Source organism: Suttonella ornithocola, from assembly GCF_001889065.1.
GTDB classification, from domain to species: Bacteria; Pseudomonadota; Gammaproteobacteria; order Cardiobacteriales; family Cardiobacteriaceae; genus Suttonella_A; species Suttonella_A ornithocola.
Map to the genome: position 1 here is coordinate 1 of NZ_LWHB01000054.1, position 48526 is coordinate 48526.

Below are 48526 nucleotides of genomic sequence, written 5' to 3' on the forward strand. Positions count from 1 at the left end.
GCTAACCCCCATTCAGCTATAATCCAAACAATCATTTTTGATCATAAAACCCTTTTTTCCCCGCTCTTTAACAACCGAATAAAAAACAAATACTTGCAACAAGCAAAAAAACAAAAGGTCAACCAACAAAAAACCTTTAAAACCCTTGTGGCAAGTGCATCAAATCGAATAAAATTCGAGTTCCCCGCCGCATAGGCGGCTTAGAAAACCAACCAATTTCTTAACTCAGATGGCATTGTGTTCCCCGCCGCATAGGCGGCTTAGAAAACCAACCAATTTCTTAACTCAGATGGCATTGTGTTCCCCGCCGCATAGGCGGCTTAGAAAATCTTATTTTCTGCGCGATAGACCATTTGTCTGTTCCCCGCCGCATAGGCGGCTTAGAAATTACTTTAAATTATTCCTTTCTTAATCGTTAGCTGTTAAACCTTAGATAAAAATTCGCCTTTGCTAGACAGACGTGTTACCCTCAAAACCTGATTTTGTTTCAAAAAGGAAATCTTATGCCGATAAAAAAAGGCGATAAAGTTCATATTCACTACACCTTAACCAATGATGCCGGTGAGGTTTTAGACAGCTCAGAAGGTCGCGAACCTCTAGCTTATACCGCTGGTTCTGGTGAAATCATCCCTGGTTTAGATAATGCTCTAATGGGCAAAGAAGCTGGTGAACACGTTGATGTCACTATTGCACCCGCCGAGGCTTATGGTGAGCGTTTAGAAGAAGCAGTTCAACAATTACCGCGCGAACAGTTTGCCAATATTCCAGAATTAGCGGTTGGTATGCCATTAACTGCTGAAACGCCTAATGGTCCACTAACGGTATTTGTCGCTGATATCAATGACCAACACGTTACCATTGACGGTAACCATCCTTTAGCGGGAGTTACGCTACATTTTTCTGTAGATATTGATAAGGTAGAAACAGAAGATAGCGGTCCTAAAATCATTTTGCCAAACTAATTTTTATTGAGTTTTCACGCCGCATTTTTGCGGCGTTTTTTATTGCTTGCTTGGGCGCCCTCGCCAACACACCAGTAAAAAGCCAATCATCGTTATTATCGCCAAAACGAGTAAATATTGAATATTATCTCTGATAGGTGCATTTAGCTGATTAAAATTCACACCAGCGTTAATCGCTGAAGTGCTCGGAAATAACCAACGAATTCCCTGTAAAATAGGCGGTAATTGCTGTACTGGCCAAGAAAATCCGCTAACAAAATAAATCGGAAGTGAACTAAAAATTAACACTTGCATTGCCCGCTCTCTATCTGCAACCACCAGTCCAATTAAGCAGCCTAATATTGCCACACAAGGCGAAAATATCCCTATCAGTAACAAATTACCTAATGGATTTCCGCCATGACTATATCTCCAAAGCGTAAACAGCCAGCCCGTATAGCCTAAGCAAATAAACCAATGAATCAGACTTAGAGCTACAATTCGCGCAAACCAAATTCGCATAGAAACATGCGCGCTTCCACGCTCAATCCACGTTCCTATTAACATGGCGCATCCAATCAGCAAAGTTTGCTGCAAAATCAGCCAAGCAACGGCGGGCACAACGTAGCTGCCATAGCCTTCATTTGGGTTGTGTAAGGGATTGATTTTTAATGGTACTGGATCTCGAATCGCATTCGCCATTTCTCTACCAATTCCCGAAGCGGCTAATTGCTTGAGTTCTATTCCTGCCGATACTGTTCCAACCGCTTCTGCAATTCCTTGCTGAGCATATTTGCTGGCAAGAATATAGCTGCCATTTCCCACCATATTGACAACATTTTCTTGTCCTTGACTTAAATGCTGCTGCAAATTGGCTGGAATGACCATAAATGCCATAATTTCATTTGTTAATAAGGCTTGACGCGCTTCTCGTTCGCTCGGTAATACTTGTATTTCTACGGAGGGAACGGCATCAACAAATCGAATAATTTGACGCGATAGCGTACTATGGTCATGGTCCACAATTGCTATTGGAATATGGCGAACAATTTGATTGCTATATGCCCATGGATAATAAGCACCATAAATTAAGGGCGCTAATACCATGATAAGAAGCACCCCCATATCCGTAAATACGGCTTTGATTGTCCCCAAGAAGCTCCGCCAAAAGCGATGCGGAAAAGAGGATTGTGATGAGGAAGACTGTATTGTTTTCATCGTGTTCCCCACCGATGTCGTCTATTTAATGCTCTTAATGTCAGCAAAATAGAAAGTATTGCCATGACTGAAACCGCGATTAAAAATCCGAAGGTCGTTGACAAAGCAGATTGCCAAGGCACATGAGTTTCCATTTGCGCTACTTGTAAGCGTAAATAATGGGTAAGTGGTAGCATTTCTGCAACGATTTGCGCCCCTTTAGGCATAGCAACAATGGGATAAGTCATTCCAGAGTAAGCAAATGCTGGAGCTGTAATAATTCCAGCATTTGATAATCCCATTCGCATTGACATTAAGCCTGTTGTGAGAATGACGCCTAGCCATAAAGAAACCAACATCATCATCCATAAATTAAAAGCCGTAATCAATAAGGATGGAAGCGTTGTTTTTTCCGCATTTTCAATCAGCATTAACGTTAACAAACTCCAAAAGGTAAACGCTAACATCTGCCAAAATAACTTACCATTTAAAGCGGCTAACATTGCCCAAAACCGCCCGATTTTCTCTTTTCCACAAACGCCTCGAAACCAATGTCCTAACGTTTTATCCCGCAGTTCACGCCCAATGGCTGAAACGCCAACGACGGTTGCTAAAATATGCAACAGTGCAGGAATAATCGTTGCCGCCAAAAATTGTTGATAATTCGTTGCCAAATTAAATGCCATTTTAGGGTCGGGCTTAATGGGAAATAAAACTGGCGTTAATCCCAATTTAATGCGGACTTTTTGCTCTATTGCGCCAGAAAACGTTCGGACTGCGCTTGATACGCCCGCCTGAACAATGCCTGAGTGTGTTCCATATTGCGCATTTACTTGCAGAACAACGGGAGACGGTCGCATTTGTAAAATATGCTGCTCAAAATCACGCGGAATCACCAATACGGCAAATACCTCTACGGCTTTTAAAGCGGCTTTTGCTTCCTGCTGATTCGCAAATTGTGCCGCTATCCGAACATTTGGCGAAGCATCTACCATTCGCGTTAATTGGCGAGATAATTGACTATGACTTTGATCTAAAACGCCTATCGGCAAAGCATGCACTTGTGCACTAGAAAATGAGTACCAAATGAACCCCACCGCTAAGGCAGGCAGCAACGTTAGCATAATGCGGTCGGTCGTATTATTTAATAATGCACGACCTTCTAAAAAAGCACTGCGCCAAAAAATGCGCCATAACGCTCGTATCATTATGGCTGATTCGCAGCTGTTGCTGGATGATTGATTGAAGCCTTCTCTACAGAAGAATGCGCAGGCAATGGCACTAAAACACTCATCCCTGGACGCATACCTTGGATAATTTCTATCGGACGCGCTTTTACTAAAAACGTCCGCATATCAAATCCTTCATCACTACGCGTCGGGCGCCACGTCGCAAAATCAGGTAAAACCGCACTGGCATACACTTTAAATCGAACACTACGTCCGTTTAACGCTGGCACTTGACCTTCAAATTCGCTTCCTAGCGCAAAAAACTGCAAATAATCTTCGCGCACATTAAGCTCTAAGCGCTGATCTTCTAAATTGACCAAAACCACAACAGGAATACCTTTGCCAACAATTTCTCCCGCATTGGGCATAACAGCAGATACTTCGCCAGCAACAGGACTTTTTAACGTTCCCTCATCCTCAGCAATCATTGCTTCTTCTACCACCGCTTGTCCTTGGCGTGCTTGTGCTTGTGCAGCTGCAATATCTTCTTTTCTAGCACCCTCTTTCGCCATTTCATATTGCGCGCGAGCCGTTTCATATTGACGTTGTGCGCTTTGATATTGCGCGTTAGCTTCATCATTTTTTTGCCGACTCAGCAGTCCTTCATTGGCCAACGTATGGACGCGTTGATACGTTTTTTGCGCCACTTCCAATCCTGCTTTTGCGCGCATCATTTGCTCATAAGCCATTTGAATTTCTTGAGGACGCGCCCCTGCTTCCGCTTTTTTAGCGATGGCTTCAGTAGCATCACGTGCTGCTTTGGCTTGAGCTACCTTTGCATCAATTTCTGGCGTATCCATACGAAGAATGGGAGAATTTACTACTAACTGATCCCCCTCAGTAACAAAAACCTCCGCCACCCGACCAGAAATTTTTGACGCGATATTTGTCGATTGCGCTTCTAACTGTCCTTGTAAAACCACTGGCTGTGGCAACGTCGCTTCTCGAAAGCCCCAAACCATAACAGCAGCCAACCCTACTAAAATTCCTAATCCTACGAATGCTTTTACGATTTTCATTCTTTGCCTTACCAAGACGCTTCATCAATATGCGTATCTGCTTCTGCCAAATAAGTCGCTAATTGCTCATCTTCTCCGCTTGCTTCTAATAAGCCAGCCAATGCCACAACATATTGATAAGCCGCTTGTGCGCGCTCTGTTCGCACCTTAGCTAAATTGGCTTCAGCATCATTAAGTTCAATCACCGTATTGAGCCCTTCCTTAAATCCAGCATTGCGTAAACGAACCACTTCTTTCGCCAGTTTCACTTGTTCAGCCAAACTATCAAATCTAGCTCTCGCATCATTAACGGCCAACCACTCTTTTTCTACCAATAATTTCACATCTCGAATGGCTTGTTCCTCAACCAAATCCACCTGCGTTAAACTTTGCTCAGCCGCCTCTTGCATTTTACGACGGTTAACGGGGCTATTGATGGTCCATTGCGCAGTCACACCAACCACCCAATCTGGCGAATGTCTTTTCACTTCATGCAAACCAAACGCTGCAACCGTCGGCTTCCAAGCAGAATCAGATAACCTCTTCATTGCTTTTGCTTGCTCACGTTTAGCAGCAATTTTGGCAAACGCAGGATATTGCGCCAATGCCTTAGTCTGAAAAACCTCTAATGAAGGCAGCGGACGATGATCAACAAATAATGCACTCACTGGGAAAATCGCTTTTCCTTCTAATAACGCCGCTAAAGCACGCTCTGCCAGTCGCAAATCATCTTTTGCCTTTTCTAATTGATACTTTGCATCCGCCAAAGCAGTCGCTCCTTGCAAACGCTCTACCTTAGCAATCAACCCTAAATCCAACATTCTTTGCGCAGCATGATCGTGGGCTTTAACCGCATCTAAAGCATCCTCACGAACCGCCACCGCACTTTTTGCCAGCTGCACCAAAAAATATCGCTCTGCCAATAAGCGCAATAATTGAGACTCCGTTTCCAACACCTTGCCCCTTTGCACATCCGCCCTTCCTTTAGCAAAAGATTGCACAGCATCAATTTTCCCTCCCGTATAAAGAGGCAATAACGCACCAACACTGGCACGAGAAAAATTATCCGACTTAGAAACCGAAATATGCTCAGGCAAACGCTCTGCCATTGCTTGAGCAGAAGGCAAATGCCCTAAAGCCGATGCTACATTTGGCGACAATTGCCCTGCCAACAATCCCAAAGCCTCATTTAAAGAAGTACCCGTAGCAATTAAGCGATTACGCAATTCTGCTGTACCCACATCCGCCGCCAAATGATATCGTCCTGCATTTGCACTGGTAAATATCATCGATTGGTGTAAATCATTTAAAGCCTCTGCTTGCAACTCTTGCGCACGCAAAGCCGCTCGTTCTGCCGCCAAAGCATGAGAATGCTGCTTTACATATTGCATCGCCGTAACATAATCGAGCGGCTGCGGCAAAGTTACCTTAGAATCATTGACCTCTAGCGCTAATAAAAGCGCTTTTTGCTCATCTAATGGAATAGCAGGATTCGCTACAAAAGAAGCAGACGGTTTATCTTCAGGTCCATTCTCTTTGAGAGTTACACACCCTGTCAGTACCAAAACGGGTAAAATCGCCCAAATCACAGCGCGCATAAACAGAACTCCTATATAAAAATTACAATCCCGGCAAGCATAAAAAAGCAGATACAAAGATTACGAATATTGTTTTAGACAGAAGTGTATAGTCTAGCAAAATTCCAAATAAACATTTCTTTGCTTTCATTAAATTTTATTTTTCATAACAAACTCATACTAATTTATTTATAAAATCAAATTTTACTACTACTTTTATAGCCAACTTCCCAAAAATGCATACAACGTTAATCCAATATTCAATTTGAAAACCGCATCCTATCTCTAATTACGGTATGCATTTTTAGGAAGCCCTGCTATATCCTCTAAAGTCATTAACCATTGTGATAATCCCTCATCCAAATGCTTTCGCATCTTTGGTTGTAGCAGAGATACCAGCTGCTTTTCATTTTCTACATGCTTTTCTAACACCTGCTCAATCAAGACTCTTCCTAATTCTGTTAATTGAACTAGCGTACTTCTCGCATCTTCTGGATTAGATAAGCGGCAAATATATCCTCTACTTTCTAAATTTTTCAGACGCGCAGTCATCGTGCCAGAAGTGACCATCAAAGCAGAGAATAAATCCGTTGGCGATAACACATAAGGCTCTCCAGAGCGACGTAAAGTTACCAATACATCAAAACTTGCTGCGGTTAAACCAAAACTTGCAAATACTTCCTCTAACTGCACCTGTACCAAAGCAGTGCATCGTAAAAGTCGCCCAATTAACGCCATAGGCTCGGCATCTAGCTCTGGCATCGTTTCCTGCCATTGCGTCAAAATAAAATCGACATGATCAGACATTTTTCTTTACCTCAAGATAAAAACCTTATATAGTAAATTTTATCTTAACATCAAGATAAAAAGAAAGCCGATAATAACCTCTTTTTATCTCCCCTCATCCAATACCTTTAGGCGTTGATATGACTTCACAAAAAACTTCTACTATTTCAACCACACTATTTGCCATAGCAGTCTTTCTCTTAGCCATTAACTTACGTCCAGCCATTATTGCAGTAGGACCTGTCATTGAAATTGTGCAAAAAGCCCTGCAAACCACACCAATCATGATGGGCGTAGCAGGCACTTTACCCGTGTTTGCCTTTGCAATCTGTTCGCCTTTTATTGCCACACTGGCTAGACGCTACAGCGCAGAAAAAACCATTTTAGCCAGTCTAATCATTATTGGCATAGGTTGCATTGTCCGCTCCAGTTTTAGCAATATTTGGAGTGTTTTGCTCGGAACCTTCATCCTTTGTGCGGGTATTGCGGTTGGTAACGTTTTGCTATCTTCGGTTATCCGCCATCATCGCCCACAATACGTTGAACGCCTTACCGCCTTACAAATGCTTGCCTTTAGCCTTAGTTCTGCTATCGCATCTGGCGTTGCTGTTCCTATGGCACACTGGTTTAATTGGCAAACTGCGCTAGGTATCTGGGGAATAACCGTTATTCCAGCCTTTATTGTTTGGTGGAAGCTTGGACAACAAACCCGCCCTCAAAATCAAAAAACATCTGAACAACCCCAAAAACCTGTATGGCAAGGCAACATTTGGAAAAGCCCTCTAGCTTGGAAAATCAGCATCTATATGGGTTTACAATCTATGATGTTCTACACACTAGCCAACTGGCTACCTGCACTCATCTCTGCCCGTGGTTTTTCAGAAATACAAGCTGGTGGCTATGGCACAATCTTTCAATTTGTCGCCTTTCCAACAGCGCTCGCGCTTGCACCGCTTGCCGAACGCTTTTCCATTCGCTATCTTCTGCCAAGTTCCTGCTTATTCATCTTAGTCGGTTTTATCATGCTTTGGTATGCACCCACTTCCCTTATGTGGCTTTCCACCACCTTACTAGGCATTGGCGGATGTGCTAGCTTTACTTTCTGCCTAATGCTCTTTGCTATTCGTGGAAAAGATGCTGCACAATCTGCTGCATTATCTGGAATGGCGCAAACCGTTGGATATCTTATTGCCTCTGTAGGACCAGTTTCTATCGGATATCTTTATCAACTATCGGGAAACTGGCAAATGCCTATTCATGCAATGACCGCAATTATCATCATTCAACTGATGCTTTCTGTCTTTGCTAGCAAAAAAGCAGCGCTATAGCTAAATATTTTTTAAAAAAATAATTTAGAATTAGAAAATCAGGTAGTGGTTTGGAAAGCATGCTGGACTATGACTTAATAATTTCAACAATAATAAAATATATAAATTTCAATATATTATATAGATATTTTTTTTACAGAAATTACTCAGCATACTTTTTAAACCACCATCCGTATTTTTTCCACCCTATTGGCATCAATATTTTTCCTAGGAGAACAGAGCATAGCCAACCCCATCAATTACCAAGACAACCCATACACCTTAGTCTATGCCGACGCCATCAGCCAAAATGAAACTGGCAAAGTCAACATTCACCCCGTGCAATACACCGTCAACGGCATCACCATCGCTGCCAACGTCTACACCCCCGCTCACTTCGACCCCAACAAAACCTACCCCGCCATCACCGTCGCCCACCCCAACGGCGGCGTCAAAGAACAAGTCGCAGGGCTGTACGCACAAAAACTCGCCGAACAAGGCTACATCACCATCGCTGCTGATGCCGCCTACCAAGGCGCGAGCGGCGGCGAACCACGGCAAACCGACAAACCCTTTAACCGCATCAACGACATCCACGGCATGGTGGACTTCCTTCAAACCTTCCAAGGCGTAGACCCCCACCACATCGGCGCGCTAGGCATCTGCGGCGGCGGAGGCTACACCCTAGCAGCCGCCCAAAGCGACAAACGCATCAAAGCCGTCGCTACCGTGAGCATCTTTAACACAGGCCTTGTACGCCGCAACGGCCTTGGCGACAGCCAAATCAGCACCATTCAACAACGCTTGCAACAAGCCGCTGAGGCACGCAGCAAAGAAGCGCAAGGCGACGTGGAATACAGTGCCAACGCCGATTTAAGCAAAATCACCCAAGAAGACATCGACAAAATGCCCGCAGGACTCTACCGAGAAGGCTTTGAATACTATGGAAAAACCCACTACCACCCCAACGCCACCCCACGTTACACCACCAGCAGCCTACTAGACTTAACGACCTTTGACGCCACCGACCACGCCGACCTCATCGACCAACCCCTACTTATGATAGCGGGCAGCAACGCCGACACCAAATATATGACTGATGAAGCAATACAAAAAGCCACAGGTACAACGGACAAACAAGCAATCATCATCGACGGCGCCAGCCACATCGACACCTACTGGAGACCTGAATATGTAGGTCAAATTAGCGATCAGCTCAACCAATTTTTCAGGGCAAAATTATCAGCAGCAAGCAAGTAGCATAAGTTAAAACAGCTGAAAAAAATATACGGCATTTTTCAATCAAAAAGAAAAATGCCGTATATTTTTGTTTGTTTCTTAATCCTATTAAAACCCAATCTTTTCACCATCATAAGGTACGCTCACTCGGTCATTCAAGCGATTTTCTTGCACAAATTCGCGCATATCTTTGCGGCTGACCGCACCGTGATTGACCGCATCCATATGTACCGTGATGATTTTTGCTTGTGGAGCAACTTGATAGGCATGCGCCACATCTTCTTTGCCCATAATAATGCCGTCATTGGGGAAGGCATTCACGCGCGCCGAACCCGTATTCATCACCAGCACATCAGGCTTGTGGCGTTCCAGTGCCTTGCTCACATCCGCCGTCCACAGCGTATCGCCCATCACATACACCGTTTTGTGTTCGGGAGCGGAAAACACCACGCCCATCGCATCGCCCAGAATGTCGCCCAGCGGTTCGACTTCATACATCGCTACCGTACCGTGCGCACCACCCGTTTTGCTCAAGGTAACATTGCCAATTTTCAGGCTGCCTGCCAGCACACGAACATTCTTAAAACCCTGATTGCGAATGGCTTTAGCATCATTTTCATCTTGCACGATAATCGGCAAATCTTTAGGCAATAGCTTTTGCGCCGCCTCGTCCCAGTGATCCAAATGCGTATGCGTAACCACCACCGCATCCACGCCTTTGAACACCTCTTGCGCAGGCATTGGCAAATCAATCAATGGATTGCGCAACTCGCTGTGCAACGTGCCTTCAAAGCCCGCATAAGCCCCTTTATCCGCTAACATCGGATCAATCAAAAAAGTTTCGCCCGCATATTCCACTTTGGCGGTGGCGTTGCGAATGTGCTGATAACTATCGGCGGCAAAGGCTTGCGTGGCAAGGGTGGCGCTAATGGCAGCGGTAGCAATGATTTTTTTCATCAAAAATTCCTTCAATACAGTGAATAAACAACGAAGCATATTGTGCCTACCCACACAAAACAAAAACATTGACCGATTCTCCAAAAAGCGAAAAAATCAGGTCAAAAATAACCGCGCTTGGTTTTTTCCGATAGCCTGATGAATAGAGGCTACCTGAAAACTCTCCGGGTAGATTTTCATTTAGGGAGCGTGTTGAGCGTGTTATAATTATCGCTAAGAAATTGTTAAAAATAGATATTTTTGGAGTATGTTTGTGAATATCCTGAGTTTATTTTCAGGGGCGGGCGGATTAGATTTGGGCTTTGAACAAGCGGGATTTCATATCGTGATGGCCAATGAATACGATAAAAGCATTTGGCAAACTTATGAAAAAAATCACCCAAATACACCATTGGATAAAAGAAGTATTGTTGAAATTGATGCACAAGAAGTGCCTGATTGTGTATTTACATACTGATGAATAAAGAAAAAAGAATTCTGCTGCAAGCAAAATTTTTACCTATTTCATAATAGGAAGTATAAATGAAACACCTTTTAATTGATTTTGAAAATATTCAGCCAAAAAATTTGGATCAAGTGTCGGAAAAAGAAACGCATATTTGGTTATTTTTAGGTGTTATAGTGCGATCAGCTAAAAAACAAAACATCCTATAGCCCTTATCTAGCCATTCTGGCGGTAGATAACGTTCTGTTTTTTAGCTGATTTGACTATAATCATAAAGCCTTACCTATTGAACTGGTTCAATCCTTACTTCGATTTGGCGAGCGTGTTCATATCATACGATTGCAAAAAGCAGGCAAAAATGCTTTAGATTTTTATCTAAGCTATTATTTGGGGAAAATCACCGCGATTGATCCTAAAGCAATTATTGGTATTTTATCTAAAGATGGCGGTTATGATATATTAGTCGAACATATTTTAGCTAATCAAAATGCAGAGAGTATTATTAGATTAGATAGCGTTGAAAAAGTGCGGCAGGAAATGATATGCCAAAAGAGTATAGAAATTGATTTTACTGCAAGCGATACTGATATAAAAAATATTGAAGTTAAGGAGAATCATCAGTCTCTTGCACCCTATTTTCAGACCACCTTAATAGCGTTGCGCGCACCTAATGCTTTTCACCCCAGTCGGCTGAATAATTTACAGCAAAATTTACGCAAATACATATTAAAAGATTTATTCTCTGATAAATCAGAAGAAGAACAAGATAAAATTATCAATCTTGTGATCAATAAGCTAAAAGCATATAACTTAATTGCTATTAGCGAGCAAGGTTATATTAAATATCATATAAGCAATGATGATATTTTATTGAAAATTCAGCGTTATATCTTACATATCAAACCTAAATCATTTATTGATTTTCGGGCAGCCGTACAAAATCGTGCAAGTGTTTTTGGGTTGGATACAGATATTCACAGCATTCAGAAATTTGCTCGTCATTTAAGAGAACAGAATTTAATTCGTCAGAATAAAGGAAAAATAGAATATCCGCCTTTCTCTGAAGCATTGCCCTCACCATCGGTAGAAAATAGCGATTATCCTGATCAAAGTGTGTGGCAAAAAGTGGTTGCTGCACTTTCTGTTGCTTCTAATAAAAGACCTAATAAATTAAAGTCCTTGCAAAACACGATTAAAGCACATATAAAATGCAGTGATCAAGAAGTAACCAAAATAGTACAGTATTTAGCAGACCATCATTTTATTAAGCTAGATAATAATAAAATCACTTATACAAATAAACTTTCAGCAAACTCAAAAACATAAATTTTTAACGTAATAATTTGTATTATGGTTTGAAAAACATACGCTTCAGGCTACCTGAAAACCATTGTTAAAATAGTGAGACAAAAAATATCGAATTTATTTTGCCTTATTATTTTATTAAATCAAAAATAAACAAGTCAGTCTGAAACCTAATTAACCATTGCAAAGAAAATAACAAACACATCATTAGCATTTTGACCAAACCAGCCAATCACCATCAACACCACCCAAAAGAAAAACGATGACCACGCCCCAAGTCGCCTTAGTCTTGCATCCGCAATTTAACCCATTTCAATTTGCCATACCGCAACGCGTGTTTTCGTTGGCGATAGAGGATAACACATTGTTTCATCTAAACATCGTAGCGGAAAAACAGGAAGATTGTTACGGCGAACAAGGCATTTCTGTGCCAGCAGACGGCGATTTATCCCTGCTTGAAGCGGCAGATATTGTCGTTTGCTTTGGTTGGCACGACCTCGCCCAAGCCCCAAGCCCTGCCATGCAGCAGGCTTTTCAAGCTGCCTATCAGCGTGGCGCGTTGATGGTTGGGCTGTGTTACGGCGCATATCCGCTGGCGTATAGCGGTATCTTAAACGGCAAAAAAGCTACCACCCATTGGCTGGGCGAAGCGGATTTCAGACGGCGTTTCCCGCACATTCATCTGGATATTGGCGCAATTTATATCGAAGAGGAGCAAGTGATGACCTCCGCAGGCACAGCAGCGGCGCTGGATTGCTGTTTGGCATTGGTGCGGCGGATTTATGGCGTAAAAATCGCCAACCAATTGGCGCGCGTGCTGGTGGTTTCGCCGCATCGAGAAGGCGGACAAGCCCAGTTTTTAGAACGCCCCATCGCCCGCCCTACCGCCAGCGAAAACATCAACCAACTAATTGAAAGCATTCAACAAAATCTCACACAAAACCACAGCATCAACGCCTTATCCGACCGCCTGAACATGAGCCGCAGCACCTTTACCCGCCACTTTCGCCAAGCCACAGGCATGGCATTCACCGAATGGCTAATCGAAATTCGCCTACAACACGCGCGCGAGCTGCTGGAAAGCACAAACTTAACCATCGAACACATCGCCAACCAATCAGGCTTCCACTCCGCCACCGCCCTGCGTCAGCATTTCAAACACAAATACCACATCAGCCCCAGAATATGGCGAAAACGGTTTGGAGAGAAATCATATAGCTGAGCCCAAAAAAATACATACGGTACTTTTTGATAGAAGACTGTTTTCAAAATGAATATTGAGTTAACGCTGTATGCATTTTTTGGGGAAGTTGGCTATAGAGTCTGTATAGAATTCAGGAATTGAAAAAAGATAAGCAACGCCTCACATTCATGTTTACTACAACAAAAACACAAAGCACTGCCTATGACGCAAACCATACTCAAAGATGAATATTGGCACAAGCTGAGACTTTTGCAAAATTCCGTTTTACACTAATTTTTGCTACTAGTAGAAAAATTAACACCATAATTTTAATATATTTTTAAATCGAAAAATTGAAATTTCTCTATTCTATGTTTTTTTGCAAAGGTATCAAGCTACGCATTATATTGCGTCAAATAAACGTCTATGACAAGCCCAATTTAAGACTGACTCTTGAAGCAATGTTATATCGAATAAGGGTGGGATGTCTGTGACGAGGCATATCTGAATATTTTGGTAAATGGAGACCTTTGTAAAATCCGACAAAATAGGAAAAGTTCAATTTTTTGAATTTTGAACGCTCTAGACTAGCAGGAACAACCTGTTAGTCTAGAACTTATTTTAAAAAATTGGAAATTTTTGAGCATTTCTCTCTTAAAATTCCTTTTTTGAGGCTTTTCAGCCTCGTATTGCATCATTTAGGCGCAATACTCCATATGAATCTTATTCCCGGTCTAGAGCAGGTTCAGGCAGATGGCTTTTAAATGGCATTGCCCCTCTACCCTGATTAGCCCGGGACCTTTGCAAAACCCCCTAAAAATAGAGAAATTTCAATTTTTCAAATTTTAGAAATATATTAAAATCAGAGTGTTGAATTTTCTGCTAGTGGTAAAAATTCGTGTAAAACGGAATTTTACAAAGGTCTCAGCTCGCGCATTTGCCGCTAAACTTACGATATAATACCCCAAAGACTCGTTCTATAACATAGCGCATTTTTGACAGTAGTTTGTTACGGGCTTTCTGTGCTTGACTCAGCGATTGGCTTCTGCTGGCTTTTTCCATTATGTCGTCTTTTAATCCTTTTTCTCGTAAGCGTTGGCGGTTTGCTTGACTGCTGTAGCCTTTGCCGGCATAGACAGTTGTACCTGCGTTTAGGTTTTCTGGTAATGCCTCAAGGTGTTGGCTTTCATGCTCGTTAGCGCTGCTGAAGTGCAGCTGTTCGATGTAGCCGTCTTGGTCTGTCAGGGCGTATTTTTTGTAGCCTAGAGTGTCGGGTAACAAGGCTGTGTTCAAGCTCTAGGTCTGAGAGGCTGTGCTATTGCCCGGGTAAGATAGCTTTAAACATCGCTAATGGTTCATAAGGTGGGCGTCCGCTATGTTCCTGACGGTATCGGAATTGTTGCAGGCTTTGGCGTATGGGATTCCAGTCAATAACGGCTTGAAGCTTGAGTAAAGGAAATCAATCGATGTGTTTGGCAATGATGCTTTTGGTGCTTTGTTGGAAGAAGGTTGTCATGTTTTTTTCCTCTGTATCGGCTCAAGAGAAAGATTAGTGGGTTTTTAGGGTTTTGCAAAGGTCTCGCAGTGGTATTCAAGTAATCATTGAAAAGCATGAGCATGAGATACTTTGGTTACCGCCCTATATAGCTAAATAGATTTGGTTAGCATACAAATTGACAAGCCGAAAGTATTAACTTAGTAAGGAAAATAATCTAATAATGTATGCGAGTTAAAGGAGTTTAGCTATAGTCCAGACTTAAATCCCATTGAAAAGATGTGGGCTTGGAGTAAGTACACAAAGAATGGCGGATGGATTGTATTGATACTTTATTCTTTTATACGCTTTGGATTGAGATGACTTTTGACTGATTTAACTATATATTAAAATCAAAATATCATTTTTTTTATTAGTAGTGAAAATTTATCAAAAACGTCTGAAAGATCTAACCTTATTTAAGGTCTGTATTCAATATTTGAATTTTTAGGCAATAAAGTGATATGAATATAAAAATGGCGGAATGGACGGGACTTGAACCCGCGACCCCCTGCGTGACAGGCAGGTATTCTAACCAACTGAACTACCACTCCGCAGAAAGAAACTTAAAGAGAAATAAAAAATGGCGGAATGGACGGGGCTCGAACCCGCGACCCCCTGCGTGACAGGCAGGTATTCTAACCAACTGAACTACCACTCCGCGTGGTGGATGCTATAGGACTCGAACCTATGACCCACGCCTTGTAAGGGCGTTGCTCTACCAACTGAGCTAAGCATCCATCTCTTTATGAGAGATGCGCATTATAGCGATATTCTTTTTCATGACAAGAGTGTTTTTTACTTTTTTTGATATCACACTGATTTTTCAGAAAGCATTTTTTGATTTTTAGGATAGTAAATACCCGTTTCTACAGTAGATAATTCAAATATTTCAGAAACTATTTTTAAATCTTTTCTGACAATAGCACAGCAACTCAATAATTCATCTGCGCGAACATAAGCCAATGGAGATGAAAGATATGCCACTTCTCCTTGTAAGAATTTTAATCGACAGCTCCCACAATATCCTTGCCGACATTGATACTCTACACAATATCCCTCTCGCTCAAGCGTTTCTAAAATGGTCTCTCTTTCTCGGGGATAAAGCGTTTTTCCATTAATTTCAATAATAGGCATAATGGCATTCTCAATTTAACAATAAAAAGTAATAATACTATTTAAAAATAGCGTTATTACATTCAGGCAAGATATATAATTACAGTTCAAACTCATCCAAATCATCTAAATTGACTTCACTGTCAATTTGACCAATAAGATAAGAACTAATTTCAACTTCTTGAGGTGCCACTTGCACATTATCTGAAGATAGCCAAGCATTTATCCAAGGAATAGGATTTTGCGTACTATTTGGGAATGCAGGTGTTAATCCAACAGCGCTCATCCGAAGGTTGGTAATATATTCTACATATTGACATAAAATATCGCGGTTTAGTCCAATCATTGAGCCATCTTTAAAGAGATAAGCTGCCCATTCTTTTTCTTGCTCTGCTGCAATAGTAAAAATGCGCTGACATTCTTCTTGGCATTCCTTAGCAATACTTACCATTTCAGAATCATCCTGCCCATCACGCATTAAATTAATCATGTGCTGTGTGCCAGTTAAATGCAAAGCCTCATCGCGCGCAATCAGTTTGATGATTTTTGCATTGCCTTCCATCAATTCTCTTTCAGCAAAAGCAAAAGAACAAGCAAAAGAAACGTAAAAGCGAATGGCTTCCAATACATTTACGCACATTAAGCATAAATAAATTTTCTTTTTCAATTCTCTTTTGGTCACAACAATTTCACGACCATTACAAATATAAGTACCTTCACCATATAAAAGATAATGCTGAGAATACTCAATCACATCATCATAATAAATTGCAATATCTGCTGCCCGCTTTTGAATATACTCATTTTCTACAATATCATCAAATACTACACCGGGGTCATTGACGATGTTGCGAATAATATGGGTATAACTACGAGAATGAATGGTTTCAGAGAATGCCCAAGTTTCAATCCATGTTTCTAATTCAGGAATAGAAACTAAAGGCAATAATGCCACATTTGGACTACGCCCTTGAATAGAATCCAATAAAGTTTGATACTTTAAATTACTAATAAAAATATGCTTTTCATGCTCTGGCAAGTTTTGATAATCAATGCGATCTTGCGAAACATCCACCTCTTCTGGTCGCCAGAAAAAAGACAATTGTTTTTCAATAAGCTTTTCAAAAATTTCAAACTTTTGTTGGTCATAGCGTGCCACGTTAACTGGCTGACCTAAAAACATTGGTTCTTTTAAAGGATCATTCTTTTTTTGAACGAAAGTTGAATAATTTTTCATCGCCATTTTACTATTCCTTAAATTTTGCAAGCGCCGCCAGCGCATTCATCAACAAGGTCGGTTTGTTTATCAGATGCCCCATCACGCGTATTGTGATAATACAAGGTTTTAATGCCTAACTTATAAGTCAGTAATAAATCTTTAATCAGTTGCTGCATAGGAACTTTTCCATTAGCAAACCTTGCAGGATCATAACTAGTATTGGCAGAAATAGATTGGTCAACAAATTTTTGCATTACACCAACTAATTCTAAATAGCCCTTATTCTCTGGTAATTGCCATAACAATTCATATTGATGCTTCAAACGCTCAAACTCTGGAACCACTTGTTTCAAAATACCATCCTTAGAGGCTTTTATTGAGACATATCCTCTTGGTGGCTCAATACCATTAGTAGCATTGGCAATCTGCGAACTAGTTTCAGAAGGCATCAATGCGGTTAACGTCGAGTTTCTTAAGCCATGTGCTTTAATTTGTGCACGCAATGCCTCCCAATCTAAATGCAATGGCTCTTGGCAAATGGAATCTAGTTCTTTTTTATACGTATCAATTGGAAGCAAACCTTGTGCATAAGTAGTTTCATTAAATGCTGGGCAAGCACCATACTCTTTCGCTAATTGATTACTGGCTTTTAGCAAATAATATTGAATGGCTTCAAATGCCCGATGCGTTAACGCTAACCCACTACCATCAGAATACCGAACTCCATTCTTTGCTAAAAAATAGGCATAGTTAATCACGCCTACGCCTAAAGTACGGCGATTCATTGTCGCTCGGCGAGCAGCTTCCACTGGATAATCTTGATAATCTAATAGCGCATCTAAAGCTCTAACAATCAGCTCGGCTACTGGCTCAATATCTTCCAAACGTTCAAAAGCACCAAGATTGATTGCTGATAACGTACACAAAGCAATCTCTCCATTGGGATCATGCAAATCATTTAAAGGCTTAGTAGGCAGTGCAATTTCCATACATAAATTAGACTGACGTACAGGCGCTAATGCTGGATTAAACGGACTGTGAGTATTACAGTGATCAACATTTTGAATATATAAACGCCCCGTGCCAGCGCGCTCTTGCAACATCAAAGAAAATAAATCCACCGCAGGAACCACTCGCTTACGGATACTATCGTCTTGCTCATATTGTTCATAAAGGCGCTCAAATTCTGTTTGGTCGGCGAAAAATGCTTCATAAAGACCTGGCACATCTGACGGTGAAAATAGCGTAATGTTGCCTTTCTTCAATAAGCGCGTATACAACAAACGATTTACTTGTACGCCATAATCCATATGACGAACCCGATTTTCTTCTACGCCACGATTATTTTTTAATACCAGTAGCGCTTCAGCCTCATAATGCCAAAGCGGATAAAAGAGCGTTGCCGCACCGCCTCGTACGCCACCTTGAGAGCAACATTTCACTGCTGTTTGAAAAAGTTTGTAAAATGGAATACAACCCGTATGTCTTGCTTCACCATTACGAATAGCAGAACCTTCCGCCCGAATTCTTCCAACATTTACACCAATCCCCGCACGCTGAGAAACATAGCGTACAATCGCAGAAGTAGTCGCATTAATAGAATCTAAACTATCGCCACATTCAATCAACACACAAGAACTAAACTGTCGAGAAGGCGTACGCACCCCACTCATGATTGGTGTTGGCAAAGACAATAAAAAAGTAGAAGCTGCATCATAAAAACGCTTCACATAATCTAAACGGGTTTCTTTAGGATAGCGCGCAAACAAACACATTCCCACCAACATATACAAAAATTGCGGACTCTCATAAACTTCCTTTGTTACGCGATTTTGCACCAAATACTTACCTTCCATTTGCTTTACTGCCGCATAAGCAAACTTCAAATCTCTATCATGGTCGATATGCACATTTAAAATTTCAAACTCATCTGGCGTATAATCTTGCAAAATATGTGCATCATACTTACCAGCTTCGGTCAGCTTTTTGACATGTGCATATAAATGTGGCGGTTCATATTGTCCAAAAGCAATTTTACGCAAATGAAAAATGGCTAAGCGCGCGGCTAAATACTGATAATCGGGATTTTCTTCAGAAATCAAATCAGCAGCAGATTTAATCAACGTTTCATGAATTGCTTTGGTCGTAATACCATCATAAAACTGGATGTGCGAACGCATCTCCACCTGTGAAACAGAAACATTACGCAACCCCTCGGCTGCCCAATTAACTACACGATGAATTTTATCTAAATCCAGCTTCTCTTTACGCCCATCACGCTTAGTTACCTGAATTGTTCCCGAGTCACTCATAGCAATCCCTTTAAACACAATATATAGTATATGCAACAAAAAGAAAGCACACTATATAGTGTTTTTAATCATATCGAAAGTGTAAAAACCTAAGCGACTAATTTTAAAATTATCATTTTTTTTGCTATAAATTTGTCATAAATAAGAATAATTCTCAAATCTATAAAATAACTCTAGCAACCGCTTTTTGCCAAATCTCTATTCCCGCCTCTGGTAAACGCGCTTCTTCGCTTAATATTCGTCGGAACTGCTTTGCCCCTTTTTGACCAGCAAACATTCCTAATAAATGACGTACATAATCGCTTAATCGCTCCCCTCGTTCTAAAGCTTGGCTTATCTCCTGTGTTAAAACAGGAATAAGCTGTTCTTCAGTCAAAGATTTAGTATTAAAAAGTGATTCAGCAGATAATAAAATGGCAGGATTTTTATAAGCGGCACGCCCAAGCATCACGCCATCAACATAATGCAAATGCTTTTCACACGCTTCGATTGTTTCAATCCCACCATTAATAACAATCGTCGCCTCCGGAAAACGCTGTTTTAACTCATAAACCAATTCATAATTTAGTGGCGGAACATCTCGATTCGCTTTTGGACTTAACCCTTGCAACCATGCCTTTCGTGCATGCACAATAAAAACCCGACAAGAACTGCCTTGTAACAAGCAATCCACAAAATCAAAAATCTGCCGTTCATCTTGTTCATCAATCCCTAAACGATGCTTAACCGTAACAGGAACATCACTTTCTCTCTGCATTGCGGATAAACACTTAGCGACCAATGGCGCATCTGCCATTAAACACGCGCCAATTTGATTATTTTGCACACGATCGCTAGGACAACCGACATTTAAATTAATCTCCTGATATGCAAACGCCTGTGCCATTGCAGTTGCCTTTGCCAACTCCTCTGGCTTACCACCGCCTAATTGCAATGCACAAGGTTCATCAACAAAATGCCGTAAATGACGCATTTTATCGCCATAAATAATTGCACCTGTCGTTACCATTTCTGTATACAAACGTGCATGTGGCGAAAAAAGGCGATGCAACCGCCGACATTCTGGCGTAGTCCAATCCAGCATCGGCGCTACACAAAATCTATGCGATATTGATTTATTTGAATTTATTTCTATCTCATTCATTTTTATTTGCTTTTATCTAATTTCTTTCTGCTATATTTGTCAATATTAGGCAGTTTTATTGCGTGTTTCTGCAGTTTTATTGCACAATATTTGCACCATTTTTCTAGGTGCATTTGCACCATAAGCTTGGAGGAAAGTATGAGTATTGTTACGCGCAAAGATAAGAAAGGAAATATACGATATCGAGTGCAAATTCGCAAAAACATTTCTGGCTTTCCTAAATTTTCTGAGAGTAAGACCTTTTCTTCCAAAGCTACTGCAATCGCTTGGGAGCGTAAACGCCTGCTTGAAATCGAGGAAAACCCAGAGATTATGCTTGGCGTGCGTAAAAGTTCGTTATCGCTTGGCGCAGCAATTGAACGATTTTTAGAGGAAAACGGCAAGAATTACGCTCGCTCAGTTAATTTTGGCTTGCGCTCAATTGCACGTATGCCAATTGCAGATATACCTATTTCATCACTCTCTAGGTCATTAATATCTGAGTTTGCTAGACAACGTAGAGCGGGTGATATTGATGGATTTGAGCATCCTGTTGCAGCCTCTACAGTAAAAGCAGATTTGTCGCTAATCAGGATGGTTTTAACGGCGGCTGATTTATCATGGAATATAGATGTTGATTTAGCCGAGTTTGACCGTGCGCTCAATGGATTGTCTAAAACTCGTATGATTGAAGCATCAGGTGTGCGCGACGTGCTCCCGTCTTATGAAGATTTTGAGCATCTGATGGCGTTTTTTGCCCATCAATGGAAGTATGGTCGTTCGCTAATCCCGATGCATCTGATCGTTTGGTTAGCCGTATACTCTACCCGAAGACGTGGCGAACTCGTACGATTGCGTTTATCGGATTTTAATCGCTCTGCCCAATCGTGGTTGGTTCGCGATGTAAAATCGCCGCACGGTGCAAAAGGAAATAATAAAGTAGCTCATATTACTAATTCTGCCTTGCAGATTATTGATCTATTGCTTGAGTCAAAAGTTCGTGAGCGTATGCTAATTGCTGGCGGTGATGAGTCTTTACTTTTACCAGTGAATGCAGCAAGCATTGGTACAAATTTCAGCCGAGCAATACAATCATTCAAAGGAAATTTTTGTTTTCATTCATTGCGACATGAGGGAATTACGCGGCTAGCAGAAGACGGTTATTCTATCCCTCAAATTCAACGCGTCTCTTTACATTCTTCTTGGTCGTCCTTACAACGTTATGATAACGCAGTAAAACGAGAGGGAAAACGTGCAGAATGGACCGATTTCGCTCATTTATTTGATAGATAATTTTGCTACTATCGCTCTATTACAGAAATCTCTAAAAATCCCTGCTTTGATAACTCTTGCACGCCATCTAAAAATGCGATAAGCGCTTGGTCGGGTATGGGAACATGGCGAGGATTTAGAATATCGTTGTACCCGCTGACGTCTGGACAGACTTAGCCGTCTAACGCGTTTATTTTTTCTTCAAGCGTTTTTATTTTTTCCGCTTGCTGCTCAACAATAATCAGTAGCTCTTTTATAGCTTGCGTATTAAGCGCACTCATGCCGCCGTAGTTGATAGCAAGCGCGTCTGTAATTTTTTCGCCATTTTTATCGGTCGCTTCGCCGACATCAAACACAACTTCTGGTAATTGCGCTTTGACTTCTTGCGCGCTATACCCTGCGCCTTTCTGTCCATCCATGGTATAAGTAATCGGTTGAATGACAGCAATCTTATCTAATGCGTTATCAATAGGCGTTATGTTGTCTTTGCGTCGTATATCAGAACCATTGAGCCAAGAGCCAGGAGCTGTTGCGTTGCCCGCGGAATTAAATTTCCAAATTTTTGTCGGTACATCAAAGCCATTCAGCGCGATTAATGCCGCGTGTTCGTGTCCAATCCACTCTTCGGCAAAAAACCACGCCTCCATGCCTCCCTTATCTGTTTTTGAAATTAATGCAGGCGCACGACTATAATTATCGCTGCTGGCATGAATACCCGGTCCAGTTAAAACTATCCCCCTATGCCAACTATCTACAATCCCACAATTAACTGTAACATTTCCTGAAAAAACTGAATTTTTCTGCTTTGCAAAGTAGCTATCTAATAATCCGCCGTACGCTCTCGCCCAAATTGCTCCGTTCTCGTCGATTGTCGCACTCCATTGCCGTCTGTCGTCAGATATGTTACCTTCGGGCGTTGTCATAAAGTGTATTTTACTACTACCGTTCTCATTACTAGTGCAGTGTATACTTCCGATGTTTGCATGCTCATTTAAAAAATCAATGTAGCGTCCAGAATCTACAGCACTACTTGAGTTTTGTATTTGTAGTCCGTGCGAAAATCCGCCTGGGACATTGCCCGTTATTCTAATAACACCGGTGAAAACATCTCCGCTTTTGTTTGCTTTTTCTTCGCTGAGTTTGTTTATGTTTTGATTTGTTTTATCAAACCCTGTTCTAACCGTGTCACCATCCGCCCCGGCAGGAGCTGTACCTAGATTAATTTGCTGTATACTCATAATTTCTCCTTCAATAAATCAATAAAACGTAAAATTTTGACGCCCCTGATAATCAAGGTCGTGTACATCAATAACAAATAGTCCGACAGGGCTGTTATCGCCTAACCACGGAGGTGTTGCGCTAGCGTTAATGTTGAGATAGCCGAATTCTTTATCCCGACCTGTTACGTGTTTATCAATAATTTTCATCAGTCGCACACCAAAGCCGCCTTTTAATGACTGCACAACTGTGCGCCAGATTAATAGACGCTTTGCGCCGATGTCATAGTGTGCTAAAAATGCGCTACCTTGAAGCATATACGCGATTTTTCTCCCTCCCCCGCCGAACCAGTTTTGCTGTTGGTCGCGCGCGATTGGCGCGGTAAGCACTCTCGCGACAGGTTTTATCGGTTGGTCGCTACTTTGATAGACTAACCGTCCATTTTTTCCCCATATCTTCACGCCGTACCTGTCATTTGATGGCACAACACGCGTTGAAAATACGAATATCTCAGCTTGTCCTAAGCAATAAGCGCGATAGCTACCATTGCCACGGTCTACAACATAATGTGGCGCAGTAAGATTGTTAGCCTCAGCACTGCGGTAAAACAGCACTGGTCGGCTGGGGCAATTAAAATCTAAATAAGTAATATTCCCGCTGTATCTCTGCGTTATGCCCGCACCTTGAAAATTTAATGCGCTGTACCCTTCGTCAAAAGCGTATTGTAAGGCAGGGTTGTTAATACTTAGCCCATAGCTCATACAATCCCCCAAAAGATTTCGACATTTTCGCCCGGGCCTTTTTCAACGACGATACTTTTATCTCTGAGATAACACAGGTTTGACGGCATATTGTGTTCGTAAATCGGCTGGGCATCTGACACAAAGGCAGTTACGCCAAACCACACCCATGCGGGTTCTGCGTTGCCAATAGAGATAGCATTGTCTTTAGATGAACCAACAAAACACGCTATATTTTCACCCGCTGAAAATAATTTCTTTCCGTTTTCGCTATAAATTTCAAATCCAAACATTAGAGTTTTCCTATTTTTACCCGTAACACGCCGTTATCATCTCTAACTTCGATACTTTCGTTAGTGATAGTAAGCCCACTGCGACCGGATGAGGTGATTGAGACATGACCGTCATTTTCTACCCTAAAGCGTCCCCTGCCACCTCCAATATCAAGCTGCCCTCCTGATATGTTAGGAGCGCTAAGGGTTTGATTGGCTTTTATGTGTTGCCCAAGGATAGTGCCGTCTGCGATTAAATCGCCGTTAATCGCGGTTTTACCATTAACAATGGCAAACATGGGTTTTTTATCCCCACTCCACAGCATGAGTTTGTCAGCTTGCAGTAAGATTTCTGACGAGGCGGTTTTTCCGTCCACTCCAACGGTAATTCCGCCAATCACTGGCTTGCCCTCGCCATCAGTAGCAATAGCAGCGAGTGTATAGAGCGCACTAGTGCCTTTTTTTAAGTCGACAACGGTTTTTGACGTTTGCTGTATTGCTGCTTTGGCGTCGTTCACTTGCGATAAGACGAGGTCTGTTTTTTCCGCCTGCGCTAAATCGCCTGCCTGAATTGCGCTAGACAATGACCAGACGCCAGCAAAAACCGTGTTATCCCCCGCGTAGTTTATTGCATCACCTGCCATTGGTGGCGTTACGACAGCTTCTATATTATTCAGCTGGTCCACCAAATCTTGATGTAAGACGCTTTGGGTGATTTGTCCGTTGATTTGCTCAAGTATCGGCGCTGGGTCTTGGCTCGGCTGCCCTTTTATCTCACCCGACCAATTACCAATATTGCCTTTTTTATCCACCATCCGCGCCCAAAAATAATAACTCTCCTCAATGCGCAAATTACTCATTGTGTATTGGCTAGCTGGGTAGGGTAGGCGCGCTAAACGACTAGCAGCGGAGATATCGTTGCTTGTGTGCGACCAAATTTCTATCCACGCGTCATTGATGATATTCTCTGGCACACTCCAGTTGAGTTCGATGGCAAAAACTTTAGGAATGGCTCTTAAATTAGTGATGTCATAGCTTAATTGCCACACGCGTTCAATCGGGTCGCTAATTCCGCCAAAAGTGTCTATGGCGCGGATTTCAGCGCGATAATCACCAAGCGGTAAGTCATAAAGAGCCAGTAGCGGTGTATCAGTGTAATGTGTCTGATAGAGTTCGCTATTGCGATAGATTTTAATCTCATAGCGCAAATCTGTATTACCGATTACGTCCCACTTTAACAGCAGCTTATCGCCGCTAGTGTTAATTTGCGGAGCATAAACTTGAGGTTTGCTATGTCTAGTAATAACAGGTGCTTGTACCCGCGTCGCGCCTTTATCCGTTACTGCTTCTTTTTGCGCGTCATGGCTAACGGCGCTAATCGTATAGCTGCCGTCGTCGTTTTCTTTGATGCCAATCGCTCTAAATAATCTTGCTTCCACCTCGCCAGTAATAATAACGGGCGTGTTTTTTGGAATATTTGCTGGGGCATCAACGGTAATAACAGCTTGTTTAACCGCACTAATTTTCCGCGTTTGCTCTCTGCCTTGTGCGTCGAGATAACGCAATGTTTTAGCGCTCTTATCAATCGCGCGGTCTAGCGTGATTTGATTGCCGCTTGCTTTAACGATACGCGCGGCGATTTGCGCACCCGCGTAATCATTATCGGCAACTCTGATAATGTCATACGGCAGATGTTTAATGCCCTCACGCCCAACGCTAAAACTCACGCTCTCGCGCTCTCTGATTGCCGTTTCAACTACCCATCTTGCCACCCGTTGTGCTTGCCCACGGCTGGTGCAGCCAAACGCGGTTAGTGTTTTGACGTTATAGCCAAAGCGCTCTATTGACGCATCGTCTTGATATTGCACGCTATCAGATAGATAGCTGTTATCTTTATCGGAGAACTTTACAATACACGCCGTGATAATGTCTTTATAACTGGTGCCTGAATATTCAAACAGCCCATCAATCACATTATTATTGCCGTAGTGTGCGACGGGGTCTCTCGCGCGGTCTTGCGTGGCAACAAACTGTAAGCCATCGTAAAACGCGATGCCCCTAAAACAGCTCGCTAAATCAGATAACACATCATACGCATCACGCGGCGAGGTAATATAACAGTTGCAAGTAAAACGCGGCTCTTGTTTGCCGTTGCCATCATCGACTAGCTCATCACAATATTGGGCAATCGCATACAGCGCCCATTTATCGACTTGTATGTCTTTGCGGTATCGCCCTAAGCCGTATCTGTCATTAACGACTAAGTCGCGGTAAATCCAAGCAGGATTATCTGTCCACGCGCGCTTAAAGCGTCCATTCCAAATGCCGCTATATTCACGCGTTTGCGGGTTGTAGTTTTCGGGAATTTCAACCACCGTCCAATGGCTACGATAAGTGCGGCGAGGAACGTTACCGCCAAATTGTGCGCTGTCAATTTTTAATCCAACAACCACGCTATGTGGATAATTAAGTTTAGCATCAATACTCTCAACATAACTCGTCCAAAAACTTTTATTCCGCAAATTGCTTTCTTTGGCATCTGGTGTGTGGCGCACAACGGATAAAGTAAACGGTGTTGGCGGTAAATCTTCTAAAATTACATCGCGATGATAAGTGCTGTTTGTTCGCCCAACAATCCGCACGCTTTGGCTTTTAGTGATGTTTTTTTCTTGATTAACCGCCCTCACTTCCATATCTACTGCAGTTTCTTCGGTATCGCCGTTGTCTCTAATACTCTCAAGCGCCTGGAAACCTATCGTCACCCGAATGCGGTCCACGTTTGGGTCAATAACTTGGCGCACGATAGGATTACTGTATTTAACTTCTGCGCCAACATTGATCACCGTATCGGATGTTTCAAAACCGGGTAAGTACTCTTGGTCTGCCGTGCCGGGTAAAACATGAATTTCAACGCCTTCAAAGTTATAACTGCCGTCCGCATTTTGTAACGGCGTACCATTTAGATAGATGTCTTTTCCGCTCATCGGGTGCGTTAAATCTTTCACCCCCTCGCAAATTACATCGACAAGCTTTAGACGCTGTGCTGACTCTAACGAGATTTTAGCAATGTGCGGGCTTCTCGCCCCTTTATTTCCACCACCACCCATTATTTCACCTCCACTAATTTGTAGTTCTGCGCGCGTATGTCGTCGGTATCCGCTGGCTGTTTGCCGTTATGCGGGACTGGCGTAAAGTATTCGCGGCGGTAGTTGATTGTGCCGACAGGTTTATCCGCTTCTGCTGCTAAGTCATAGCTCTCTATTGATTGCGAAACGACGACACTACCGACTTCTAAATAGCCATAAGCGACAGGCACATGCGCGCCTTGCGGGCTGATATTGTCAAGATTGGTAAATGAGGTTGAACGACTGGCATTATCACTTTGACTTTGTTGAAACGATGGCGGTTTCATGAGCAGTTGCATCACGCCTCCAGCAATCATTGCAATCCCTGCCGAAACTAGCGGGGTTAAGCCAAATTCAGAGCCTAGCACACCAACAACGACTAACACTACACCTAAAATAATCTGCCCCCACCTGCCACCGCCAGCAAACTCTGGCACAAGATGAATGACACTATCGCTGTTGATACTGGCGTGTAGCTGTGTTTCGACTTTGTCTGGCTCAATATCTTGCTCATCAATACGCATAAAAAAAGCGCCGTTGGTCAGCGCTTGTTGAAAGCCTTTTAATTGACAACACAGCGCTCGAATGCCCTCTGCCGCGCTATCAATCGCTAAATCAAATTGCTCGCCGTATTGCGCGGCTAATGAGCCATAGAGTTTTATCGTTGCCATGTGTAAGCCTCCAAATCATTTTTAATCGCTTCTACTTTTTCTGCGCTCATCTCTGGATGTCGCCAGATGCTCTCTACATATCGCATCCAACCGCTACCGACAGGCTCAATACGTGAGAGTTGCCCCGCTGGATGATGTAAGACTTGATCATCACCAAGATACACGCCTACGTGATTAGCATGCCCGCCAACATTTGAGAGCATAATGTCTCCTGGCTGTAAATCACTCACAACAAAAAAGCTGCCAGTTGGCAGCTCATTTTTAAATCTTTCCGCTTTGCTGTCTGATTCTATATCTGTTCGCTGTCGCTCAGGCAAATCTATCCCCGCTAACATATAAGCATCTCTTAGCAGCGCGTAACAATCAGCTTTTCCATAGACAAACTCACGCCCTCTTAATAATGGGCAACAGCGATAAACATAGCATTCCCCGCCAGCAATCAAATGATACGGCAGTCCCGTTAAGACTTGTTGCTGGCGGTCAGCTGTTGAGAGATAGCGATAACCGTCGGGATGACTGTGAACAATCGCCGTCGCATCTGCCCGCCAGTCTTTTTTAGCAATTCTGAAATTGTTTTTCTTATCTTTGGCTGTGTTCTTAGCAGGGTAATATTTATCACCGACCATTATTCCGCAAATTTCCTCGTTAGGATATTGGGCAGCATGTTCGATTGGGGTCATAAGTTCTCCTTTTTTATCCGCCACGTTTGTTCACCGACGGGAAACCCATGTAAGGCAGGACCGCGGTATGTCCGTATTTCTCGCGTAGCTCTGCAAGCGTGGGGCGAACGTTAGCTAGTATCGGGCGCGCGGGTATCACCGCGTTATCCATTTCAGCAGGGCTCGCTAGCTCAAAAGTGGCGGCTTTACTGTTAAGCGAGACCATTCTGTTAATCAGCCACTTATCTACTACTTCTGCAAGTGGGTCAGCATCATCATTGCCGTTGATAAAATTATCAGCGTCTAAATGTTTGGCAAGGACGCGTTTGCGGATGACTTGGCAACCGATAATTCCGTCATGTTCGTTTATCGCACCTGTTACCCAGCCCAATAAATTAGAGATGGCAATAGTCGGGCGCCCTGCTGGTCCATCGCCGCTGATTTCAAATCCTTGTGCTTGGATGGGGTAAGGGTGATATTCTCGCCCTTTCCACTTCATAGATTGACCTTTTTCGTTTACCTCTGGGCAAAAATAAGTTATACCTCCGCCAACTTTTGTTAGGTCTATCTCATATAAGGCAATAAGCGCAGTTTGCTCAGGTGCAACATACGCTTGAGCGTCTCTAATGTCTTTCATGCGCGCACCTCTCTCGCTGTCCAACTAAGGCGGTAATAGCCACCGCCGACCGCTTCTTTTCTCAACTCGCCGTTATCTAACACAAATTTTCCCTCGTCTTCATCGCAAGGCGTCCAAAGATAAGGCATGGCGATATGCGACAATAAAAAAGCCTCAATCGCTTTGGCTTCTGAGGCTTTGCAAGTCCTTGAGCATTCCCACTTTCTTAGCGGGGGAGCGATGCCTTTTGGTATCCGCTGCTCGTATCCATCACCAAAACTTAACACATTGACCGGGCGACTAATCGCATTAGCTGCGCCTGATAAGTCAACTTTCCAGCTAAATTTATCCATTATTTACCTGCCTTTTGTTTAATGGCGATATCTAGCGCTCCGCCTGGGCGTAAATTTTCTGCCAATCGTTTGTCAAAATGACTGTCCATTAGCTGCTTGTATTGTGCTGGCGCGTCGCTCTCTGTTTTACTGCTGCCGTCGGCTTGGTTAACAATTAAGGTATGGTTGATAGTGATGTTTTGCCCTCCTACCGCTCCTGCTGCGGCAATGCCTAGCTTCCCGTCGCGCCCCCGTCTAAGCGGCATAATCGCCTCAGGTCCTGCCTCGCCCAATACACCTAGCCCTTGCGCGGTTTTAAAAGCGGTTGGGCTATCAAAAACCCCGCCGCTTGCGAAAAACTGCACGCCATTTTTAAAAGCCCCGCCGTTTGCGTAGGCAAAGTTCAATCCGCCCCCGCCAAAATTAAATGAGCCTGCTCCCCAAGCGCTAGCATTGATACCCCCGCCACCACCTGCGCCACCACCGATAAAACCAATGGTTTTCATCAATAGCTGTGTCATCGCAAGTTTTGCCATTAACTTTGCAATATCACCCAATAACGATACGGCAAAATCTCTAAAATTAGCTTTACCTGTGGTAACGAGGCTGGTTAGCGCGTTACCCACACCCTCGATACCATTAACCGTTAAGGATTGCATGGTATCGTGTAGACTTTCGGCGTCTTTAGTAAAGTTACTAAATCCTGCACTAATCCCTGCTAACCAATCGTTAGAGTCTGGCAACGCCTCTTGTGCTTTTTGCTGTATCGCATCATAACGCGCGATGATTTGTACCGTTTCCGCTTTAAGTAGTTCAATGTTTTCCCTACTCATACCAATAGATTTTTCTTTGGCTTGCGCTTCTAAATCCCTGATAAAACGTAATCGCTCAATTTCTTTTGCCGTTTTGCCAGTTAAGCTAATTTCAAACTCCATATCATCAAGACGCTTTTTAGCATCATGCGCGTAATGACTAATAGCGAGTTTTTGGCTGATAGTATCAAGTTGCGCAGCTTGTCGTTTAAGCGCATTAGCTTGTTGCTCGCTAATTCCTTTATATCTATCAGCATTAAAAATCATATCTCGCTGTAAATCAGAGAGTTTTGTGTAGCTACTCACTAAACCGTCATTAACTCTCATGCTCTCAAACTGTTCAGTAAGTTTTGCTGCCTCGCTTTGCATTTGTTGCATCATACGCGCAAAGTTTTCTATGCTTGATTGTGCGCTAGATTTCCCACCGCCTGATTTTTTGCTACCTTTACCACCTTTGCCGCCTTTACTTGCTGGGTCATCAATCGATGGCATTTGTGGTGGTTTACGTTGAGGCTTTTCAGATTTAACAATACCGGTGTTTCCACCTTGTAACGCATTAGTTATTTTTTTAAACGTTTCTTCTGTTTCCGAACGCATTTCCTTTCTTGTTTCTATAGCTGCTTTAACGGCATTTTCATATCGCTTATTGCTTTCTGCTATCGCTTTTGCGTTAAATGCATCTATATTGCCTAATGCTTCTCGCGCGGCGCGAGCTTCTGCATTTATTTGTTTCCGCATTTCTTCGGTGTATTTCCCCGCTTCCTTAGCAGCTTTTATTCTTGCCTTTCGGTTATCATCTATTGCTTTCCATTGTTCCGAAAAATCTGCCTTGCCTTTCGCAACTATCTCATTTTGCTCTTTGTTTTTATCTAACCATAGACTTGCTCTTGTCATGGCATGACCAATTTCTATTCCTAAAATTTTAAAGGCAGCTGTAACTTCAGCAGCTATTTTTGCTAAACTTACTAGAACTTCCCCTAGTGCTGCTCCAGCATTTTTTGCCGTATCTGAACCGTCTTTTGTATCTAAAAAAGCATCACTCAACGCATTTAAAGAGGGCAATAATCCTTGCATTAACTGCATCTTTGTTCCCTCAGCTTGACGCTTAAACATATCCATACGGTCGTTAAATTCTTCTACCGCTTTCCCTGTTTCTGTATCAACTGTTAATCCTAGTTTGCGCGCTTGCTCGTCCATTTCGCGCAAACCTTCAGAACCGCCATTCAAAATAGGGATAATACTTGCCCCTGCTTTCCCGAATAGCTGGACAGCTAATGCGGTTTTACTCGCTCCGTCTGATGTTGCGGCAAACTTATCCGCTACTTGCGCTAATAATTCTCTTGAATTGATTAAATTGCCGCTACTATCTCTTACTTTTATCCCTAATGCTTCAAACGCCTTATTTCCTTTTGCGGCTTGGTCGGCTAGTTTTATTAGAGATTTTTCCATTTCTTCTGTGCTAGAACCGCCCATTTCAAACGCCATCTGCAAGCCCGCAATTGATTCTGTCGCAACGCCTACACGAGAGGCTATTTTGCTCATTTCATCGGCTTTTTGCAGTGCATCCTCAACGCCATTTTTTATCCAATAGCCAACCGCTGTGCCTACCCCTGCCATTGCCGCTGCGGCAAGTTTGGCATTTCTTTGGACTTTTTTACGCCAATCATCTGTCGCTCTTTCTGCCCTGCTCATTCCATCGGTAAAATTACCCGTACGAGCAATTAAGTCTAGCGTTAAACGCCCTAAACTTGTTGTTGCCATAATTTTCCCTTTTTTAGGTAATAAAAAACCCCGCGTTTGCGGGGTTCTAAAATCTATCTCAAACTTGCTCGTTCTCGTCCTAATCGTCTGCCTTCTGTCATAATTTCAGAAGAGAAACATAACTTAAATTGTGCTTCACATAAGCCATCATAAATAGCGCCATTGTATTGTTGAATAAGGTCTATGATTTCTTTAGCATCAACTAATAACTCATCGAGTTTTCTAAAATAGGCTTTTTGTCGGTGGTGCATTTCACCGCCAACTGTCATTAAAGAAATAGCAGCTATTCTCTGCTTATCTTTGTAGGCTTCATCTTGATATGAATTAGATTTTGGTAAAAGCTCTCCCTCGAGTGCTAGTCTATGAACATATTCCACTGCTTCTGATAGCTGCTCTCTTGGTATGTCTTCAATATGCTCAACGTTAAATCTTTGATGAACGAGATTATAAGCTTCATTGTGCAATAACCCGCGCTTAGTAGTAAGCATCGTTACTGCTGCTCTTAGTCCTGCTCTTTCGTCAGGGGTGGTTGGACTGCTATATTCTCGGTTACCGTATAAAATCGTTTCTATTTGCTCATCGCACCAAACGGCGAATTTTGCACTTAACCAACGGGCAAAATCAACAGCAACTTTAGGATGTAGCCAAGTGCCTTGTAATGTTGATTTACCGCCTTTTTTGACGATAACTAACTGTTTCTTATCCGATATGGGATTTCCCGTTTCGCTCAATCTTTCCACTAAAGCTGAGAGATATTCCTGCGTGCGTTCTAAGCGTAAATAATCGCCTACTTGTTTGTTCAAGCTTTTTGCAATTTCAGTGGCATTAAGATAACCATCGTTTTGGAAAGACACCGATATGCCTTGAAAAAAAGAAGAAATGATGTTCATAGTGAACTCCTATTGATTACATTTTCAGATGTAGCCCAAATTGGGCGTCAGGAGGCTGAAAAACCGTCAATAGTCGGCTGGGTTTATTCCCTGCGAACAGGTATTGTATTCACCGCCCTCCCAACATAGAGAAATCTTTGTGTGCAAACACGGAATAGACACAAAAAAACCGCAATAACTATCGGGTGCGGATACCGCTATTGAATAAGGTTTTCAGACCTTGTGCCTAATATATAAAAAAGCCGCTGCAATTGCAACGGCTACAAAATAATTGTAAGTCTATTAAAGTTGGGAAGAATCCAGCTTTTCTGCATCACGTTCAGCAGTGCGTTGCTTAGACGCCTTTTCGCGTTTATTGTCAGTGTAATAGATGATAAACATTGATTCATCATTTGAAAAATCATATCTACATTCAAGCCGAATTTCCTTATTATTTTTAGTTAAAATATATTTTGTATCATCTGTAAAAACAGTAGGTGCTTGCATTTTTTCGTTGTATTTTTTTTCTATTGCAACGCGATAACTTTCGGCAACTTCATCACATTTATCTTCTGTGTATGAAGAGAGCCCAACTAGAGACATGATTTCGTTAGTATCTGGTGCAAATCCTATCATTAGTATCTCAAGCCCTTTAGGCGGTTTATCTAAATTAAGATAAGCGATACTTCCTTTATCTTGTTTAACCTTACCAGTATTCAAATCCACCTTATCACCAAATTTATAACCAAATGCCCCTTCAATTTCAGCAGCATAAGTGAATGATGATAAAGCTGAGATAAGTAATAGTAGTTTTTTCATTAGTCCCCTTTGCTAGGCGCTTTATAAAACTAAGTAATTAGTAATAAATATTACTTATGTTTATCTGTCCATTTTTGAGCAACAGTAATAACAACAGCATAATTAACTCCGTATTCTGCAAGATTTGTGATGAACTTTGTTTCCTTACTATTTGGATTATTTAACAATGCTTGCTTTTGTTTATCTGTTAGGCTTTGAGCCGCCATCCATGCTTCTTTTTCCCATGATTCCCATGCCTTATTCAACGGCTTTGCACAAGTAAGCAACTTATTTACGGCTTCTTTATTTGAAGAATTAGCATCTAAAATATCTGCTATTTTTTTACAGTTTTTTGCTTCTTTGACCAAAACCTCTAACTCTTTGCCATGCTTTTTCACTATATCTTTAAAAGTTTCTGCATGAACAAGACTCACACATAATAATAATGCTAAAGCTAACTTCTTCATTTCATATTCTCCTACATTAAAAACTAGCAATATCGCAGATTTTTAATCTAAGAACAATACCAATTTAATTATTCCTTTACTTCCGCCCTATTTAATTTTGAACAGATTTAAGTTAGGCAATACGACCTGAGTAACGTAATAGTAAAATACCAAACCTATGGCAAAAATTGCCACCCAAAATATGATTGTGAGAAACCAATTAGTAATTTCTGTTTCTTCACATTTAAAGCATTTATAGTAATAAAACTTCAATTTGTTCCCGCAGTTTGGGCATCTTCTATAATTGATGAACATTTTCCCTAGACTTCCCTTTCAATTTCCGCCACTCCCACGGCGGGATGGCTTGATATTCGCTAGTATGCCACAGTCCACGCTTTGCTTCTTTCGCTTCTTTTTCAAGTGCGTAATATGCGCTACCTTTGTAATATTTACGGTAAACCCAAGCGCCACCTAAACGCACCATTTCTGCGTTAATATCTAACTTTCCAAGGTAAAGTGTGCAAAGATGACGTTTGTAGCGGTCTTTCTTCTCGCAAACTGCTTTTATTTGCTTACTTTTGATTAGTTTCGCGAGCATTTGAGTAGATTTACCCCCGAAAGGTTGCTTTCTTTCAGGGGCATCTATACCGTTTAAGCGTATTTTATACTGCTCATTATTAGACAATAGCGTAACCGTATCGCCATCGATAATTCTAATGACTTTGCCTGTAATTTGATAAGCAGAAGCCAAGTTTGATAATAGAAGCAATAGCAAAAGAGTTCTTTTCATCTTTTCGTTTTTCTAAAGTCATTTATTGCGTTAATAATATTCGGTAATCGCCATAAAAAAACTATCGTTATGAGCGACAACCAAAATAGCAACTGATTATTCATAAGGGGTTACCTAAATTTATATCATAAAAATTTAGCAAGAGCAGTAATAAAAGCAGCACCGCCAAACAACATTATTGCTAAATAAATTGCTCCTATCACTAATGTAAATCTTTTATTGTCTATTTGCTCGTTTTTCATAATAAACTCCAAGAATTTTATGATAAAATTATCCAAGTGATTACTCCTTTATCAGTAATTACCATTCCGCTGGGTGTGTCACCACCGCAACGGACTTTTTTCAAACCGTCTGTAATGGCGGTTTTTCTTATTTATTATTTATTTGTTTAGCCCTATCACATCCAAAAATTCCACTCGCGGGCGCTCGAAGCTTGGAGAAAAGTCGTATATATCAACGTCAGCGCCGTTTGTCGCTGCAACAACAGCAGTAAGCTGTGCAAGCATCCATTCCTGCCTGTTCGCAGCGTTTAAGCTGCCGTATTTTGCGCGATATCTGCGCCAAATCATGTATTCATTGGCGCTTAGATTTTGACAAACTTCCGCGATGGTATTGCCACCGATGCCGTTGAGCGCTAGTTCGCAGTAGATTTCTTCTTCTTCGGTAAGTTCTTTGGGTCGTTAATCTCTGCGATAGCAGCGAGTAATGCTAGGATTAAGTCTTGTTTGAATTTTAAAACGTCGTCAGCGCTAAATAACGGCTCGCCTTTTTCGTCTGTTACGGCTTGCGCTATGGTGCGCGCGAGTTGTTTATCTGCTTGTAATTCCGCTTCTTCACCTTTCGCTTGTGTTGAGTAAATCGCCATTAAAGAGCGGGCTTGCGCAATCCCTAGTTGTTTAACATAGATATCTGCGGTTACTTCTTCACCTGATACCCCGTCAATAAATCTAATTTCTTTTTTTACTGGTGCGCCAGTTAGTAATGCGTCTGATAATTTAAGTAATGCCATTGTTTCGTCCTTTTTAATTAAGATAGATAGATGAAAATAAGTCTGGTTGTAGCTCTCGTTTTAATCGCTCAATTTCAGGTTGGTAAAGTCTTTTTTCTGTTTTGCGACGATTCAATGCTTTTCCTGCAAGAGTTCCCATAACTGAAGATACTTTTTCAGCTAACACAGCTTTGTGTAATTGTTCAATCAAGCTATATTGATTATCAGTAAGCAGTTTACGCATCGCATTGAAAACTTTTATATATTGCAATTTAATCTTAAATGCTTCTTCGCCACTATATCCCATTACTAACATAATAAATCCATCAAATGTCATAATATAATGCGATGTTTGTGCGGTTTCAGTTTCTTTTTCCTCTCCATCTTTATCAACATAAGTTATTGTTTTATTTAAAAGCTCAAAATTGAGCCGTGCAAATTCACTATCTCTACCAATTAGTTCTCTAATATCTCTTAATACATTTTTATGTTCTTTCTTGAATACCTTAGCCACAATCCTACTGTCTGTTTTTAAATCGTCTCCTTGACTAAATACCCATTCTGTTACACTTGGTGTTTTCATTAACTCTGCCATTTTTCCACCTACTTTTAATTGCGTTTTTGGTTTATAATTCATCTAGTTTCATTCCTTATCTGCTCTAAGGTTTGGAATAAAAAACCCCCGAATGCTCCAAACATTCGGGGGTTTTGCATATTTCGATTAAGTGATTAGGCTTTATGCGTTACTGAGTAACCGCTTGTCATTGTTACGCTTACCTGTGGCTGCACTACTGCATTAACACTGTAAGATAACGGCACTTTAGAGATGTAGCCTGTAAAATCTACCCAGGTGCGGCTAGTTTCTTCTCCCCAGCCACTGCTTGAATGCGTTGCCTGCGCATCACCGTCAGATTGTCCAATGCGGAATTTTAACTCGCGCTTATCTTTGCGTGCTGCTAACAGCATCTTGTGCGTTTCATCGCTAAAATCCATATTGATGGTAAAGGTGCTCTCACTAGAACCCAATAATCCATCCACCTCTTGTATTTTTTCACGTTCACAAAGGGTTGTTACGTCGATTTTTGTCGGGTCACCTTCATTAACATCTAATTGTGTAACACACAGCTTATAAACTTTAGTGTCATTTGTTGGGTCAACGATAAACACTTCCGTTCCATTACTTAATAGTACTTTTTTCTTTGTCGCCATTTTTAAGCTCCTGATTGGATAAAATCACAGTCAAACGACACGCGATGAATTTTGGTGTCGGGTTCGTGGGCTTCCAAAGCCCAGTTAGTAATCGTTACGCGGTTATCTTTTTGCAGCGCATCGCGGACTGCCATCGCCACAATTCGTGCGGGTATTGACTTAGTGTCATAAACATCTATCTGCACGGTATAGTGGTCGCCAGCTGGACCATCTTTTAATTCATTCAGCGGTTGTCCGCTGACAATCTGCCAAACCACATACGGTAACGCCCCATTTTGCGGGGCGCTGTGAAAGGGATAAAATCTTGTTGGGTTCTCGCCAAGTAGTCGTTTGCATTCGCTACTTGCGGTAATAATTGGGAAAATCGATATCATGTCGGCGCTCCGTATTTTTTAATTTCACGCTCAATGGCTTTTGACAATTCGCTGGCATAGGCTCCCGTTATTTGGTCAGCGTCCATTGCAGGTCGAATAAAAGGACGAGCTGGCATTTTGGATGTACCAAACTCTAAAAAACGCCAGTAATAAGTATCCCCGCCTTTCCCCCCGCCACCTTTGCCTTTTTGTGCGCCGCCTGTAACGCCCACGCGTGCGTAAATGTTTCCGTTACGAGTAAAGTGTTTGCTGTTTACTTTGGTCGCGATGTTAGCCGAAATGTTTTCAGGTGTTCGAGGGTCGTCAATTCTTGCAGCGTTTTGTTTGACTTTCTTCCGCGTTTCTTTCATCGCGTTTCGGCTAGCGGCGGTATAAATCCGTCTTGCTCTTTTTTCGTCTGTAAACGCTTCGAGCTTCTCACGCAAAGCCTCCAAGCCGTGCAACCGCATTTCTACGCCATCAGCCATTGTTTACCCCCTCTGAGACTGATAGATTGAGGTATTCAACGCCGCTTTTATTGTCCGCTAAGACGCCATGTATGTTGTAATGTTTACCGCGGTAAACAATCCGACAAGTAGCATCAATATCATCACGGTAGCGCATCAGTATCCGCGCGGTTATTTCACTTTGCCCTGCTGCGGCGCTGATAAACTCACGCACAGATAATGGGGCAATTTGCGCCCAAACAGTCGTTATTTCTGCCCAATCATCGGTCATTACGCCTGTTAGTGGATCTTGACGCTTTATTGGGCGCTCAATGCTAACGCGATGGCGAAGTTTGCCGGTTTCCATGTCATACTCCGTACAATCGATAATGTTGTACTAACCGCCAATATGCCAATGGCACTTCTGATTTTGTCGCATCTGCCGCTGCCTCTCTATGTTCATACCAGTTGCCAATTAACAGCAACATAGCTTGTTCAAGGTCAGCAGTTATCACGATGCCATACGTGTCATCTTGCGGGATACTATGTGCATCAGCATACAAATTGCGGTTAATATCACGCTCAACAAAGATTTTAGCGGCGTCTATGCGCCCAGCTAAGTACTCGTCTTCATCGTCGTGATCGATGCGCAAATGCTGTTTTACACGTTCTAACTTAATCATTTTTGTGATTTGTTTTTAGGGACACTTTCAGCTTTGTTTTTATGCTCAGGCTCTGATTTGTTCTTATGCTCAGGTTCTGCTTTTTCTTCTGTTATTGCTTTGATAACGCCTAAATCAATTAAGTATCGCGCGGTATCATCATCAACTGTTCGGGTATCGCCGGCATAGTATTGTTTATCGCCATAGTGTTGGCGTGTAACGAGATATTCTTTCATTTCTTGCTCCTAAAGGGGCATAAAGCCCCTATGTTATTTCGCTGCTAAATCACCATAGATAAAGGCTTCTGGGCGATAAACCGCTAACGCTAGACGTTCCTCACAGAGAATCGTAACCATGTTTTTAACAAAGTCATCTTCATTCTGTGTGGCGACCGCAACGCTTAAATCCCAGCGGTCAAATAGTTGCGCTGCCATTTTGAATGCGCCTGTTAGGAATTTACCCGATTGAATAGCCGACGTTACGACTACTGGTAACCCCCACATTGTTGGTGTTGCGCTGCCTTGTGGGTTGCCAATGATGTGGCGCCCGTCGTTATCCTTGAGCAGTTCAATTTTTGTCCAGTCAATTGGGTGCAATACATGCCCTGTTGACGGATATTCCGCGATGGTAGCTTGCAACATCGCCAGTCTTAACTGATCAATAATGGTGTAATTTGCCATTGTTGCCGGGTCTGAAAAAGCAGTCGCTTGTGGAATAATGCCTTTAAGGTTACTTCCTGAGCCGTCGCCGTTAAGCAATTGCTTTTCTTCGACAAGTTTTAAGCCATACGCCAACAAGTTATTGATTTGGCTTTGCAACATTGGCGCATCATCTAAGATTTGCCGTGAGGCTTTCATAAAGTGCGCGATAACCTTCACGCCGGTGGTTACTTCTTCGTATTGCAAGTCAGATTGCGGTTTTTTCGCGCCCTCCGCCACGGTGGCGGCATTATTGGTAAAGCCTTTTTGCTTGATGTAAGTAATCGCATTGCTGTTGGTTCGCCCTGCGCTAATCAAATCCCGAACCGTTAAGCGCTGTCTTGGCAGCTCAAGGATGCCGTCTAGGCGTTGAGGCTGGACGAGATTGCCGACTGAGCCAGCAGCATCAGTTGTTGCGCTAGTGATATCCGCCTTAATACTCACACGCGCGGCAGTGCCTGTGCGCGGGTCTGATTTATACCGCTCAAAACTATCAGATTTTGTGAGCTGCTCGCCAATGCTGACAGGGGCTTCAGGCTCAACACCTCGTCTTGCGGCTTTTTGCTCTAAATCTTCCAAACGGGCGGTCATATCATTCATTTTTAGCAACACTTCATCTGTTTGCTCTTTCAGCCCGTCTGTTAGCTTTTCGCCTTTTTCCATGCGCCCTTTGACTTCTTCCGCGTATCCTTTAACGGTTTCAACTGTGTTTTTTAACTCTTGGGCGAGTTCTTCCATTTCTTTAGCCATATTTATGTCCTTTCAGATTTTAAAATGTTAAGTGCGGCTACTACCGCGTTATCTACTGGCTCGCCCAGCAGTTTTCGCAAACCATGCGAGGCTATTGCTGTAGCTTGCGATTTAGAAAATCCTGCTTCGCGCAGGAATTTTTCAAATTCTTTTAGTGAGGGTAATTCGCCTTTTTCGAGCGTGCTTTTAACAGTCGTGATAGTTGATTCTTCATTAGCAGGGAATGTGACAACTGACACCTCTTTCAAGTCGAGAGCCAATAACTCTAGGATTTCATTATCCTCATCGTACGACCACTTATTGATGCTATATCCAATAGACAGACCGTCAATTGCACCATGTTTAAGTAACGCGTGAGCCTCTTTTGCAAGCGCAATATCATTGATGAATAGCTGACCTTCACCATAAAGCCCATGCTCATCCTCTTTAAGGTTTATCCACTTACCAATAACTTTTGCCCGGTCGTGCTGCCACAAAATAGGCGGCATCTTTCCCTTTTCGCGCCATTTCTTTATTGTTTCTTCGTATGCGCCTTTGCGCACCGCGTCACCGTAACTATCAACAACATCAAATACGCTGCAATAACCACTAAAAAAGCCGTCATCTTTGACGGCTTCTGCTTTGAAATTTATGCTCTTGGTCTTCATTCTGTAGTCCTATCGGTTGAGTCTTTGACTGGTTCTTTCCCTACGTTGTCAATCGTCGTCATGTTTAGCTGCACTGTCAGCACGTCCGCTCCCTCTATACGCGGTAAATCTTCAAGCGCTCGCACATCGTTACGAGTCATAATGCCGTTTTGTACCATCAAGTTATAAAAGTTTGCACGTTCCCCGCTGTTAGCGCGCAACAACCCTTCAACCGCGAACTTGGGTCTATATTGCTGTCTTTCGATGGGAGTAAGGAGTTTTCGGCTAATCGTTTGCTCAATGCGCACCAGTGTGGGGCGTAACGAGTAGGTTAAAAACCCTTGGTTCATACCCTCTAGTGAGGACGCCCAACTGCTCGCTTTGTCATAATGCCCGATTAGCTGTGGTGGCACACCAAAAGCACGACAGATTTCTTCAATGCCAAAGTATTTACTTTCAATGACTTGCGCGTCTTTTGGGTTAATCTTAATACCGTTTGCGGTTACAGGCTCAATGCCATTTTCTAGTAGCATATAGCTATCGGCATTCTCTGGCTGTTGATAACGCACTAGATTTTCTCTAAAGACTTGGCGTTGTTCTGGAGATAATAAGGTCGGGAATTTGAAAAATCCGCCAATTTTTAAGCCTTTTTTCCAGTCGTTGGCAGTAAATCGGTTTAAATCCATTTGCGCGCCAATCGCTTCTGCCGCATATTGTATGGGCGACAACCCAGTCAAACCATCGAGCGTAAAGCCACGAACATGAAAAATATCCGCCTCGCTATACTCATCGGCATAGCCTGTCTTACTATATTGATAGATTATCGCGCCTGTTTTATCGCGTTTTACCCGCATTGCTTGCGGGTCTAGTGGCTCTAAGCTAATAATACGATTGCCACCGCGTGTAATTAACGCGTAAGCGTTGCCCCATAGGTCTAGACTCGCAATCATCACTTCCCAAAACTCTGATGCGCACATATCCGCATTTGGTGCGTCATGTAAGAGCTTATAAAGCGGGTGATTGTCGCTGATATTTTTTTCAGTATCCCGTAAATGAATGGGTAGCGTGCTAATGGTTTGACTACGCAAACGCACACACGCCCAAACGGCGGAGAGTTTTAGGCTGTTATCAACGCTAACACTACTCCCCATTGGCGTTGGCGTGCTATCGTACGGGTAGACAGTTGCATTTTTATCAAGGCGTTGTCGTCCAAACAATCCTCCTAGCCACTCTCTAACAGCAGCGGTGTTAAGGGTTATGTTCATACAATCACCATATTGTTAAAAAAATCATCCATTTGCTCGCTCGTAATTACAGGTTCTGACAATTTTTGGCTTGCGCCAAACGCCATCGCTAACGCTACAATCCCGTCAATCCGACCGCTTGCTTTAAATTTATCAAGCTTGCGATTGCCCGCTGGGTCGCGTTGTAATACCGCATTAGCCGCACACATGGTTAAGACAGGATGATTGCCGTGTCTAATTTGTTTGTTAAGTAATGCTGCCTCCAGCGCATCAATCGCGGGCGACATATCTTTAAATCCTTGCCCATACTCAATCATCGGCAAGGAAAGCCCTGCGCGGTCAAGCTCACCTTTAAAAATATCCATGCGCCAGCGGTCATAAGCAATGCCGCACACGTTTAAATCCGCCAAAATGTCCGCCATATCCGCTACCACATGAGCATAATCCACGGTAGCCGATGGCGTGGTGTGTATGTAACCCTCACGCGCCCAAACGTCATAAGCCGCTCGGTCGCGTTTAGAGCGGTCAGTTATCCCCTCTTTTGGTGTCCAAAAATGCGGTTCAACGTGCCAAATACCCGCTAAATCTCGCCCAATCAATACCAGTGCGGTTAGGTCTGTACGCGCAGATAAATCTAGCCCTGCGTAAACTTCCATATCTTGTAGTGAGGACGGCATCGCGCTGTTATCCGCCCAAACAGCCGCGCTGATAAATGGGTTGTTAGTTGATACCCGTTGATTGAGATTGAGGTTCCTGAAAGTGTTTTCAGCGGATGGCATTCGTGCCGCGTTTTCTGCTAGTTTTTCGAGGTCGCGCAATGAGCGGAATTTACCGAGTGCTGGGTTGGCGGCTTTCCAACCGTCGCGGTCGAGTACATCGGCATCTTGAGGAGCAGCGTAAACGTGGCTCACGATGTGAGGGTCTTGACTACGCTCAGCATCATCAATCCAGACGCTTAACAAATCAGCATCATTCGCCGCTTGTGTGCTAATTGCAATCAACAATGGATGCTCATGCGCACCTTGCGCAGTAACAATCGCATCAACGAAATCATTCTGCGCACCTTGGACTTGCCCGACCTCATCTAAGATTGCTAAAACAGGTGATAACCCTTGCGCGGTTTTTCCTTCTGCCGCAAGCGCTTTATACTCTGTGTTCATCGGCAGTCCGTGCAAACGTTTACCCGACGGGATAATGTGTATGATGTCTTGCAAGTCAGGATTGAGGTTAATCATTTTTACTGCAAGATTAAACACCAGCGCCGCTTGCTCTCGACTCATCGCACCACTAACAATCTGGCTGTTAAGCTTTGCTTCTGGTCCGACCAAATGGGTCAACAGCAAACACGCAATTAGACCGGTCTTACCATTTTTGCGCCCAATAGATAAAATTGCTTTTTCAGTGCCTACCGGATTGTCATAAACGTCAATGATAAATTGCTTTTGAAAAGGTTCTAGCTTCAAGCCTTTACCAACGTGGACGCCCTCTGGAATACGGCAAAAAGCCTCAATAAAAGCAATTACTTTTTCTGCGCGGGTCATTGCGGTCTCGCTATTAAACTGCCCATATCATCCAATGTCTGCCCCGCTTTTCGCTGCTTAGTCGCTCTTTTTGCACTGTCTTCACTTTTCCCAACAGTCGCCTCTGCGTGTATGTGCAATTTCGTCGAGTATGACAGCGCAAGACGGCTTAATTTTTCTAGCCGCGATATTGCAGGGTTATCGACAGGCGTTCCACGTTCGTTAATTAGCGTCAATCCTTGCGCGGCTATATCTGTATGGCTCTGCTCAATATAAGCAAGCAATTTAGACAAATTCCAAGCGTGCGCTAAATCGATTGCTGTCCAGTCCTCGCGCGCACGCGCGCGTGTAATGTCATGCCAGTAAAATAACTCTTGGTTAGTAAGAGGTTTTGGCGGTTCTATCGCCATACTCGCACCAGCAAAAGCTGCGACGGTAGCAGCGGTGCTGTCGCTTCTTTTTCTTCTCGTCATAGTCTGGATTTTTTTCGGTTAGCATTAAAAAAGAGTTAGGGGCGGCGGTCGCTAAGAGGGCAATTTTGAACTTTTTACCCGCCCCCGTACCAGTGGTGGTTTGGGTCAAGCGGAAATCCTTTTTCGTTACATCCAATTTTTGAATTTTCTTCGCGCTGTTTGATGCTGTCGTGACAATGCTTACACAGTGATTGCCAATTAGTCTTATCCCAAAATAACCTAGCGTCGCCTTTGTGCGGGATAATATGGTCTACAACGGTAGCAGGCGTTATTCTCCCTTCACGCTGACAATAAACGCAAAGCGGATGATGAGATAAATAATGTTCGCGTGCTTTGCGCCATCTACCATCATAGCCACGTTGTTTTGTTGTCTTACCATTGCGCCAGCTCATCTTATCGACCCTTAACCACCGTTTCGTAAATGCGGTCAATCTTAGCGCCCATATCGCGCATATCTGCTTTTAACTGAGCAGCAGCATTATTAGCTTGCATCTCAATCCTTGTGTCTGCAGCTTTACGCTCATTTTCTTCTCGCGCTAGCATTGAGCGATACTCTGCTTGCATCGTGTCCATTTGCTGTCTAATTAACGCCCTGTCTTGTAAACCGGCGTAATAGCTGCCAAAGCCTGCTGCGACAAATGCAAATACAGCGATTGCAGTCGTAATGTTAATTTCCCATTTATATTCAATTTTCGGCACAATTCACCTCTAATAATCTAATGTATGCTTTTAATGCTTCTTCTCTCCGCACGAGCTTTGCGTACGTTTCATCACTTAGCGGCTCAAGTTCAGTTGTTGCAATTTTTGCAAGCACTGGTTTCGGTGGGCATGGATGATTGACTATAACGGGATACGGCTTGACACACGCAGATAGCAGACACGCTAAGATGCTTGCTTTAATCACGTTCAAAATAATCTCTTTTGCCACTTTCTAATTCTCTATCTACTTCTGCTTGCGCTTGATTGTTTGCCCTGATTGCTGCATTAATGCGTTGACTATGCGCAACGTGTGCTTGATTGTTAATCATTAGCTGCTCGGCTTCTCGCTCTGCCTGCTCCGCACGTTGTCTTTGTCTGACCGTATACCCGCCAAGAGTAACTACTGTCAGCACAAACGCACTCAGCCAAGCAAGCATAGTCTTTAATCGTGCAATCATTGCCGCACCAGCTTCACAATCAGCGTTAGACCGCCAATCAGTAATAACGCTGCAATCGCCCAGTGGATAGGGCTATTACCGCTAAACACCGATAAAATTCCGCCCGCTTGAGCAGCAATCGCACCTGCTGCGGTTGGGTTTCTTATTGCGTCATTGATAGCTGCTGACCACTTTTCTTCGCCATAAGCGCCGCCATCTGCCGGTTTTTGCTCTGCTTTTGGCGTTACGCCTTTGCACATAGATAGAGCGATAATTTGCACGTTTGTTACTCTGCTCGTCCAGCCCTTGCCAAACGTATCCCATGTTTTTAGTCGCTTCATGAACGCCAATCGCTCGTCGCATAGCTGAGTGGCGAGTAAACAGCTATTTTGCTTTTTGAGAGCTTCTAATGTTTTAACGCCAATAATGCCATCCGCTTCAACACCGAGAAATGCTTGTAATGTCTTAACAGCACGCGATACGCCACTGTTAACCGCAAAATCAAACATCGCATAATCTAAGCCGCTTGGCAGCTCGTCGAAACGAATTGGGTTTGCGTACTGCTCTCTATAAATTTGGTCAACATCGTGCTTTTCGATTAGCTTTACCGAGCGTGTCGGTAATCCATGATGCTGTTGCCAAGCATCATAAGTGCGTTGCGTAATCCCGAAATTTGTTGCGCCACCGGGGTCTTTAGGATGATTTGAATACCCGCCCTCTGCTTGCAAAACCCATCCAAGTGCCTTTTGATAGTTTTCTTTCATAAACCACCCGCTAAAAATAAAAAAAGCCCGTCCGAAGACAGGCAGGCGCGGAGAAACTTTCACATAAATCCGCATAAAAAAAGCCCCACCGAAGTGAGGCTGTAACTTATTGAAATCTCTGAATTGAACTATGGCGATAATCACCATAGTTAAAAATGTCCTAACTAATGTTCGCTTTTTTTGTCCGATATTAAAAAGCGGGCAATAAATAAGTTGGGGTCATTATGACCCCAGGATTGTCAAATCGCAGATACAAAAAAGCCCCGTACGAAAGTACAGGGCTTGCCATTTTAGTGAAATTAGAGAGGTAAACGTTATATACATAACTTTCGCCACTCTACCTGAAAGTATATAGTTTCATCCTTGGATTGTCAATTTTTTAATTATGGAACAATTTTTGCAATTATAAATGTGTAGGCGTGCTGTCTTTTTTGTCGTACATTCTCTGCATTAGTAAATTTCCACCGTCTATTTCTCACTACATCTTTATCACTAAAAATGCCATAAAAAAACCTTGCTTCAATAGCGTTAAAGCTATTCGGAAACCACTGCTTTAAACTCTGTAAAATCCGTCCGATTTTCTCACCCTCATCATCTGTCAACTGCGGTATGCCATCGATATCAATCGTGCGAGGGATTTGTTTGGCAAACTCAGCACAAGGCGGATAGCCGAGTTTGCGCCATTCTTCACCTGTCCGCGCCCAACGCGCATAGCCCCAAAGTAAGGCTTCTACTTCGCTATTTGTCATCGCGCCTCTCTTATTCTTTCTGCTCTTTCTCGCCCACCATCTAACGGTATGATTTTTTTCGGTGTCGGTGCGATAGTTTGTAAACAACAGTAAATAGACATCACTATCAAGACGGCGAACATTAACAATAACGGACGATAATCATTCATAAGCGCTCAATCTCCATTCTTGCTGGCTCTTCATCTCCATTATTTTTTTCATTTTTCTTATCAACTTTATCCACTCGGACTATCAGCAATGGATTAAAATTACTGTCATCTACCCCAATAGCCTTAGCAAATCCATCTAATGCGGGTTTACTCGCCGCTAAAAGATTATCGTTATCACGTCGGCGCTTATCCGGAAGATAAAAAGTAACTTTAATGCCGTTTGATACATCTGCGCCTCGCCACCCCGCCTGTAAAGTCAGAAAATAAGCGTCTTCCCGTGCCTTTAATTTAGCTTTATGTGTAACAGCCCAGTGTCTACCATTTTTATTGTTAGGCATCAATTCCGATGGAGGGAAAGGTAAAGTAACCCGATAATTCATAATCCCTCTCCTAGTTTTTGTTTTTCTTGTGGCGTCAATAGCGCAAATAACCTTAATTGCGTCCGTAATACCGCCTCATAAGCTTTGTATCTCACAAAATCACGTTCTAAGTCCGTATTCGTCCGTCTATCGATAGCGTCATGACACGCACTGCATACCCAAGCGACGTGTAAATCATGCGTTTTTGCGCCCATAATGCCTTGCGCGGGTAGTTGAATATGCGCCGCAACGGTTGTACTGGTATCGTGATTACACACGCCGTCAATCATTGCTGTGCATTGTTGTCCGCGTGCTTTATTGAGTAACCATTGCTGGCGGTTTTTCTTATTGCTCATATACACCACAACATAATTGCCAAGCTGCACACAAACATCGTTACTCCTGCTAAAAAATAAATCCACTCCGAAAAGCCACTCTTAAACACACAGAGCGTTAAGCAATAGATACCGTAAAAAAATAGAACAAGATGCACAAAAACAAATGTTACCTTTAACATCACTACCTCCCGATATCCGCATAACCTGCTACCACAGGGTCAGGAATAAAAATCTGCAACTCATGCGCTGCCCAACGTCGAATATCCTCCACATAATCATTAAACGCCGCTTTCTCTAGCGTCTTTGTGGACGGCATAACTTCTATCCCCGCTACAAACACAGGCATTAAAAACCGACGTTTACAAAACTCATGGACAACATCTTTAACGGTTAACCCCGCCTGCTTTAAAACAGCGTCGGTCTGCTCGCTTGCAAAAATACCCGGGTCGTTATCTATAATCGTCTTATAGACCACGCCCCATAAATAACGGTTTTGCCGATGAGTGCGGGTTTGCTTTTCTTCCTCGATGCGCACTACCCAAATTTTTGCTTTTTTATTTTCGTGAGTGATACGGGAAAATCCCGCATCACTTATCGGCAACGCTTGCACAGCGGCGAGAGCATTTGCTCTCACTTGTTCGCTGATTAGTCTGTATTGTTGCGGTTTCATTTTCCTGCCTCAAATCGTGCTTTAAGCAGTGTTCCGTAAGGCTTATCTCTGATACCGTTTACTGGGATTAACTCACGATGATAACAGCCTACTAAACCATCTTTTATAACAACTTCAATACTTCCATTGAATCTTGTATCAATCGGCACCATCACAATGTGCGGTGGTGGTAATGCGTCAACAGGTTCTAAATCTCGTTCTTTTAAACCGCGTGTCTGTTCACTAATGTTTAAAAATCGACAGGCATCTGGATAACGTTCGCGTCTAATCTCACGCACTGATGGCGCTTGGACATAATTGAAAAGTTCGTTATACACCGCTTGCCAATACTTACCTGTGCGATAAACCATCTCTCGCACACCTTGCTTGATGTGAACAAGCTGCTCATCGGTGATATAAGGGGATTGTTCAACAGTAGCGAGAAAAGTGCGGATAACCGCTAGATGAACAAATGCGCTTATCCATGCGCCATAGGCAACAACAATTTCTTTACAAGCATATGTGCCACCATTTACGCCGCGTACCGTTTTGATTGAAAAGCCC

55 protein-coding genes, 3 tRNA genes and 2 pseudogenes are annotated in these 48526 nt (G+C 42.8%); 9 read left to right on the top strand and 51 right to left on the bottom strand.

What is annotated here, in order from left to right; translation table 11 throughout:
* Together A5N85_RS16040 and A5N85_RS04425 are read left to right on the top strand one after the other, a co-directional pair.
* Positions 1-195, top strand: a 195-nt coding sequence (locus A5N85_RS16040) for a hypothetical protein (RefSeq protein WP_211268072.1), incomplete at its 5' end; no start/stop codon positions are given.
* Positions 196-503: 308 nt separating this feature from the next.
* Positions 504-962: an FKBP-type peptidyl-prolyl cis-trans isomerase gene (locus A5N85_RS04425; protein ID WP_072576147.1), complete on the top strand. Its 459-nt coding sequence runs from the start codon at positions 504-506 to the stop codon at positions 960-962.
* Between the two features lie 39 nt (positions 963-1001).
* Here the strand turns inward: A5N85_RS04425 and A5N85_RS04430 are convergent, their stop codons facing one another.
* The 5 genes from A5N85_RS04430 to A5N85_RS04450 form a co-directional block, all read right to left on the bottom strand.
* The gene (locus A5N85_RS04430) at positions 1002-2159 is read right to left on the bottom strand and encodes an ABC transporter permease (RefSeq protein ID WP_072576148.1); all 1158 of its coding nucleotides are present in this window, start codon (positions 2157-2159) and stop codon (positions 1002-1004) included.
* Positions 2156-3346, bottom strand: a complete 1191-nt coding sequence (locus A5N85_RS04435; protein ID WP_072576149.1) for an ABC transporter permease — start codon at positions 3344-3346, stop codon at positions 2156-2158. The genes A5N85_RS04430 and A5N85_RS04435 overlap by 4 nt, the downstream gene beginning before the upstream one ends.
* A complete protein-coding gene (locus A5N85_RS04440) occupies positions 3346-4386 on the bottom strand; it encodes an HlyD family secretion protein (RefSeq protein ID WP_072576150.1) in 1041 nt (346 codons plus the stop codon). The genes A5N85_RS04435 and A5N85_RS04440 overlap by 1 nt, the downstream gene beginning before the upstream one ends.
* A gap of 8 nt (positions 4387-4394) precedes the next feature.
* Positions 4395-5963: a TolC family protein gene (locus A5N85_RS04445; RefSeq protein WP_072576151.1), complete on the bottom strand. Its 1569-nt coding sequence runs from the start codon at positions 5961-5963 to the stop codon at positions 4395-4397.
* Positions 5964-6227: 264 nt separating this feature from the next.
* Positions 6228-6749: a MarR family winged helix-turn-helix transcriptional regulator gene (locus A5N85_RS04450; RefSeq protein WP_072576152.1), complete on the bottom strand. Its 522-nt coding sequence runs from the start codon at positions 6747-6749 to the stop codon at positions 6228-6230.
* A gap of 119 nt (positions 6750-6868) precedes the next feature.
* Between A5N85_RS04450 and A5N85_RS04455 the strand changes: the two genes are divergently transcribed.
* Positions 6869-8056 carry a CynX/NimT family MFS transporter gene (locus A5N85_RS04455; protein WP_072576153.1) on the top strand — a complete coding sequence of 396 codons (1188 nt, stop codon included), beginning with the start codon at positions 6869-6871 and terminating at the stop codon, positions 8054-8056.
* A 189-nt stretch (positions 8057-8245) separates the two neighbouring features.
* The gene (locus A5N85_RS04460; RefSeq protein ID WP_211268073.1) at positions 8246-9295 is read left to right on the top strand and encodes an alpha/beta hydrolase; all 1050 of its coding nucleotides are present in this window, start codon (positions 8246-8248) and stop codon (positions 9293-9295) included.
* 87 nt (positions 9296-9382) lie between these two features.
* Here A5N85_RS04460 and A5N85_RS04465 read toward each other — a convergent pair whose 3' ends face one another.
* Positions 9383-10231 carry an MBL fold metallo-hydrolase gene (locus tag A5N85_RS04465; protein ID WP_072576155.1) on the bottom strand — a complete coding sequence of 283 codons (849 nt, stop codon included), beginning with the start codon at positions 10229-10231 and terminating at the stop codon, positions 9383-9385.
* Between the two features lie 247 nt (positions 10232-10478).
* Here A5N85_RS04465 and A5N85_RS04470 point away from each other — a divergent pair.
* From A5N85_RS04470 to A5N85_RS04480, 4 genes and pseudogenes are all read left to right on the top strand, one after another.
* Positions 10479-10673 (top strand): annotated as a pseudogene (locus A5N85_RS04470) (DNA cytosine methyltransferase); the annotation flags it as partial.
* A gap of 80 nt (positions 10674-10753) precedes the next feature.
* On the top strand, positions 10754-10885 hold the full coding sequence (locus A5N85_RS16915) for a hypothetical protein (protein ID WP_281268153.1): 132 nt from the start codon (positions 10754-10756) through the stop codon (positions 10883-10885).
* An 82-nt stretch (positions 10886-10967) separates the two neighbouring features.
* The gene (locus tag A5N85_RS04475; RefSeq protein WP_245936072.1) at positions 10968-12002 is read left to right on the top strand and encodes a PIN domain-containing protein; all 1035 of its coding nucleotides are present in this window, start codon (positions 10968-10970) and stop codon (positions 12000-12002) included.
* Positions 12003-12243: 241 nt separating this feature from the next.
* Complete coding sequence (locus tag A5N85_RS04480; RefSeq protein WP_072576156.1) at positions 12244-13203, top strand: GlxA family transcriptional regulator; 960 nt, start codon at positions 12244-12246, stop codon at positions 13201-13203.
* A 906-nt stretch (positions 13204-14109) separates the two neighbouring features.
* Here A5N85_RS04480 and A5N85_RS16430 read toward each other — a convergent pair.
* The 8 genes and pseudogenes from A5N85_RS16430 to dusA form a co-directional block, all read right to left on the bottom strand.
* Positions 14110-14680: pseudogene (locus A5N85_RS16430) on the bottom strand (transposase); the annotation flags it as partial.
* Positions 14681-15175: 495 nt separating this feature from the next.
* Positions 15176-15252, bottom strand: a tRNA-Asp gene (locus A5N85_RS04495).
* Positions 15253-15282: 30 nt separating this feature from the next.
* Positions 15283-15359: transfer RNA gene (locus A5N85_RS04500), tRNA-Asp, on the bottom strand.
* Positions 15360-15362: 3 nt separating this feature from the next.
* A tRNA-Val gene (locus tag A5N85_RS04505) sits at positions 15363-15438 on the bottom strand.
* Between the two features lie 73 nt (positions 15439-15511).
* Positions 15512-15835 carry a class I ribonucleotide reductase maintenance protein YfaE gene (gene yfaE / locus A5N85_RS04510; protein WP_072576158.1) on the bottom strand — a complete coding sequence of 108 codons (324 nt, stop codon included), beginning with the start codon at positions 15833-15835 and terminating at the stop codon, positions 15512-15514.
* A 79-nt stretch (positions 15836-15914) separates the two neighbouring features.
* Positions 15915-17051, bottom strand: a complete 1137-nt coding sequence (gene nrdB, locus A5N85_RS04515) for a class Ia ribonucleoside-diphosphate reductase subunit beta (RefSeq protein ID WP_115306179.1) — start codon at positions 17049-17051, stop codon at positions 15915-15917.
* A 17-nt stretch (positions 17052-17068) separates the two neighbouring features.
* Positions 17069-19345, bottom strand: a complete 2277-nt coding sequence (nrdA, locus tag A5N85_RS04520) for a class 1a ribonucleoside-diphosphate reductase subunit alpha (protein WP_072576160.1) — start codon at positions 19343-19345, stop codon at positions 17069-17071.
* A 160-nt stretch (positions 19346-19505) separates the two neighbouring features.
* Entirely contained in the window at positions 19506-20489 is a 984-nt protein-coding gene (gene dusA / locus A5N85_RS04525; protein ID WP_072576161.1) for a tRNA dihydrouridine(20/20a) synthase DusA, read from the bottom strand.
* A 138-nt stretch (positions 20490-20627) separates the two neighbouring features.
* Here dusA and A5N85_RS04530 point away from each other — a divergent pair, with 138 nt between their 5' ends.
* The gene (locus A5N85_RS04530) at positions 20628-21761 is read left to right on the top strand and encodes a site-specific integrase (RefSeq protein WP_072576162.1); all 1134 of its coding nucleotides are present in this window, start codon (positions 20628-20630) and stop codon (positions 21759-21761) included.
* A 152-nt stretch (positions 21762-21913) separates the two neighbouring features.
* Here A5N85_RS04530 and A5N85_RS04535 read toward each other — a convergent pair whose 3' ends face one another.
* The 37 genes from A5N85_RS04535 to A5N85_RS04715 form a co-directional block, all read right to left on the bottom strand.
* On the bottom strand, positions 21914-22978 hold the full coding sequence (locus tag A5N85_RS04535) for a tail fiber domain-containing protein (protein ID WP_072576163.1): 1065 nt from the start codon (positions 22976-22978) through the stop codon (positions 21914-21916).
* An 18-nt stretch (positions 22979-22996) separates the two neighbouring features.
* Entirely contained in the window at positions 22997-23719 is a 723-nt protein-coding gene (locus A5N85_RS04540; protein ID WP_072576164.1) for a hypothetical protein, read from the bottom strand.
* Positions 23716-23991 (bottom strand): hypothetical protein, encoded by a 276-nt coding sequence (locus A5N85_RS04545; RefSeq protein ID WP_072576165.1) that lies wholly within the window; start codon positions 23989-23991, stop codon positions 23716-23718. Before A5N85_RS04545 ends, A5N85_RS04540 begins: the two co-directional genes overlap by 4 nt.
* Positions 23991-27077, bottom strand: a complete 3087-nt coding sequence (locus tag A5N85_RS04550; RefSeq protein WP_072576166.1) for a TipJ family phage tail tip protein — start codon at positions 27075-27077, stop codon at positions 23991-23993. The genes A5N85_RS04545 and A5N85_RS04550 overlap by 1 nt, the downstream gene beginning before the upstream one ends.
* On the bottom strand, positions 27077-27766 hold the full coding sequence (locus A5N85_RS04555) for a tail assembly protein (RefSeq protein ID WP_072576167.1): 690 nt from the start codon (positions 27764-27766) through the stop codon (positions 27077-27079). Before A5N85_RS04555 ends, A5N85_RS04550 begins: the two co-directional genes overlap by 1 nt.
* The gene (locus A5N85_RS04560; RefSeq protein WP_072576168.1) at positions 27754-28446 is read right to left on the bottom strand and encodes an NlpC/P60 family protein; all 693 of its coding nucleotides are present in this window, start codon (positions 28444-28446) and stop codon (positions 27754-27756) included. The genes A5N85_RS04555 and A5N85_RS04560 overlap by 13 nt, the downstream gene beginning before the upstream one ends.
* Positions 28447-28459: 13 nt before the next feature.
* Positions 28460-29062 (bottom strand): phage minor tail protein L, encoded by a 603-nt coding sequence (locus tag A5N85_RS04565; RefSeq protein ID WP_072576169.1) that lies wholly within the window; start codon positions 29060-29062, stop codon positions 28460-28462.
* On the bottom strand, positions 29059-29394 hold the full coding sequence (locus tag A5N85_RS04570) for a phage tail protein (protein ID WP_072576170.1): 336 nt from the start codon (positions 29392-29394) through the stop codon (positions 29059-29061). The genes A5N85_RS04565 and A5N85_RS04570 overlap by 4 nt, the downstream gene beginning before the upstream one ends.
* Positions 29394-31946 (bottom strand): phage tail tape measure C-terminal domain-containing protein, encoded by a 2553-nt coding sequence (locus tag A5N85_RS04575; RefSeq protein WP_072576171.1) that lies wholly within the window; start codon positions 31944-31946, stop codon positions 29394-29396. The genes A5N85_RS04570 and A5N85_RS04575 overlap by 1 nt, the downstream gene beginning before the upstream one ends.
* A gap of 53 nt (positions 31947-31999) precedes the next feature.
* Entirely contained in the window at positions 32000-32836 is an 837-nt protein-coding gene (locus A5N85_RS04580; protein WP_072576172.1) for a KilA-N domain-containing protein, read from the bottom strand.
* 282 nt (positions 32837-33118) lie between these two features.
* Positions 33119-33634, bottom strand: coding sequence for a hypothetical protein (locus tag A5N85_RS04585; RefSeq protein WP_072576173.1), 516 nt, complete (start codon positions 33632-33634; stop codon positions 33119-33121).
* 50 nt (positions 33635-33684) lie between these two features.
* The gene (locus A5N85_RS04590) at positions 33685-34080 is read right to left on the bottom strand and encodes a hypothetical protein (RefSeq protein WP_072576174.1); all 396 of its coding nucleotides are present in this window, start codon (positions 34078-34080) and stop codon (positions 33685-33687) included.
* A 277-nt stretch (positions 34081-34357) separates the two neighbouring features.
* On the bottom strand, positions 34358-34849 hold the full coding sequence (locus A5N85_RS04595) for a thermonuclease family protein (protein WP_072576175.1): 492 nt from the start codon (positions 34847-34849) through the stop codon (positions 34358-34360).
* A 380-nt stretch (positions 34850-35229) separates the two neighbouring features.
* On the bottom strand, positions 35230-35499 hold the full coding sequence (locus A5N85_RS17570; RefSeq protein WP_072576176.1) for a phage tail assembly protein T: 270 nt from the start codon (positions 35497-35499) through the stop codon (positions 35230-35232).
* Positions 35484-35858: a phage tail assembly chaperone family protein, TAC gene (locus A5N85_RS04605; protein WP_072576177.1), complete on the bottom strand. Its 375-nt coding sequence runs from the start codon at positions 35856-35858 to the stop codon at positions 35484-35486. Before A5N85_RS04605 ends, A5N85_RS17570 begins: the two co-directional genes overlap by 16 nt.
* 13 nt (positions 35859-35871) lie before the next feature.
* Positions 35872-36474: a Rha family transcriptional regulator gene (locus A5N85_RS04610; protein ID WP_072576178.1), complete on the bottom strand. Its 603-nt coding sequence runs from the start codon at positions 36472-36474 to the stop codon at positions 35872-35874.
* Positions 36475-36566: 92 nt separating this feature from the next.
* Positions 36567-37046, bottom strand: a complete 480-nt coding sequence (locus A5N85_RS04615) for a phage tail tube protein (protein WP_072576179.1) — start codon at positions 37044-37046, stop codon at positions 36567-36569.
* Between the two features lie 2 nt (positions 37047-37048).
* The gene (locus A5N85_RS04620) at positions 37049-37420 is read right to left on the bottom strand and encodes a DUF3168 domain-containing protein (protein ID WP_072576180.1); all 372 of its coding nucleotides are present in this window, start codon (positions 37418-37420) and stop codon (positions 37049-37051) included.
* A complete protein-coding gene (locus A5N85_RS04625; RefSeq protein ID WP_072576181.1) occupies positions 37417-37887 on the bottom strand; it encodes an HK97-gp10 family putative phage morphogenesis protein in 471 nt (156 codons plus the stop codon). The genes A5N85_RS04620 and A5N85_RS04625 overlap by 4 nt, the downstream gene beginning before the upstream one ends.
* The gene (locus tag A5N85_RS04630) at positions 37880-38212 is read right to left on the bottom strand and encodes a phage head closure protein (protein WP_072576182.1); all 333 of its coding nucleotides are present in this window, start codon (positions 38210-38212) and stop codon (positions 37880-37882) included. Before A5N85_RS04630 ends, A5N85_RS04625 begins: the two co-directional genes overlap by 8 nt.
* A gap of 1 nt (position 38213) precedes the next feature.
* Positions 38214-38528, bottom strand: coding sequence for a head-tail connector protein (locus A5N85_RS04635; RefSeq protein ID WP_072576183.1), 315 nt, complete (start codon positions 38526-38528; stop codon positions 38214-38216).
* Positions 38525-38743, bottom strand: a complete 219-nt coding sequence (locus A5N85_RS04640; RefSeq protein ID WP_072576184.1) for a hypothetical protein — start codon at positions 38741-38743, stop codon at positions 38525-38527. The genes A5N85_RS04635 and A5N85_RS04640 overlap by 4 nt, the downstream gene beginning before the upstream one ends.
* A 33-nt stretch (positions 38744-38776) precedes the next feature.
* On the bottom strand, positions 38777-39955 hold the full coding sequence (locus tag A5N85_RS04645) for a phage major capsid protein (RefSeq protein ID WP_072576185.1): 1179 nt from the start codon (positions 39953-39955) through the stop codon (positions 38777-38779).
* Between the two features lie 2 nt (positions 39956-39957).
* Entirely contained in the window at positions 39958-40602 is a 645-nt protein-coding gene (locus A5N85_RS04650) for an HK97 family phage prohead protease (protein WP_072576186.1), read from the bottom strand.
* Positions 40599-41846 (bottom strand): phage portal protein, encoded by a 1248-nt coding sequence (locus A5N85_RS04655; protein WP_072576187.1) that lies wholly within the window; start codon positions 41844-41846, stop codon positions 40599-40601. The genes A5N85_RS04650 and A5N85_RS04655 overlap by 4 nt, the downstream gene beginning before the upstream one ends.
* Complete coding sequence (locus A5N85_RS04660; protein WP_072576188.1) at positions 41843-43366, bottom strand: terminase large subunit; 1524 nt, start codon at positions 43364-43366, stop codon at positions 41843-41845. Before A5N85_RS04660 ends, A5N85_RS04655 begins: the two co-directional genes overlap by 4 nt.
* A complete protein-coding gene (locus A5N85_RS04665; RefSeq protein ID WP_072576189.1) occupies positions 43363-43818 on the bottom strand; it encodes a hypothetical protein in 456 nt (151 codons plus the stop codon). Before A5N85_RS04665 ends, A5N85_RS04660 begins: the two co-directional genes overlap by 4 nt.
* A gap of 74 nt (positions 43819-43892) precedes the next feature.
* Positions 43893-44210 carry an HNH endonuclease gene (locus A5N85_RS04670; protein ID WP_072576190.1) on the bottom strand — a complete coding sequence of 106 codons (318 nt, stop codon included), beginning with the start codon at positions 44208-44210 and terminating at the stop codon, positions 43893-43895.
* Between the two features lies 1 nt (position 44211).
* Positions 44212-44517, bottom strand: a complete 306-nt coding sequence (locus A5N85_RS04675) for a hypothetical protein (RefSeq protein WP_072576191.1) — start codon at positions 44515-44517, stop codon at positions 44212-44214.
* 197 nt (positions 44518-44714) lie between these two features.
* Positions 44715-44975, bottom strand: a complete 261-nt coding sequence (locus A5N85_RS04685; RefSeq protein WP_072576193.1) for a hypothetical protein — start codon at positions 44973-44975, stop codon at positions 44715-44717.
* Positions 44972-45781 carry a glycoside hydrolase family 108 protein gene (locus A5N85_RS04690; protein ID WP_169818618.1) on the bottom strand — a complete coding sequence of 270 codons (810 nt, stop codon included), beginning with the start codon at positions 45779-45781 and terminating at the stop codon, positions 44972-44974. Before A5N85_RS04690 ends, A5N85_RS04685 begins: the two co-directional genes overlap by 4 nt.
* 320 nt (positions 45782-46101) lie before the next feature.
* Positions 46102-46467 carry a hypothetical protein gene (locus A5N85_RS04695; protein WP_072576194.1) on the bottom strand — a complete coding sequence of 122 codons (366 nt, stop codon included), beginning with the start codon at positions 46465-46467 and terminating at the stop codon, positions 46102-46104.
* Complete coding sequence (locus tag A5N85_RS15590; protein WP_169818619.1) at positions 46464-46616, bottom strand: hypothetical protein; 153 nt, start codon at positions 46614-46616, stop codon at positions 46464-46466. The genes A5N85_RS04695 and A5N85_RS15590 overlap by 4 nt, the downstream gene beginning before the upstream one ends.
* Positions 46613-46996 (bottom strand): RusA family crossover junction endodeoxyribonuclease, encoded by a 384-nt coding sequence (locus A5N85_RS04700; RefSeq protein WP_072576195.1) that lies wholly within the window; start codon positions 46994-46996, stop codon positions 46613-46615. Before A5N85_RS04700 ends, A5N85_RS15590 begins: the two co-directional genes overlap by 4 nt.
* Positions 46993-47331, bottom strand: coding sequence for a nuclease domain-containing protein (locus A5N85_RS04705; protein ID WP_072576198.1), 339 nt, complete (start codon positions 47329-47331; stop codon positions 46993-46995). Before A5N85_RS04705 ends, A5N85_RS04700 begins: the two co-directional genes overlap by 4 nt.
* 163 nt (positions 47332-47494) lie before the next feature.
* Entirely contained in the window at positions 47495-47983 is a 489-nt protein-coding gene (locus A5N85_RS04710) for a NinB/YbcN family protein (RefSeq protein WP_072576196.1), read from the bottom strand.
* Positions 47980-48526: KilA-N domain-containing protein (locus A5N85_RS04715; protein WP_143143181.1), on the bottom strand; the 547-nt coding region annotated here is incomplete at its 5' end. The genes A5N85_RS04710 and A5N85_RS04715, both read right to left, overlap by 4 nt.

Excerpts from the sequence above, each read along its gene's own strand:
- A5N85_RS04425 (WP_072576147.1), top strand. The coding sequence starts at position 504 with ATGCCGATAAAAAAAGGCGATAAAGTTCATATTCACTACACCTTAACC.
- A5N85_RS04430 (WP_072576148.1), bottom strand. The coding sequence starts at position 2,159 with ATGAAAACAATACAGTCTTCCTCATCACAATCCTCTTTTCCGCATCGC.
- A5N85_RS04435 (WP_072576149.1), bottom strand. The coding sequence starts at position 3,346 with ATGATACGAGCGTTATGGCGCATTTTTTGGCGCAGTGCTTTTTTAGAA.
- A5N85_RS04440 (WP_072576150.1), bottom strand. The coding sequence starts at position 4,386 with ATGAAAATCGTAAAAGCATTCGTAGGATTAGGAATTTTAGTAGGGTTG.
- A5N85_RS04445 (WP_072576151.1), bottom strand. The coding sequence starts at position 5,963 with ATGCGCGCTGTGATTTGGGCGATTTTACCCGTTTTGGTACTGACAGGG.
- A5N85_RS04450 (WP_072576152.1), bottom strand. The coding sequence starts at position 6,749 with ATGTCTGATCATGTCGATTTTATTTTGACGCAATGGCAGGAAACGATG.
- A5N85_RS04455 (WP_072576153.1), top strand. The coding sequence starts at position 6,869 with ATGACTTCACAAAAAACTTCTACTATTTCAACCACACTATTTGCCATA.
- A5N85_RS04465 (WP_072576155.1), bottom strand. The coding sequence starts at position 10,231 with ATGAAAAAAATCATTGCTACCGCTGCCATTAGCGCCACCCTTGCCACG.
- A5N85_RS16915 (WP_281268153.1), top strand. The coding sequence starts at position 10,754 with ATGAAACACCTTTTAATTGATTTTGAAAATATTCAGCCAAAAAATTTG.
- A5N85_RS04480 (WP_072576156.1), top strand. The coding sequence starts at position 12,244 with ATGACCACGCCCCAAGTCGCCTTAGTCTTGCATCCGCAATTTAACCCA.
- yfaE (WP_072576158.1), bottom strand. The coding sequence starts at position 15,835 with ATGCCTATTATTGAAATTAATGGAAAAACGCTTTATCCCCGAGAAAGA.
- nrdB (WP_115306179.1), bottom strand. The coding sequence starts at position 17,051 with ATGAAAAATTATTCAACTTTCGTTCAAAAAAAGAATGATCCTTTAAAA.
- nrdA (WP_072576160.1), bottom strand. The coding sequence starts at position 19,345 with ATGAGTGACTCGGGAACAATTCAGGTAACTAAGCGTGATGGGCGTAAA.
- dusA (WP_072576161.1), bottom strand. The coding sequence starts at position 20,489 with ATGAATGAGATAGAAATAAATTCAAATAAATCAATATCGCATAGATTT.
- A5N85_RS04530 (WP_072576162.1), top strand. The coding sequence starts at position 20,628 with ATGAGTATTGTTACGCGCAAAGATAAGAAAGGAAATATACGATATCGA.
- A5N85_RS04535 (WP_072576163.1), bottom strand. The coding sequence starts at position 22,978 with ATGAGTATACAGCAAATTAATCTAGGTACAGCTCCTGCCGGGGCGGAT.
- A5N85_RS04540 (WP_072576164.1), bottom strand. The coding sequence starts at position 23,719 with ATGAGCTATGGGCTAAGTATTAACAACCCTGCCTTACAATACGCTTTT.
- A5N85_RS04545 (WP_072576165.1), bottom strand. The coding sequence starts at position 23,991 with ATGTTTGGATTTGAAATTTATAGCGAAAACGGAAAGAAATTATTTTCA.
- A5N85_RS04550 (WP_072576166.1), bottom strand. The coding sequence starts at position 27,077 with ATGGGTGGTGGTGGAAATAAAGGGGCGAGAAGCCCGCACATTGCTAAA.
- A5N85_RS04555 (WP_072576167.1), bottom strand. The coding sequence starts at position 27,766 with ATGGCAACGATAAAACTCTATGGCTCATTAGCCGCGCAATACGGCGAG.
- A5N85_RS04560 (WP_072576168.1), bottom strand. The coding sequence starts at position 28,446 with ATGACCCCAATCGAACATGCTGCCCAATATCCTAACGAGGAAATTTGC.
- A5N85_RS04565 (WP_072576169.1), bottom strand. The coding sequence starts at position 29,062 with ATGAAAGACATTAGAGACGCTCAAGCGTATGTTGCACCTGAGCAAACT.
- A5N85_RS04570 (WP_072576170.1), bottom strand. The coding sequence starts at position 29,394 with ATGGATAAATTTAGCTGGAAAGTTGACTTATCAGGCGCAGCTAATGCG.
- A5N85_RS04575 (WP_072576171.1), bottom strand. The coding sequence starts at position 31,946 with ATGGCAACAACAAGTTTAGGGCGTTTAACGCTAGACTTAATTGCTCGT.
- A5N85_RS04580 (WP_072576172.1), bottom strand. The coding sequence starts at position 32,836 with ATGAACATCATTTCTTCTTTTTTTCAAGGCATATCGGTGTCTTTCCAA.
- A5N85_RS04585 (WP_072576173.1), bottom strand. The coding sequence starts at position 33,634 with ATGAAAAAACTACTATTACTTATCTCAGCTTTATCATCATTCACTTAT.
- A5N85_RS04590 (WP_072576174.1), bottom strand. The coding sequence starts at position 34,080 with ATGAAGAAGTTAGCTTTAGCATTATTATTATGTGTGAGTCTTGTTCAT.
- A5N85_RS04595 (WP_072576175.1), bottom strand. The coding sequence starts at position 34,849 with ATGAAAAGAACTCTTTTGCTATTGCTTCTATTATCAAACTTGGCTTCT.
- A5N85_RS04605 (WP_072576177.1), bottom strand. The coding sequence starts at position 35,858 with ATGGCATTACTTAAATTATCAGACGCATTACTAACTGGCGCACCAGTA.
- A5N85_RS04610 (WP_072576178.1), bottom strand. The coding sequence starts at position 36,474 with ATGAATTATAAACCAAAAACGCAATTAAAAGTAGGTGGAAAAATGGCA.
- A5N85_RS04615 (WP_072576179.1), bottom strand. The coding sequence starts at position 37,046 with ATGGCGACAAAGAAAAAAGTACTATTAAGTAATGGAACGGAAGTGTTT.
- A5N85_RS04620 (WP_072576180.1), bottom strand. The coding sequence starts at position 37,420 with ATGATATCGATTTTCCCAATTATTACCGCAAGTAGCGAATGCAAACGA.
- A5N85_RS04625 (WP_072576181.1), bottom strand. The coding sequence starts at position 37,887 with ATGGCTGATGGCGTAGAAATGCGGTTGCACGGCTTGGAGGCTTTGCGT.
- A5N85_RS04630 (WP_072576182.1), bottom strand. The coding sequence starts at position 38,212 with ATGGAAACCGGCAAACTTCGCCATCGCGTTAGCATTGAGCGCCCAATA.
- A5N85_RS04635 (WP_072576183.1), bottom strand. The coding sequence starts at position 38,528 with ATGATTAAGTTAGAACGTGTAAAACAGCATTTGCGCATCGATCACGAC.
- A5N85_RS04640 (WP_072576184.1), bottom strand. The coding sequence starts at position 38,743 with ATGAAAGAATATCTCGTTACACGCCAACACTATGGCGATAAACAATAC.
- A5N85_RS04645 (WP_072576185.1), bottom strand. The coding sequence starts at position 39,955 with ATGGCTAAAGAAATGGAAGAACTCGCCCAAGAGTTAAAAAACACAGTT.
- A5N85_RS04650 (WP_072576186.1), bottom strand. The coding sequence starts at position 40,602 with ATGAAGACCAAGAGCATAAATTTCAAAGCAGAAGCCGTCAAAGATGAC.
- A5N85_RS04655 (WP_072576187.1), bottom strand. The coding sequence starts at position 41,846 with ATGAACATAACCCTTAACACCGCTGCTGTTAGAGAGTGGCTAGGAGGA.
- A5N85_RS04660 (WP_072576188.1), bottom strand. The coding sequence starts at position 43,366 with ATGACCCGCGCAGAAAAAGTAATTGCTTTTATTGAGGCTTTTTGCCGT.
- A5N85_RS04665 (WP_072576189.1), bottom strand. The coding sequence starts at position 43,818 with ATGACGAGAAGAAAAAGAAGCGACAGCACCGCTGCTACCGTCGCAGCT.
- A5N85_RS04670 (WP_072576190.1), bottom strand. The coding sequence starts at position 44,210 with ATGAGCTGGCGCAATGGTAAGACAACAAAACAACGTGGCTATGATGGT.
- A5N85_RS04685 (WP_072576193.1), bottom strand. The coding sequence starts at position 44,975 with ATGATTGCACGATTAAAGACTATGCTTGCTTGGCTGAGTGCGTTTGTG.
- A5N85_RS04695 (WP_072576194.1), bottom strand. The coding sequence starts at position 46,467 with ATGACAAATAGCGAAGTAGAAGCCTTACTTTGGGGCTATGCGCGTTGG.
- A5N85_RS15590 (WP_169818619.1), bottom strand. The coding sequence starts at position 46,616 with ATGAATGATTATCGTCCGTTATTGTTAATGTTCGCCGTCTTGATAGTG.
- A5N85_RS04700 (WP_072576195.1), bottom strand. The coding sequence starts at position 46,996 with ATGAATTATCGGGTTACTTTACCTTTCCCTCCATCGGAATTGATGCCT.
- A5N85_RS04705 (WP_072576198.1), bottom strand. The coding sequence starts at position 47,331 with ATGAGCAATAAGAAAAACCGCCAGCAATGGTTACTCAATAAAGCACGC.
- A5N85_RS04710 (WP_072576196.1), bottom strand. The coding sequence starts at position 47,983 with ATGAAACCGCAACAATACAGACTAATCAGCGAACAAGTGAGAGCAAAT.